The following is a 57,671-nucleotide window of genomic DNA, read 5'->3' as shown; positions in this document are numbered from 1 at the left end:
GAAAATACTGTGTAAATTCCTTCTGTGATACAGCAGCCATCTCTCCATTTTTTCCAAATAAAATTGCTCTTGAACTGGTCGTACCCTGATCCAGCGCCATTATGTATTTCTGCATTGTATATCCTCTTTATAAATAACAATTTTTCAGGCTGATCTAACTTCTGCCTGTCTTATGCTGCGTTTTCCTCGTTCCCATAACAAATGAACAAAATACGGAGGCAGGATTTGGTATAAAACGTCCCCTGTCCCCGTATTTTATTTGTACCGGCAACCAGCCAGTATCCTTGCATACACATATCTCTGATGATTGCCTCCATAACCGGAAAAGCGCCTTGAATACGAGACTCCTCCGGTTTTATATATTCATTCAATTTCTGATATTTTTATAACTCTAATTTTCACCTGTTGGATCTATAATAAGTCCATTGTTTATTTCACCTGAAGTTGTAATAATATCCTCTGTCTCAAATTCCACAATCTCCATAACCGGTGCCTCATACTGTTTTTTCATTTTTAGTTACCCTCCTTATATTTTCAATATCTTTATATTAATATCTTATCGTTCTTAATTCGCAAGCCAGTAGTTTAATGCGGAATTACCGTATTCCATGATATCCTGCAGTAATGCAACCAGCTTTGTATTGCTGTTGTTTCTCATATTATAGGCATAAGCAGATATACCATAGGTCATACGTGCTGACGCTTCACCATTTACCTGAACTGTAAATGTATAAGTTTCATCCATCTTTGTCGGAAGGATCTCATATGTAACACCATAATATTTGTTTGTGCCATATGGCTTTAGATTCTGACCTGCTATAACATCTGAAACTCCTGTTCCGTTGACATTGATCGTAATATCAGCAATATTCCCTTCATATTCAGATGTATCAATGATCACTGCAATACCAACACGGTTCTCAAGCACCAATGTTCGTCCACTGATCTTTACAACACCGGAATTTGTAACTGAGCTTCCGGAATTCGTAAATCCTGTTAATGAATGCTTTGCACTCGCATAGGTCTGATAATCATCAAAATCTGCATTTGCCAGATCTGAAGTGTTATATCCAAAATAGGTCTGAGCGGATGCACCATAGTTTACCAGATCAACCAACAGTGTCTTTAATACTTTACTTGTGCCATCCATTGCGATCAGCCGTTTTGCATAATCAGCAACACTGGTTGTATAAGCCTTGCTGTAGCAATTTGTCATTCCACCATCACTGGTACCTTCAAGCGTTGCTGTTATATCTTTCGTCATTTCCTTTGCTGCAATTCCTGTAAACTCTCCATACAGATATGTCTTGCCATTTACAGTCTTTGTAAGTTCTTTTGACAAGCCCGATGCTCCCTGTACTGTTCCGGATGCATCCCGGTACACAATTGTCGCATTCTGATAACGTTCCAGAACAGCCGGATCTACCAGATATACCAGAGAAATATCACTATCCAGTGTGATCGATACCTGTTTTATATTCAACAGTGAATCCACATAACCTTCTGTCAATGGATACAGCTCCAGATCCTCAGAACCAACAACTGAATTCTTATCATATATTCTTCCCTTGCTGTCTACCCATGCAATATAGGAAGGATCTGCTGCCTCCGGATATACGAGTTTTGCGCCCTCCTCCATGAAGTTTGAACCGCCGCTGATCACATTATTGTCTGTATCATAAAATGTTACTTTTCTTGTAACCTTGGTTTCTGAACTGAATGTCAGTGAACCATTGTCTGTTTCTACAAAAGATTTCCATTCGGATGTATGGTATTCTTTCTTCTCAGCATCTGTCAAAGAAGCTGCATATCCATTCAATTTGTAAGAAGCATTACCGGCTGCGATCTCTGACGACTCCATGAATGCACAATCGGTAACATTGCCTGCTACAGCTATCAGATTCATCGGTTCCATAGCAGTATTTGCAATACAGTTTGCAACTTTATTACCGTTACCATTTCCTCTGAAAATACCTGTTGTAGTACCTGTTGAACCATCTGTTAATGAAAACTTACCATTTGCAAAGCAGTTAACTATCGTTCCTGAAGTCGATGCCTCTCCTGCAAAAGCACTACAGGTTGTAAAAGCAACCGCAGTCATTGAACCTGAATAGATACAGTTTGCAATCAGACCATTATTAATTCCAGCAAATCCACCCGTATATACAATTGCACCAGTGCCCTTGATCGTTCCCTTAAATACACTGTTAATAATTTGGGAACCATTTGCCTGATAAACATAACCACCAGACGGTGCCTGTCCATTCAACTGAATGTCCGCAGCAACCACACAATCCTTAACCGTACTTCCTGTAAGCATACATGCCAGACCACCGATCAATGCACCATCACTTACGATTGAACAACTGCTATCAATCGTACATCCGCTGATCTCGGTCTTCTCAGCCAGACCGCATAAAATACCACTGCCCGAACTCGATTCTCCGGAAAGTACTACATTGCTCATCTTCAGATTCTTGATCGTTGCTCCCTGTGTCTTTCCAAATAAACCAAACGGAGCTTCAGGACTATATTCTGCAGCCGTTATACTTGCCGTAAGTCCTGACACTGTATGTCCCGCCCCGTCAAATACTCCCGTATATGGATTAGCAGCACTACCGATTGGTATCCATGTGGTTCCTGCCGGTATCGTAATATCCGCTGTCAGCTTTACACTTGCATATGCCTCTGCCGTACCTGCATTTACCGCTTTTGCAAAAGCTGCAAACTGTTCATATGTACTGATCTCCACTGCCGTACTCTCAGTCGCTGCATCTACAACAAATGCCCCAGCCTGTCCCCCTGCATACGGAAGCCCTGCCGGATTCATTGAGAAAACAGTAGCTGCTGCCGCAACGCAGGCAACGGTTCTCTTCATCTGTCTTACAAATAATTTATTTCCCATACTTCCTCCTCCATATCTCATCTGAATTCGTACGCTCATACTATTCACTTTAGCAGATTTTGTTATTAACTTCAAGGAATATATGGTTTTCTTTGGTTATTTTTTCCAAATTTATTTAAACATTCCAAATATTTTTATCTATATAATATAATTTTGTGAAAAGAATACTCACTTTTACATTCTATTTTTAACAAATTTCATACATATAGCTGTTTTGGAATTGATTCCCTCTGATATCTTTTCAGGATCATACCAGAAACATGTCCGTTTTATTTGAGATAATCATTTCTCAAAATCTGGTTCACACGTTCTACTTCTTCCCGAAGCCCGCGGGAGGACATCCGAAGTGCGCCCTGCCCCATGATGATCAACTGTTCCAGTCCATCTGAGGATGCAACCGTCACTTTATACTTTCTGCCAAGCTCATGTGTCGTCTTTTCTATATACATATCGGCAGTCTCGGCTTCCTTCGTATAAACCACATGGATATTTCCATGCTTTGTAATGCTGCCCGGATTCTGCTTCACCTTATAAGCATCAAATACAAGGATCAATTCACAGCCGACATACCCCTGATAATTCGACATAATATCGATCAGCTTATCTCTGGCACTGTCAATGTTCACCGCCGCCAGTGCTTTCAGATCATCCCATGCAAATATCACGTTATACCCATCAACTAACAGATATTCTTTCTCGCCCTTTTGCTTCCTGTATGCCCCAGGTCTGGCAATTCCGGTATCCGCCGTCTTTGATCCGGCAGACAGTGTCTGCGCACCGGCAGTTTTGCTTTTACCATGTCCTGCCGCCTTTTTTACATACCAGTCCGCTTCCGATACACCCTTATTATACCGATTGAAACCCGCTTTATTATAAGCTGCATTTTCCCGGCTGTTTGAACCATAGGTACGGACAAATATATCCTCTAACTCTTTCTCATCATACACCGGCACACCTGCGTCCTGCCGCTCACGCGCCATCCGCTTCCGGTTATCCTCGTCTGCCTCAGTAGGCTCTGACGTTATATTCCGCAGGACATCTTCCATTCCTGCAAGTGCAAATCCCGGATCTTCTTTTACATGCATCATATCATACACATCGTACCAGTCCACGATATATCCGGCTCCATGTGCACAGAATACCGATGATGCCGGATTTGCCAAATCAAGCTCCGGATCATAGGTACTTGCCGCCAGCACTTCATCTTCATTGTGGCATGGCTCATATCCCTGCAGGGTACAGGATAACTTTCCCTGCCCTCTGGTATATGCCGTTACATCCTGCTGGTACTCCTGCATCGTAGCAACCGGTGCAGTTCCTGTCAGGATACTCATTTCGCCTTCAATCTCCGGCTGTGCAAATCGTCCATGCATCCGCGTGATATCATTCATCGCCCGCCCGGTCATCTCTGTAGGGATCTCCAGCCGGAATGCATACACGGGTTCTAACAGTCTGCATTCCCCCATCATAAGCCCCTGCCTTACTGCACGATATGTTGCCTGACGGAAATCACCGCCCTCTGTGTGCTTCTGATGTGCCCGTCCTGCGGTCACTGTGATCTTCATATCTGTGATCGGTGCGCCTGTCAGCACGCCCCGGTATTCCTTTTCTTCCAGATGTGTCAGGATCAGTCTCTGCCAGTTCTTATCGAGTACATCCTCACTGCATATCGTATCAAACTGCATGCCACTTCCCGGCTCCAACGGTTCCATCAGTAAATGCACTTCGGCATAGTGACGAAGCGGCTCAAAATGTCCGACTCCCATTACCGGTTCTGCAAGTGTCTCTTTATATATGATCCTTCCCATACCAAATGATATGAGATAGCCAAATCTGTCTTTTACGATCTGCGTCAGCACCTGAAGCTGCACCTGTCCCATAACCTTCACAAAGATCTCTCCGGTCTCCTGTGCAAACTCCACATGTAACTCAGGTTCTTCTTCCTCTAACTGCCTGATATCCCGGAGCACGACAACTGCATCCTTGTCCTCCGGATAGCTGACTTTATAAGATAACACAGGTTCCAGTCCGGCAAATACATTTTCCTGTTCACATCCAACGCCCTGACCTGCGGATGTCTCACCAAGCCCGGTGACCGCACATACCGTTCCGGCAGAAGCCTCCTCTACCGTCTCGTAACGCGCACCGGAATAAATCCGTATCTGGTTGACTTTTCCTTCGGTTCCCTCGATCTGCTCTCTGCACTTTAAGCTTCCTCCGGTCACCTTCATATAGGTAAGACGTTCCCCTTTTGCATCTCTCGATATCTTGAAGATCCGTCCGCCAAATTCTGCATTATATGCAGGCATCACCATATAGGTATTCATCGCATCCAACAATTCCTGCACACCGGAGAGTTTGAGTGCCGATCCCCAGAAACAAGGAAATATCTTTCTGTCAAGAATTGCTTCGATGATATCCTCTACCTCAACCATACCACTATCCAGATAGGTATCTAACAGTCTCTCGTCTGCCATCGCGATCTGTTCATCTCTGTCCCCGGATGAGAAATCAACGCAATCCCCATCCAGCTTTTTTCGTATATTTTGGAAAACAGCATCTTTATCTGCCCCATCCATGTCCATCTTATTTACAAATATAAATGTCGGGATCTCGTACCGCTTCAACAGCTTCCATAATGTATCGGTATGGCTCTGTACCCCGTCCACACCATTAATGACAAGAATCGCATAGTCAAGCACCTGTAAGGTTCGTTCCATTTCCGCCGAGAAATCAACATGCCCCGGCGTATCAAGCAGTGTAATCTCCATGCCATCATATGTAAATACCGCCTGCTTGGAAAATATCGTGATCCCACGCTCCCGCTCCTGTGCATCCGTATCCAGGTAAGCATCCTTATGATCCACCCGTCCAAGCTTACGGATCTTGCCTGCCGTATATAACATGGCTTCCGATAATGTAGTTTTTCCCGAATCAACATGGGCAAGAATACCCACCACCAACTTTTTCATATCTGTATTTACCCTGTTTCTGTCCATCATATATCATATCGAGCATATAGCTGATGGATATTTTTCCATCCGTCCCACATTTCATACGGGTCAGACTTCCTTCTTCTTATTCTTTCTCTGTTTTATAACTGCAAACTTCGCTGCATAGACCGCGCCCAGTGCACATGGAAATACAAATGTTGCAAAACGGTATAGCAGTGCCATAGCTCCTGCTTTCGCACTTCCCACGATCGCACCAAACATTGCGATCATTACAAACTCACTGGAACCGATTCCTGCAGGCGTAGGAATAACTGCCGCCAGCATGACTGATACCGTCGTGATCGCCAGTGCCACATCCGGCGAAAATGCACCGTTCTTGTACAGTACGATATACGGAATCATAAACCAGCAGGAAAATTTACAAATGTTGATCAGCAGAACGCCAAGCAGCAGCTTCCAATGGCGCAGCAGTTTCTTTGATTCCGTTTCCATGATATCACACTGTTCCTTGATTTTAGCAAACTTTTCTGTAAATCGTCCTTTGTAATTCACCAGATCCATCAGCTTCTTTAAGATCTGATGGAACCATCCGGCACATACAAACAACAGTAAACATATCGTAATAATAACTGTAGCCACAAATCCAATTCCAATATATGCTTCATATTCCGCAAAGGTTTCATTCATATAATGGAAATGCAGCAGATACAGGATCACCGCCATGATTCCGATGCTTAATTTGTGCACTGCATATTCAATCATATACATACCAAATGCTTCTGAGGTCTTCACTCCATACTCATTCAGGTAAACCAGAGCCGACACACCCGCTCCGCTTCCAAGCGTCGCCGTTCTGTAAAATGACACAAAATATGTCATTCCAAACGCCTGTCTGAATGTAAACGTCGGATTATACTGTCTGGCAAATAACATCGTGATCGTACTCTCAAACACACCATACAGCAATGTCGCCACAAGGATCAGCACGACGATCCAAGGGCTTGTCTTCACAAGCTGCTTTGCGATCGGTCCTGCCATATCCCGGAACACATATACGATCAAGCCGAGAAGCACCAGCACAAATGCCCATTTTATAATACTTTTCTGTGTTTCTGTTAATTTCTTCATACTCAACTTATTACTCCGTATCTTTTATCTATTGTTACTCAACTTCCATATATGCAGCATCCTCAAAAAAATCATTTTGCTCCGAAACGAATCTTACGACATCAGAAGATTTTAAATTTGGAGTATTTTTAATATAATCAACTAATAATTTTTGTCTTGTTGGTTTTTTCGCTGCATAATTTATCATTGCTGAAACAAAATCATAATAAGAATCATCAATAGCATTTAATAAAGCTGTTAATTCCTCCATATTCATCCTCCTTACATCTCAATACGCATATAAATATTGTATTCATTATAGCCATGGTTCTCAAAATAATGCCAATATGGTCTGTTATCAATTCCATATGATGCATGAACTGCAAAAGGTTTATTTTTATATTTACTGTAATTCGTATTTATTTCACTATAAATCTTCGCATATTCAATATGGTTTAAAACAAAAGCATTGTAAATAAATTTCATATTGCCTCTTTTCTGCTTTATTCTAAACCGTTACTTTCCGCACAATTACACTATACCATATCCACACGCTCACCGACAACAACAAACACGCCCCACCACATTGCTGTATGGTGAAGCGTGTCTGTTTTGAGATAAATGATTATTTTGAAAGGATATTATATTCACATGTAAATCTTATTGGTTTTATCCAAAGAGCGGAGTTGAGTAATATCTGTCACCACTGTCCGGAAGGAGAACTACGATTGTCTTTCCTGCATTTTCAGGACGCTTTGCAAGTTCCTTTGCTGCTACGAAAGCTGCACCGGATGAGATACCAACGAGAATACCTTCTATACTTGCGATCTCTTTGCCGCCTTCAAATGCTGCATCATTGTCGATTGTGATGATCTCATCGTAGATTTTTGTATTTAATGTATCCGGTACAAATCCTGCACCGATACCCTGAATCTTATGTGCTCCTGCAGTTCCCTTTGAAAGAACCGGTGATGTAGCCGGCTCTACTGCTACAACCTTAACATCCGGATTCTGCTGCTTCAGATATTCACCGACACCTGTTACCGTTCCGCCTGTACCAACACCTGCTACAAAGATATCAACCTTTCCATCTGTATCATTCCAGATCTCCGGGCCTGTTGTCTTTCTGTGTGCTTCCGGATTTGCAGGATTTACGAACTGACCTGCAACGAAGCTGTCAGGGATCTCCTTAGAAAGCTCCTCAGCCTTTGCGATCGCACCCTTCATACCCTTTGCACCTTCAGTCAGAACGATCTCTGCGCCGTATGCTTTGATGATATTTCTTCTTTCAACGCTCATGGTCTCCGGCATAACGATGATTGCCTTATAACCCTTTGCTGTAGCAATAGATGCAAGACCGATACCTGTATTTCCGGATGTAGGCTCAATGATCGTAGCGCCCGGCTTTAATGTGCCCTTTCTCTCAGCATCTTCGATCATCTCTTTTGCGATTCTGTCTTTTACGCTTCCTGCCGGATTAAAATACTCTAACTTTGCAAGGATCTTTGCATTTAAGCCTTCCTTTTTCTCAATGTGATTGAACTCTACTAATGGTGTATTTCCGATTAACTCTGTTGCGTCTTTATAAATTTTACTCATAACTTTAATCTCCTATTCTGATTCTATTTTTTCGTTTTGCAGGTGACCGATGATCTTCGATCACCCATATTTTTTTATTATTTTTATGTTCAATTATCTACTGTTTTTATTATTGATTATTCTGCGATTGCCTTAAATGCTTCATCCAGATCTTCGATAATATCGTCGATGTTCTCTGTTCCGATGGACAGACGAATTGTATTCGGCTTGATACCCTGATCTAATAACTCAGCCTCGTTGCACTCTGAATGAGTGGTTGATGCCGGATGGATAGCAAGGGATTTTACATCTGCAACATTTGCAAGGAGCGAGAATAACTCAAGCTGATCGATAAATGCCTGTGCCTCTTTTGCTCCGCCCTTGATCTCAAATGTGAAGATTGATCCGCCGCCATTTGGGAAATATTTCTTATATAATGCCTGCTGTTCAGGATCCTCTGAGATGGATGGATGATTTACCTTCTCAACCAGTGGCTGATCTTTCAGATACTGTACAACCTTAAGTGCATTTTCAACATGACGTTCTACACGTAAGGATAATGTCTCAAGTCCCTGAAGGAAGATGAATGAATGTACCGGTGAGATAGTTGCGCCCATATCTCTTAACAGGATCGCTCTGATGTAAGTAACAAATGCAGCAGGTGCTGTATCCTTTGCAAAGCTTACTCCATGGTAAGATACGTTCGGCTCTGTTAACCATGGGTATTTGTCACTGGATGTCCAGTCGAAGTTACCACTGTCGATAATGACACCACCGATCGTTGTTCCGTGTCCACCGATGAACTTGGTAGCGGAATGTACAACGATATCTGCGCCGTACTCGATCGGGCGAACGAGATAAGGTGTTGCAAATGTATTATCTACGATCAATGGAATATTATGTGCATGTGCGATCTTTGCGATTCTCTCGATATCTACAACCTCTGAGTTAGGATTTCCGAGTGTCTCGATCTCGATACCGGTTGTATTGTCCTGAATAGCAGCTTCGATTGCATCATAGTCAAATGGATCAACGAATGTTGTCTCGATTCCAAAATCCGGAAGTGTATGTGCAAGAAGGTTATATGTTCCACCGTAGATGTTCTTTGCTGCTACGATGTGGTCACCCTTATGTGCAACTGCCTGAAGTGCATATGTCAGAGCTGCTGCTCCCGAACCAACTGCAAGTGCTGCTACGCCACCCTCTAATGCTGCGATTCTCTTTTCGAAAATGTCTTCTGTAGGATTTGTAAGTCTTCCGTAAATGTTACCTGCATCTCTGAGACCAAATCTGTCTGCCGCATGCTGGCTGTTATGGAATACATATGATGATGTAAGATAGATCGGAACTGCTCTTGCATCTGTTACAGGATCCGGTGTTTCCTGTCCTACGTGTAACTGTAATGTTTCAAATTTTAAATTTCTTTCGCTGTATGATTTCTTTGCCATAATTTTTAATCTCCTGTTCTTTTCTCCCGGCTGATGTACGTATCCGTTTCTTCTATCATTGTGTACTGCCGTTTTATTATCTGTCATTTTATTCTGTATTCGTTATTTGCTCCCTATGCCGGAGCTTATCATTTCGTCATTCATGGATATTCTTATCCGGGCTTACTCTAGCGACAACATCTGTAAATTCCGCCTGCTGATAACGTTTGTCTGGTAGTACACATTCGATTGTCTTCATTCAAATATTGTGGTTGATAATACTTGTTCAACATGCCTTTTACCTCGTTTCCGCTTATTCCTATCAACAAACTATGATTTATCTTATGCATGTATATTACACCTCTATTCCTACTTTGTCAATAGGATAATAGAAATATTTTTCAGAAAATAGAAAAAAATGCTAAACCACAGGTTTTATCCCGTGGCTCAGCATCCTTTATTTTAATTTATCGGTTTATATTTATTTGTTACATCTAACTGCTTTAGGCATTATTTAATTTTGATCTTAATAGTAGCTTTCTTACCGCTTCCATCTGTTGCAGTTGCTATGATCTTTACAGTCTTCCCTTTTCCTGCTTTCCTGGTAGTAACAACACCCTTGGAATTTACAGTTGCATACTTCTTGTTACTGCTCTTATATGTCAGCTTTTTGTTTACTTCCTTTCCAGGAGTGACAGTTGCTTTTATTGTTACCTTTTTACCGGCAGTTACTTTTGTTTTTGATGCTTTTAAGGTAATTTTCTTAACAGCTTTCTTCATGATCTTTATACGGTAGGTTGCTTTCTTTCCGCTTCCATCCTTTGCAATCGCTGTTATCGTTACCTTCTTGCCTATTCCTGCTTTCTTTACAGTTACAACGCCCTTGGAATTTACAGTTGCATATTTCTTATTGCTGCTCTTCCATTTTACTGTACGATTTGCTGCAGTCTTTGGAGTTACGGTTACTTTCAGCTTAATCTTCTTACCTGCTGCAATCTGCTTGGACATTCCTGTGATCTTGATCTTCTTCACCTTGATCTTTGTCCACTTTGCAGTTAATGTCAGATTGGCTTTAACCGGAGTATCAAACTTATATGCAGTTTTTCCTGTATACCAGCCTGCAAATTTATAACCTTTTCTTGTTGGATTTTTCGGCTTACTTACTGACTTACCTTCTTTTACCTTCTGCGCCTTAACTGCGCTTCCACCTGCTGCTTTAAATGTTACTGTATATGTCTTTATCTGTGGGGTAACCGGGGTATTATTATCTTTATTGTTGTCTTTACCGTTGTCTTTCTCTTTCAGACCTGCAACAGCATCCTCAATAGATTTTGCCATTGCATCTACTATCTTCTGCTCATACTTGCTCTTTTTACGGTCAACAGCATTAATGGCAGCCTTTACATCTTCATAATTAGAATACAGTGTTCCATCTATCTTGTCCGCTTTTGCAATAGCCGCATCAACTGCTGTATAATCTGCCGGAATATTTCTGTCATCCCATGCAAATGTAGGATGATCGATTCCTGCTACCCATTCAATGCCTGCTCCCTGCTTTGCCTGAAGTCCGGAAAGCACATCCGCAGATGTGAAATCTGACACAGCGGTTCCATCCTGCTCTTTAAGAAGCGTTGCCTGATACCGGTCATCTGCCGGCCAGTAATTGTTTTCTGCCGTACCAAGACTAAGTCCACTATAGACAACCCAGCAGGTATTGCCACCTTCATCTGCAGCAAGGTCTGCAGAAGTTACCATACAATTAGTAACACTTGCATTGTCTGAATATCCAACCATTCCACCAACTGTTGCCTGTATAGAATTAACATTGATTTTTCCAGAAAACCAACAATCTTCGACTGTAAGGCTTCCGTCTAGCATTCCTCCTGCAATACCACCCAGACAGTCAAAATACGTCATTACATCTTCTTCTTTATAACAAGTTCCCTTATAATTTCCTGTAATAGTTGCAGTCGAATAACATCCTGTAAGAGTACTATTTCTCAAGGTACATCCTGCAATGCCTCCAACATAATGCTCCAGATATGCACCACCCGAAATAGAACCGGATGTCCAGCAATTTGTAATTTTGGAATTACAAAGCCAGTCTACTAATATACCTTTTCCATATGTAGATGCATCATTGAGATCAACTATAATATCAGCATTTTCAATACCAAGATTCTTGACCTCACCATCATAGACATTTCCAAATAAGCCCTGTCTATAACAATTTTCCTTATCATCCCCCACATTCGTTTTTGGCATCAGCGAATCACGGGAATACAAATTAGAAATTACATGTCCCTGTCCGTCAAATATACCACAAAAACTATATGCTGCCTGTCTTCCACCTTTACCTTTGCCAATGGATATCCATTCACGTTTATCCAGATCAAGATCATTATCCAAATAAACAGTCTTTCCCTCAAAGGTTATAGTACCTGTGTTAATAAGCTGCGCAAGTCCGGCAAGCTGTTCTGCCGTCGTTATATGGTACTCACTCTCTGTCTCATGACCCGTGTACCAGCTTGTATCTGCTGTACCATCCCATATGTCTGTTGTTTGTCCCTCTGCTGCCAGTGCTGTTATTGAACCAAATGCCATAACAAAGCACAACACTAACAGAAGGCTTAGAAATTTTTTCTTAATGGATTGAATCCGGTCGAAGACCTTGACCGGTTGGATGTGAAACGTCAATATCGAGATGACGGCAGTATTCTATTGCCTGTATCCTGAACGATTTTCCTAATACCCCATTGAAAAACGTGCTCTTTGACAATAAATTGTCTGATTGCCATACCCTCGTTATATTGTCGTTTGGTCTGACTATATCCTATCCTACTTCTTATAGAAACAGTCAGTACCAATTCCCCATATACCACCTTTTACAAAATCAATATACCAAATTATTGATGAAAACTCATTTTTTAATTCTTACTTTTTATATTCCTACTTTATCAATAGGAAAATAGAAATATTTCTGTAGCTTTTTCTTTTAAACTGGTGTATAATCAATTCATAGAAAATTAGTATGAATTATGATCGTGTAATTTGGAGGTGTATTACATTGAAAATATCAACAAAAGGAAGATATGCATTACGGCTTATGATCTATATAGCAGCCAACTCTAATGGTAAGCCGGTCAGCATAAAGGATGTAGCAAAAAACGAGGATATCTCTGATAAATATCTGGAACAGATCATTTCTATATTAAATTCCGGCGGACTTGTCCGAAGCGTCCGTGGTCCACAGGGTGGCTACCTGTTACGAAAAGCACCGGAAGACATTACAGTCGGTGCAGTTCTTCGTCTGACAGAAGGAACGCTTGCCCCTGTTGCCTGTGTCGAAGAGGATGCGCCTGAATGTGAGCGTGAATCCATCTGCTCCACTTACAATCTGTGGAAGCAGCTCTACAGTGCGATCTGCAGCGTTGTTGACACAACCACCATCGCAGACCTCTGCAACAGCCGACCTGAAGCCGGCGACGAATACTGCATTTAGCCTTGATTTTCCAAGTGGCTGGATTGCTTATACTCTGACACATAAAAAACTAGCATAGATTTCTATTTAATGCATATGCCTTATCCGCTCATGCTCCTGTGCAAACTCGCCCTACGGGCTCAGACATGCACCCGCATTCGCTGGCAATATGCATTATATAACGAAATCTATGCTATTGTTTTGTTAGTGCCAGAGTATAACCAATTCAGCCGTTTTGTAATATCATAAGAGACAATATGGTTATATGCACATGTCTCTGCCGCAATAAAATCATCTGCGGCGACGACATGGCACAAAATCATAGGAAACTCAGTCGACTGCACTATTGATTTTTAAACGATGGGCTGTCGTGCGCTTAAAAGATATTCTTATCAATAAAAATACTTCCCTGAAGGGAGCATTCTACTTCAACTTCATGTCAACCACAAGGTTGTTTCCGGTGGCGGTGATGTTCGCATAGCTGCCGGAGATCAATGGCAGCATCGGTGCGATATGTCCAAGATCGGCATCCATGATAACCGGCACATTGTGGTGGGCGATAATATCCAGTACCGCATGATACTGGTCAAGCCCCATCATCTCCTGTCCATGCACCAGCGGGCGTCCGATCAGGAATCCCTTCACATATCGGAACCATCCCGCATGCTCCATCTGCCACATAGCACGGCGGATCGCCATCACATTCAGATCACAGGCTTCTAAGAACCAGATGAAGCCATCCTCTTTATAGTGTTCCAGAAAATCTGTTGTTTTATCAAATTTCGTTCCAAGCAGATTCACCAGACAATCCATACATCCGCCGATCAGTCTGCCTGCCATGAATACTTCATCGACAGCAGTCGATCCATGCGTCGCATCTGTTTCATACAGGTGAAGTTCCTTCTGTTCAGTGATATTATACGGTGCAAGCGGATGTTCTTCATCCTTCAGGGATTCCTTCTCATATCCACGATATCCCTGCAGGCTTTTCTTCTCACCACAAAGCAGCGCAAATGTATCTTCTATCGATGCATGCCACGGCTCCATGCCAAACGCTGCCGCACATGGGCCATAAACAGAAGCTGTATCACAGATCGTTGTCAGCAGATAGGTTAGATTCGTATTATCCGAATATCCCACAAACCATTTCGGATCTGCTTTCTTTAAGCGTTCAAAATCAATATGATCAAGAGTCTCACACATCAGCTCTCCACCGCCGCAGGATATCAGAACATCATTTTTCTTTGATGTGTACATTTCATTAATCTCCTGACCGCATTTCTCCGGCGTGTTACTGATACCGATACCACAGCCTTCATAACAATTCGGACCAAGCTCCGTCTGATAGCCCTTAGCATGGAATGTATCAAGTGCATGACCAAATGCTGTCCGATATGGTTCTATATTACAACCAAAAGATGGCGCAACAAAACCAATCGTTCCACCTTTTTCTAAAAATTTCGGATATCTCATTTTTCTCCTCCTTTTATCCTCATAAACTGGAAGTTATCGAGTTCTTTTACAACTTTCCACCTAAAACAGGAAATAATCCAAACTTATTCAAGCATCTCTATAAGAGACTCCAATGCTTCTTGTCCATCATCGCTTCCAAGTATTGAGTAGGAATCTTCATATTCATCATCTGTAGCGACGACTTGGAAAAACGGTTTTATTGTGACTCCTTTTATAATATATTCATATATTTTCTTTAAATCTTTAGTAAAACCATGCTTCTTTATAAATCTATTAAATTCCCTATTATAATCTGAATCACGAGGTTCTTCATATTCCTCTATAAATGCATCCACAGATTTTAATATATCAGCATTACAGAAATCATCTATATATCCTCTCTGTACCGCAACAATATTCATGAACTCATTTATATTGCGGGCTATGATTCCACATTCGCCCTCTGTACCGATATATCCGATCATTTCATCATCTAACACTACCCATAATCCACCTAAGCCGTCACGTGCAAACGGTTTAATATTCTTATAACTGGATTCTCCCGATCCCATAAGATCTTCAAACCACGAATCATCCTCCTCAAGATCCTTAACCCATGCCTCATCATAGATTTCAATATCACAATCGAAAAATGCATCTTTCAAGTCTTCATCATTATATATTTCTTCCAGAAAGTCTTGGACATCCTTCGGTAAATCAGTATTATTGAATTTTTCATGCCCATCTAATATATATGCAAACTCCTTATTATTTACAGATATCTCAATATCACTATACAGTTTCTTAAGATCCGTTCTCGTAGCTTCGACAACTCTTGCATCCGCAATATCATTGATTCGCATTTCTTCCATGTGTTTTCTCAGCAAAACATCTCTGACTATCGCATAATTAATCATGTCATAGCTATAATGTTTAAATATCTTTGTATAAATGTTTTTCCCCTTTTCTACTATTCTTACGACATATCCATTTTCATCCACTTCGACAAAAACCTTACCATCCTCAGGATTTTCAACATTAATGTATTCTGCTTCTATTTTATCTGCATTTGTATAATCGTGATAAAGCTTATTGACCTGTATAGGCACCCTTTCTTTTATACTATCTATTGCATCAAATCTATAGATAGTCTTTGCTTTTTCAAATAAATCTGACAGATCGGGATATTCCTTTGACAAAACATCCATATTTCTCGCAAGTGGCAATGCGCTGTTAGATTTAATACTGATTGCATAATCAACAAGCTCATTGAACAGCTTAATCGTTTCTTCCCTTCTATGCATGCTTTGCGAAATCAATGCAATCGAGTAATAATAGCCCATGATATCCGGTATAAAATCTGTGTTTTTAAAAGGATATTTCATATCCTGTAATGTATCCAGAACTACATCGACAATTGCATCATCCTCAGCGAACACCGCCATTTTCTTAAAATCTGACATAGCGCCCGGTACACGAGCATAAGACGCTAACTTTTTAACAAGCTTCCATACAGGTTCCTTCATTTCTTCAGAAGCATGTTCCATCAATGGCAATGTCATCTTCTTATGGCTATAATTCTTTATTTCATCATCGCTTGGAGTATTTTTCTTCATTTCTTTCCCTCACAAATTCCGATTTCTCAGTTTCAAAAACTGGAATTTTCACACTTCGTCAACTAATGTTTTTTCTTCTCTATAAAGCAAGGTCACAACAAATGCAATAATTATCAAAATATGTAATACAATATGATATACATCAGGAACATATCTTCCATCCACATTTATTAATTGAATGCATTCTGAAAAATAGGCAATCTTCTTGTCCATTTCTCCCATAAATCCTCTTCCAAATAAAGTATACCATTCATGACTTAAGAACTGAGTGACAAACCACCCTGCCAACCATATCAAATGTATATTCCTTCCAACATTTTTTGTAACTAACATTAAAACGAATGTAATTGTCGGAATAAGCATAAATAGCCATTCTTCCTCAAATGCACCTGTTACCAAGTATTTGTCTCCAATCTTCAATCCTATCATTGAAAGAAAATACCACAGTAAAAGAATTATATTTACAATTATTAAATGTGTTTTTTTCATAAATCATATCTCCTAGACAATTCTTAAAATTCCGATTTATCAACGTGTAACATAATTAAATCATATTAGAAATGGGATAAACTATGTACTTTTCTTCAAAATAATATAGTTATTTTTCCGTATGATACTTATATCCCCTCAATTTCTTTTTTACTCCAATTAATATAAGATAGTCACGATAACAATCACGACAATCCATCCTACCTTTTCCATTTTATGTGAACAAAACAATCTCCACACCATCGGTCTTCTAATGCTCATTTTATCATATACTGTTCAAGCATAGTCGGTGCGATATCCATGGCTACAAAAAACTCTTCTGGCAACGTGCAAAGCTCTTGGCTTATAAAATCTTCCGCATCAATATACTTATGATCATTTTCCGGATCATAACATTTCTCATGATTTGCAAAAATAACTATTCCCTCAAAACTCTTCTCAATCTCATAAACAGCATCTCCCGGTACATCATAATTTAGGATAGTGACATGTAATCTATCCTTTGCATCAAGACTGTCGGCAATATAAAATTCATCACAAAATGGCAACTTATTCTCGACAGCAAAATCAATTGTATGCTGGAGATATTCCCTTAAAATCTCTCTGTCCAGCTTATACTTAAAGCCCGAAAAAAAATTTTTCATTTTATTAAATAAACCCATATATCAAATCTGTCCCTTCATATAATTTGCTCATAATACTGGTTATACACTTAAATAATCTTTATATTCTTTATCTAAAAGTTTCTTAAATTCTTTATAATCATCCCATTTAAATGTAAAGCCACATCTTCTTCACTCAAATCTGTACCTTTTTTATTATATTGTATGCAATATCCCAATTCCATCCTTTGAATATTTCCGTTTCAAAACTCTTCGTCTTCATCGATTTCTTCATCTGGTTGAATCTCACAAACAAATTCAATATTTCTTTTACCGAATACATCTGTCAGATAAGTAATCTCTTCTTCATTCATTGTAAAAAATGACCATTCATTCTCGCTGACAGTTATTTTCTCCTGTTCTGTTGTCGTTACCTCCAAAGTGATAACGTTCATGCTTCCCTTCACTGTTTCAAACAGTCTTGTCAATCGTACCTTTGCCAGATCCAGTGCAGTCAGCTTTCCACCATATACAGATACAAGAAAGTTCTTTGTCAAATATATCCTAAAATCATTAAACCAGAGAGCTTCCGGCTGATTACATTCTTCGTCAATCTGCTCTGCCAATGGATGTCTGTATTTTTTAATCGCACGCACCTGGGTTAATACCATCGAAATTCCAATCAATATTAAGATGCCTCCGATATCCAGATTCACAAAATATCCTTCCTTGAGTATTTTTCCATAGGTAAGCTTCGTCATACATATATAAATAAATTTGTAATTGATATACTCACTTATTATTTTTTTTACGTTCTCGTCAGTCACAACTTTCGTCATGCCTTCCACTCTTGCCGTACCATTCTCTTCAACTCTCTGCTTCAAATCTGCAAACTGTTCCGGTTGCATCCCTACAATATAGCTTTCCTCTGCCGTTGTTACAAGGTAATATCCTTCATATTTATTTTCTGCCAGTTTCTCCGGTACCTGGATAATATCAATATATGCTGTCTGATTCGCAGGATTGGCTTCTTCCTGTAATACCTGTTCAAATGGTCGAACACAATCCATCTTTCTCTTTGTCTGAATCAATCCAAATGCCACCAAAAATATTCCTATCAATAAGAGAATCATTCCGATCGTCCGCCACATTTGATTGAATTTGTATTCTTCTTTTATATGCTTATTCGTATATTTCATGTCATGTATTCTCCTACACTTGATTTTTCTCTCACACATAAATGCTCTAACGCTGTTTTATTATAAAATTGTCTGATTTGTTCCCTACAAACTGAAATTTTCGAGTGTGTCGCTAAATTAGATTTTTTCATCAATTATCATTACTAAAATACTCATTTCTAAGTATGGAATAATAAACTTCATCCACAATACCTTGATTACAGGTTCCCGACTGCCTAATTATTCCTTCTTTTTTCATTCCCATTTTCTGCATTACACTTCCTGAGTTTGGATTACCTGCAGCATGCTTTGCATATACACATTTGACTTTTACTTCTTCAAAAAAGAATTTTACCAATGCCCTTCCTGCTTCTGCAGTTATACCTTTTCCCCACCATCTGCTTCCAATACCATACCCGAGCTCCACACTTTCTGTTGCCTCATCGAGACTTACTACTGATATATCTCCAACCAGTTCATGCGAATCTTTTAACTCAATTGTCCAAAAATAGAAATCCTGCTTATCATACGATTCTATCCAATCAATTAGTAATTGCTTTGTCTCGTCGACATTTTTATGCGGTTGCCAACTTAAAAACTTTGTTACATCTTTTTCTGTTACCCAGTTTTTAAACATGATTTCTGCATCATCTAATACATGTCGTTTAAGAACTAATCTATCTGTTTCTATTCTAATTGTGCCCTTATGTTCCATACGCATCCTCCACCATCAAGAAAATTCCGATTTTCCAGTTTCCAAAAAGGATTTTTCAAATTAGTCTTTGCAAATAACCTTTGAACCTTCACCATCAATTACAATTCCCTGATGGTTGTTAATAGGGCATAGATTCAAATCCGAAAACTCAGTCATTATTTTCTCGGTAACTTTCTTAAATGGTGCTGTAAGATAATGCGGAAGAACATAGAAATCAATCAAATCAAGCCCTGCATCATCTTCTTGTGAGTAGTCCTCCGGCTTTTCATCCATTTGCTCGATATATTGGATGCTTGGAGCGCATATAATTGCGCCTGCCGACTCGCCGATCATCAATTTTCCATTTGCCAATTCCTTTTTTAGCAACCCATCAGTTCTTGTTTTACGGAGTTGGTCCATAAGAAAGAAAGAATTTCCGCCGGTAAAATATATCACATCTGCATCTTCAAAAACAGACTGTATCGTTGAATAAGCCTCCGTTGAAATATCAATTTCAGTTACGATTGCTCCCAACTTTTTGAATAATTTTCGAGCCGAGCCGACATAACCGGTGTAGCCTTCACGCAACGAAGCTGTTGGAATAAATGCGACTTTCTTATTTTCAATTTCTTCCTTTATCAGACTTCCTACACTTGAAAAGTGCGAACATAAAAATAGTTTCATCAATATTCTCCTTTATAAATCCCGATTTTAATGTCTCTATTATACCATAATGATACTATTATAAAAAAGCAAAAAGAGCTCCTTCGAGCTCTTTTGGGTCAGTTCTGCAAACTTGAAGTTATAAAATCACAGTCCAAAACAGGGCACATCTTTTAACTGCAATACTTTATTCGTGAATTTCCAATGGTAGATTGTCAGGGTCATAAAAGAATGTCATTCTTTTACCTGTGTAAATATCAAGTCTAATCGGCTCAGTTATGATGCCCCTTTTATTCAATTCTCTTACGGTATTATCGACCGAGTCTACAGCAAAGGCAAGATGCCGGAGACCGTAAGCTTCTGGATAACTGGGGCGCTTCGGACAATTTTTAATAATAAAAAGTTCTAATTCCATCTCATCGAGTTGAAGATCAATTTTGTAATCATCACGTTCTGGTCTGTAATTTTCTCGAATAATAGAAAAACCTAATAGATCCACATAAAAATGCTTTGATTGCTCATAGTTGCTCCCAATAATGGCAATATGATGAACTTTTTTCAAATTCATGGTGTATTTACCTCTTTCCTACTTTGTTTGAATACATGAAATATAATATCATAAGAACGCATCTAATCAAACTTAAATACATTAAGCCCTGTTTCTTCATCATAAACTCTGTCAACTTTTCCATCAATGACCGTAATTACCATCTCACAGGTTGCACTCACGACAGCTCTGTTCAGATGCCCTCCAAACACTTCACCTTTCTCATTTCCGACACTCATATGAAGATGCGCATAATATTCTCCATCCATTGTATTGATCGTACCTGTCAGTGATGTAATTTCATAATACCCTTTAAAACTGTTTGAGTAATATTTCTTCTCATCTGTCTTATATACTCCGATTGTAAAATCATTGTTTTGTTTCTCCCTTCTGGAATTTCTATTTGTGTTGCCATGTCATTACATAATCTTTTTCTCCGGTAGCCTCATCTAAGCCACTATGCTGAATCTCAAATCCTTCTCTCTTATAAAAGGATATTGCCCGTGCGTTCTTTTGGTATACGTTCAAGAACAACTTATTTCTTTTATCCTTTGCATAATTCAGCAGAATTTTACCTATACCCTGCGATTGCATTTCACCAGAAACAAAAATGCCCTCAACATATTCATCATTTAACCCTATAAAGCCCTGTATTTCTGTATCATACTCATACACATAAATCTCTGCTTGTGACAGTGCTTCTTTTACTGATTTGAAATTGCCTTTCCAGTATTCGGCGGGGATAAAATTATGTGCCTTTATATTTGTACCCAACCATATATCCGCAACTTTATTTATATCATCCCTTTGAAATTCTCTAATCATAACGGTGGCTCTCCATAAACTTGAAGTTATTGCTCTCTTTATTGTAAAAAAACAACCATTTCATAATCTGACAAAATTTTTCTAAAAATAAAACAAATCTTCAAATTTCTTTTCCAAAGCAAAACACAATAATAATGCTAGCTTTGCAGTAGGGTTAAATTGTCCCGTCTCAATCGAACTAATTGTATTACGAGATACACCTACCAAATCAGCCAATGCAGCCTGTGATAATTTTTTTTCAGTTCGAGCTTCTTTAATATTATTTTTCAATTCAAGTGAATCATTCATAATTAATGCCCCATGCAAAATCTAACAATTGCCATAATCGCTGTTGCAAACATAATAACTGATATAACCAAATGTTCTTTATTCCGTGTTTTAATAAATCGATATGTCATTGCTGCACACACCGAACCACTAACAGTTGCACATAAGTCCATCATAGGTAAACCTTGTTCTGATCGAATAAAGGAAAATACAGATGCCATAATCACCATAACAATATATGACCACATCATAGACTTATCTTTTACTTGAAGTTCTCTTTCATCCAATTTTTCATCCTGTGCTCTTTTTAAAATTTCTTTTCTTTCCATAATCCAATCTCCTTTGCCAAGTTTTATTTGCAACAAAAGCATAACATTGCCAAGTACACTTGTCAAGTTTTTGTCAAGTTTTATTTGCAATAAAAGGTAGACTTTATCAAGTCTACCATGATATTTTTTCCTCTGGATTAGACTCAGCAATCATCAATGTTATCGCTACCAATGCACCATCACTTATCCTTTTCTGTCCCTTTTTATAAAGTGCATTATTTCCAGCTAAAAATTTGAATTAACACGATATCCTACTGAAAGTATCATGTTAAGATTATATATCTTGGGTTTTCTTCCTCCAGAACTTTTATTGGAAAAACCGACAGAAGTCTCATCTAATTCTCCTGAAGAAAGAATATTGGAAATATGCTCACTCACTGTAGCACGCTTAACATCAAATAATTAATCGCATCTTCAACAGTCATACATGGAGCATACTCCTACAACTTAAAACTTACTGCACTTTTTCACTAAGTTTTAATTCCTTATAGTTGCATATCAAACTCCGAAAAAATAAAGACGACCAGTCTTATCATAAAACCAATCATCTTTATTTATTCGTATATTGTATTTTGTATCTCATCCTTTGGACAAAATCGAATCATTTCTACGTTCTCTCTAAACCGGAAGTTTACGGTCTACCACTATTAGTTCATAAAAATATGCATCAGAAATCCGATTAATACGCAAACAACAAATGTTATCAGTGCACTACCTATAACTAAAAAAATCTTCTGATATGGGCGTTTACCTATTTCTCTCTGCTTTTGTATATCATCCAATAGTTTCCCCTCAGAAAATGCAACAATTTCTTTATAGGTTTGAACATCATTATCTTTTTTTACCTTTTCAACCTGAAAGGCAAAGTACATAGAGAGTGCCCAAATGATTCCCCAAGGGATGAATGCCCAAACGCCAAGCCACATAAATAGCGGAACTGCCGAAACTGCAGTGACAATCAGCATTTTAGTGTAGATTTTTCCATAGCGGTTCATTTTCCCAATTTGAGATTGTTTGTCTTGAAACATAAACTCGATCGGCTAACTTCTCTTGGGATAATTGTACTTCCTGACGATGTTTTTTTATTTGTTTTCCGAGTTCCATCTCTTCACCTCCTGGTATACTCATACTAATCAAAAAGTCATATTTTCGCTATCAAAGGACATTGACATCAAGGTTTTTAGCGTGTCAAAAGTCTTTTACATTCCAGGTCGGCGATATAGCAAGTTCTTTGTCCTCACTTTTCGGATTCACAACCCCCTATAAAAACGCCAATATTCTCTCCACTACAAACACTGTCACACAGGCGGCAGCCGCTACAACTACCAGCCCTTTTTCACGGATACCAAGGATAACCGCTACGACAAATCCTGCAATCGCACTGATAACACTTTCCGTACTGTAGAAAATCGCCGGAAGGGTAAGTGCCGTCAGGCAGGCATATGGCACATAGTATAAAAACGAACTTAAAAACCGATTCTCTATCTTTTTTCTGAATAACACCAATGGCACTGCACGGATCAGATATGTGACAACCGCCATTGCGATAATATATGTATATATACTCATCTCTATTCTTCTCCTTTTTTCTTAACCGGTGCAACGATCGCACCGATTGCTGCTGCCGCTACTGTACATATAACGATCGATATTCCGGTCGAGATAAAGTGGAATATCGGAACATAATATAAAAGGATACTGAACAAAGCTGCAACGCATACCACAAATAACACAGATTTTGACTTCTTGGCAACCGGAACAACGATTGCCACGAACATGCCATAAAGTGCAAGACTGAGTGCGCTGCACACAGACTTTGGAAGCAGCCCGCTGGCTACTGCTCCGGCAAATGTACCACCGCCCCAGCCAAGGATCGGAAGGATCTGAAGTCCTAACATATACGGAAAGGTCACTTCTTTGAAATATCCCATTGCAACTGCAAAGATCTCATCTGTATTTGCAAATGCGATGATCAGACGCTTCCAGATGCCTACATCGTCAGCTAACTTCTGCGTAAGTGAAAGACTCATCAGACCATATCTCAGATTGATAATAAGCTGGGTAAGGATCACCTCAAGGATCGTTCCCCCGGCAATGATGATCTGAAGTCCGGCAAACTGACCGGCACTTGTAACATTTGTAACGCTGGTAAGAACTGCCTGAAAGACACTGAGTCCGCCTTTGATCGCAAGAATACCAAAACTAAAACTAACTGCAAAATACCCCAGGGCGATCGGGATTCCATCCTTCAGCCCGTTTCTAAATTCATTCATTTGTACTACTTACTCCATATTACTTTTTTTCATAATCAACCTGCATCAGGCACAAGCCCTGTGGTGGTGCGGTCGGCCCTGCGAGCTGTCTGCACCGGCCTGTAAGCACCTCTTCCATGTATGCCGGTTCCATTCTGCCTGCCCCGACCTCTACCAGAGTACCGGTCAGGATACGAACCATATTCTGTAAGAATCCGGCTCCGTGGAAATCAAGAATCACATAATCGCCATCTTCCTTAATATCGATCGCAAATAACTTCCGAACCGTCGATTTCTTCATCTGCTTATTGCCACAGAAGCTCTTGAAATCATGTTCACCGACCAGATAAGCTGCTGCCTTTCGCATCCGTTCACAGTCGATCGTCTCACCCTCATCCAGAGTCCAGACGTATTTCCGGTCAAATACCGGCTTCAGCCTGCCACAATAGATCGTGTAACGGTAGTGCTTGCCCTTTGCATTAAATCTTGCATGAAACCGTTCTGCTGCCGGAGTAACCTCCAAAATGCAGATATCATCCGGCAGATAATGATTCATATAATCTCGGATCTCCTCCGGTGTCTTATCTGTCGGAACCGGGCCGCTTGCGACCATTGCCCTTGCATGCACACCTGCATCGGTTCTTCCCGCTCCGTTGATCCGTACTTCTTCGCCTGCCATCAGGGAAAGCACTGATTCGATCTTTCCCTGTACGGTCACAACGTCTTTTTTATGTTCCCACCCATGATATCTCGTTCCATCATAGGCGATCAGAAATCTGTAATTCTGCATAATCGTTTCCTTTTCTACACGGCGTTTATATCCTTGATCGTGCCATTCTCATAATCTCTCGCATTGTCCAGTGTGGTACGGCTGATTGCTTCCAGTGCTTCTTCCGTCAGGAAGCCCTGATGGGAGGTTACGATGACATTCGGGAATGACAGCAGTCTTGCCGTGATCGAGGATTCCAGAATATCATCCTCACGATTCTCAAATACATTATTTGTTTCTTCCTCATACACATCCAGACCGATACCGAAGAATTTCTTATTTCGATTTCCCGTGATCAGATCCTCCGTCTTGATCAGGGCGCCTCTCGATGTATTTACAAGGATCACATTATCCTTCATCTTATTGATCGTCTCTGTGCAGATCATATGGTACGAATCATCTGTCAGCGGACAGTGAAGGGAGATCAGATCACTGGTCGATAACAGCGTATCCAGATCCACATACTCTACAAAATCCAGGGATGGATTCCGGTACATATCATATGCCTGAACCTTCATACCAAATCCATGACAAATCCGGCACATAGCCGCTCCGATCTTACCGGTTCCGATGATACCCGCGGTCTTGCCATAGAAGTTCATACCTGTAAGACCTACCAGACTGAAATTATTCTCACGAACCTTGATATAGCTCTTATGGATTCTTCTGGTAACCGCAAGTGCCAATGCCATCGCATGCTCTGCAACCGCCTCCGGTGAATAACCCGGAACACGGAGCACCGTAATACCACAACGGTTTGCTGCATCCAGATCTACATTATTGAATCCGGCACAGCGCATTAACACTAATTTTACACCATTTACAGCCAGACACTCAACTACTTTTTCACTGACATCGGAACTTACAAATGCACAGATCGCATCATATCCTTTTGCAAGAGCTGCTGTTCTCGGCGAAAGGTCTGCTTCTAAAAACTCTACCTCCAGATCTGAATATTCCGGTAATATCTTTTCAAATGAATCTCTGTCATATTTCTTCGTATCATAAAATAAAATCTTCATATTCCATATCCTCCTATCATATCCTGCTGCCAGACATCAGTAAAAGCATCGTATACTGCCATATTTTCGCTTATTTTTCGGTATGCCTGTACTATTCTATATTTCTGCAACTATTATTTACATTTCATTGCCATTTTATCACAACATCCATGTATTTACACAAATAAAATTATCTATTACAAATCGTTTCTCATCACCCAACACTCTTTACAGATAAAAAGAGATCATCCTGTATCTTTTACCGATACAAAACAATCTCTTTTCTCACAGGAATTGTCTTCTGATTCTTTCAATCCTTCTGATCATTCCTGTTCATATTATTTATTACTTATTGTTTTTTGTAGTTGTCGTAATTTTCTTGTCACTGCTTTTTTTCGTTTTCTTTTTGTCCTTCTTTTTATCCTTTTTCCCGGCCGATTGTTTATTTATTTTTTCGGCCTCAACGGTTGTCTGAGTCTGTTCGCCATTCTCATCTACCGTAATAACAGTTGCAGGATTCTTCATATACTTTTTGTATACCTTATACTGTTTATTCCAGTCAGTATACCGGGAATCTTTTTTCTTATTTTCAAATGAATAATGTTTTGAAATATATTTTCCTATCTCTCTTGTTACTTTTCTTGCACCGTAACAGTTCAGATGTTTTCCGCCATCTCTGGTATCTGTTCCCCAGTTGATCTTATTTTTGCCCTTTACCGTATTCAGATCAAGGAATGGGATTCCTAATTTCTTCGCATACTGTGTCATACCATTATGTTTTTTATAATTCCATGAGCTTGCTGTCGGCATCTCAACAAACATAACTTCAACATTGTTTTCTTTGCAGATATCCAGGAACATCTTAAGAAAAATTCTGGAAGACTTCGGTACCGGTTCAATATCCTTTGTCTCTACCATCTTATCTTCACCTGTATAAGCCATAACCGTTCTGCTCAGATACTGACCTCTTGTACTGGAACGATAAGTATATGATTTTTTCTTAAAGCTGTCCTTAAGTGCCAGTGTTTTCCACCTGTCATGATACTTCATGATCGGAATATATTTATAGATCAGGGATTTGACATTTCCCTCTACTCTGGATACCTGTGTCTTACCTTGCCACAACAGATCCACATCCAAAACAACCAGCTTCGGTTTCTGGCAGGTCAGTACTTCCTGAAGGACATTGACTGTCTCTGCAATATTCTGCGCTCCCTCCGCCGCAACATAGGTTGGAATTCCATAGTTCTTCCACATCATCATTGGAGAGTAGGCACTGTATGCGTTACTGTTTCCCATGACAACAACATCCAGCGAATTTCTCGGTTCTCCATAGAAGCCTCTGGCATTTGGATTTGACAAACCACCTTCCGGGTCACTGGTCTTCGGATAGAATACAACCGACAGAACTCCCATCAGTACACAGAAAATGATGAAAAACAGGATACATTTTATTATATTTTTTGTTTTGTCTTTTTTCATATCGTTCACCATCTATCCTAAAATTGTGCGTATATAAAGCCTGCGACTTCATATCCGCTTCCATATGCTCCAAGGATGATCACGGAAAAGATCAGTCCATAATATAATACCCAACGGAATACAATATTCTTTGTTGCAATATCTTCTCTGATATGACGTCCCTGTTCCTGATACAAGCCAACCAACAGCAACACAATTGCTCCAAAAAGCAGTAACAAGAAATCACTCATACCAATCCGGACATCAAACAATTCACCATAGCGGATTGGATCCCATGACAGATTCCGGAACATCGATATAAACATCTGTCCGAAGATCTTCAGATCATCTGCACGGAACATCAGCATACCGATATTAACAAAGATAAAGGTTCTCACAACCTGAAGAGCCTTATATATCTTACCTTCGCGGTTCACATGCATTTTTTCAAATAATTTTCTGAATAATGGTTCTGTCAGAAGTCCGAGGATCATGATCAGACAGTAATAAATACCGTACATAACATACTTCCAGCTTGCTCCATGCCAGATACCGGTTCCAAACCATACTGCAAGCATGGCAATAGAGGTCGGGATCAGCGTTGCAAAGAACGCATTGAACTTCTCTCTTGTCTTCTTGCTCAGCTTCATAAATGCCTTGGATAGAGAGATGGTATAGAATACATAATCCTTAAACCATGCACCAAGTGTCATGTGCCATCTTCTCCAGAACTCGCTGACTGTCTTTGATATAAACGGTCTTGCAAAGTTTTCTGACATCTCGATGCCAAACATCTGCGCACTACCGCGGACGATATCCATACAACCGGAGAACTCTGCATACAACTGTAAGGTGTACAACAGCATTCCTATGATGACATACAGTCCATCATACTGATCGTGGAAATTAAAAATCTGATTTACATACATATTTGCACGGTCAGCAATTACGATTTTCTTAAACAGACCCCAGAACACAAGCTGAAGTCCCATTGTTGCATTTTTATAATCAAACGGATGTCCTTCATATACCTGATCTCCCAGCAGATCAAAACGTCCGATTGGGCCTTCCACGATATGTGGGAAGAATACCAGAAACAAAGCAACCTTTCCAAGATTATCGGAGGCTTTGTATTTACCACGGTATACATCTACAATGTAGCTGATCGCCGATAAAGTGTAGAACGAGATACCAAGCGGCAGCATCATATTCTGCATTGGATTGGATATCTTAATATGGAAAATACTTAATAAATCACAGAACACCTGTCCGAAGAATACGGAATATTTCAGATATACCAGAATACCAAGATTTAATAATACAATGGATACACAGACACATTTTTTCTGCCATCCGATGATCGACTTGAATTCCTTTTTATTTTCCTTTGGCAAGGCTTTCTTCGCCATACTGAAACCATCATCAATCTTATTCAGCAGCAGACCGCCAAAATAGATCGACAAGGTACTAAACAATATAAATACAATATATTTTCCGGAATTAATAAAATAGAACAGATAACTGAATATCAGCAGAACCTTCCATTTGTGCTTTAATGGCACGATCGAGTAGAAAAAGAAGGATCCCATCAATATAAATCCCAAATAAGCTATAGATGTATAAGACATTTTTTTCTCCCTATCACTGATACCGAAAATCTACCGGGCAGCCATTTTCTGTACGTATTACAAAAGGCCGTCCGGTTTATTCCCAGTATTCCTTTTTTCCTCAGTCTGTAAACTAATTAATCATCACTGAGTCTCTGGATCATATCATAGATCGTCTGAACTGTTTTGAAGTTCTCTGGAACGATATCTACAGGTGTGATCTCGATATCAAATGCATCATTTAATTCCATAACAAGTGTTACCATTGTGATGGAATCTAAGACGCCATGGCCGATCAGGTCTGTATCATTTTCAAAATCAACACCTGGTTTTACTTCGTTTAAAATTTCTAATAATTCATCCATTTCTTTTTCCTCATTTCTTATAATTTATAGTTATTTTTCAACCACTTACGATCAATTTTTCCATTTTGATTGTGTGGCATACTCTTCACTCTTACAAACTGGTTCGGTTCCATATAATGTGGAACTTTTTTCTTGAATTCCCCAAGCAGGAATGCATCATCCAGTTTCTTACCTTCATATATAAATACGATCTTATCCTCTGCATCATCGTAGATACATGCATAGCTTCGGATACCTTCGATTGCACCGGCAGCCGCTTCGATCTCGCCGAGCTCGATACGGTAACCCATATGTTTGATCTGATAATCTTTTCTTGATATATAGACCAGTTCGCCATATTTATTATATTTTACAAGATCACCTGTCTTGTAGATCAGTTCCGGATAATTCGGGTTTAACGGATTCTGGACAAAGGCTTCTTTTGTCTTTTCTTCATTTCCATAATATCCAAGAGCGACAAAGGAACCTCTGGCATATAATTCACCTTCTGCACTGAAGCCTGTCTCCGGATTGATCTCCGGCGAAACCACCTTGCCATCTTCTCCAAGTACAAATACATCACAGTTGTTACATGCATTTCCCATTGGAAGGGGCTCATCGTCACGAAACTTTCTGTTTACCACATAGTAGGTACAAATATCGGTTGTCTCTGTCGGGCCAAACAGGTTTGCATACATGGCATCCGGCAGATTCTCGATCCAGTAATTCAATGGTCTTGTCGGCATAACCTCGCCTGCAAATAACACTTTTTTCAGATCCGGAAGCTTAGCATACTGGAACATCTTATAATTTGCAATGATCGAAAGCGCCGATGGAACCCAGTAGATCGTATTAACCTTTTTCTCATTCAGGAATTCCATGAGCTTGATTGGGAATGAAAAATATGCTTTTGGTATTATATACAATGTTGCGCCATTTTTCAATGTGCTATATAAATCTGAAACAGACATACTAAAATAAAATGGGGTCTGATTTCCAAATATTGTTGTCTCGTTGATATCAAAGGCTTCTGTATACCATGTAATATAAGAAAGAATATTTGCATGTGATATAACCGCACCCTTTGGAACACCTGTCGAACCGGAAGTAAATAATGCATACACCGGATCCGTATCGATCATATTGGCTCTTACCTTTGACAGACAACTCTGGTCTGCTTCCTGATCCATCTCATCCAGATTGAAAATCTTTGGTGCATAGCCCTTGCCGTCCTCTGTTTCAACATGCAGTTCTTTTGCTTTATCGAGATGCTTATCATCGGTTATGGCAGCCTCCGGTTTCAATGCCTTTAAGATCTTATTCACTCTGTCAACCGGCATCTCCGCATCTATGACCACATAAAAGTTTCCGCTATATACAGCACCCATGAATGCTGCCACACTCTTCGGCTCCTTATCAAGAAGTACAACAACCGGACGATTCTTGCATCCGCCAAGTCCCTGATATAACCATGCTCCAACCTGTTTTGCAGCTTTCTCCAGTTCTTTATAAGTGAGTCCTCCGTTAACATCGGCAACTGCTAATTTGTCTGGATATTTAGCTACTGAGCCTTCAATAAATTCAAGTACATTCTTCATATCTTTCTTTACCGGAACCTGTCCGGACCTCCTTTATTCCACGATTGCAAATACAAGTGTTACTGTATATTGCCCTTTCTTCTCTTTTACTGAAAAGTCTATGTTCATTTCCTGTGCAATTTTCTCACAGGTCTTAATTCCTATCCTTGTGCTTTCTGCTTCATTTCTGTTTTTGCTTATATGATTACTGATCACCAATGTTACCTTCGTATCAGAGGTACTATACTGAATCTCTACCGGTTTGCTGTAATCCGAATATTTTCTTATATTCGTAAATATATTATCAAACAACCGTTTCAGATGCGGTGCATCAATCTGTATCTTCGGTGAATTATTCTCCGTCTTGACCTGGAATGTGATTCCTTTTTCTTCTAACAGACACATATATTCACCGATCATCTGCTGGAAAAATTCTTTTGCGGGAAACTTTTCCATCTTCAGTTCATCCGTATGTCCGGAATATACGAAGAAGTAACGGAACAGCTTGTCTGACAGATCTTTTAACTGCCCTGCCTTATCCACGCAGATATCAACGTACTGCTTATACTCTTCTTCCGAATCAAATTCACTTGTTTCCAGAAGATCCAGATACCCATTCAATACCGTAAGCGGTGTCCGGATATCATGTGCCATTGCTGTGACCAGATCCCGGTTCGCCTGCCAGGCTTCTTTTTCTTTGCTCATCTGCTGAATGATTGAATTTCTCATACTGTCAATATTATCCGCCAGCACATAGATCTCATCATGCCCGGACTTCGTGATAGCAGCATTGATATCTTTCTTTTTAATACAGGATACCTCCCGTGTCAGACGTCTTACGCGCTTTACCACACGACCGTTATAGATCATAACAAACATCATAAAGATAAACGAGCACACCAGAAAACCAATTGTCATCCAGAAATAGTAAACTCTTTTCTCTGAGTAATCCACGATACAGACATCATACAGACCATCCTCGAACCGCACAGAATAAAATGCATAATTTCCATACTGAGATGCTAATTCTTCTACATCTGAAGTATCGACCGGATTTGTTTCTTTATATTCTGACTCAGAAGATGCTATATCATTGCCAACATTTTCATTTGTCTTTTCTGTCTGTCTCTTATATTCTTTTTTCTTCCTGTAAATCTCAACCAGCCGTTTGTTTTTAATATTATTCAGCATCTGCTTCTTGTCTTCTTCAGACTCTGCAAGCTTTCTGCCCTTCTTGTTTCCATTTGTTATCTTATTAAAAAAACGCTCCATCGCGGTACGTCTTTTCTGTTTTGTTGAATCATATATTACATTCTCATTCTGATATACAAGAAGATATACACTTCCCTCTTCCTGCTGCCATCTGAGAATAGCATTCATATCTGTTGATTTCACCTTATTATCCCTGACATAATCGGAAAAGCGGTCGATCTTCTCTTCTGTCCGCCGGGCTGTGGCTGTCTCATTCAGATAGTTTTTGTCAATTATATATACTGTAGTTTTCAGCCAGACGAAGAACAAACCGACTGCAAGTAACAGACTTCCTGCAATAACCAGAATCAGCTTCGTATTTAAGGTAAGCTTCTCGTCTGTTCTTTTTTCCCGTCTATTCTTTTGTCTCGTTTCTCTGTCTTTCATTCTGTCTGACCTTTTCAGGCTTTAATCCACCTGATATCCTTTTCCATAAATCGTTCTTATAATCTCAGGCTGTGCCGGATTCTCCTCGATCTTCTGTCGAAGCCTGAGCACATGCACCATGACCGTATTTGACGATGAAGGAAGATATTTTTCCTGCCAGATATTCTCATATAGTTCATCCAGATTCCAGGATCTACCACGATTCTTCACAAGGAAAAACAGCAGTGCAAATTCTTTATCCGTCAGATGGATGACTTCATCTTCTTTCGTTACCACACGCTTATACGGATCGATTGATATTGTTCCGACACGAAGTATTCCATCCGCATTATCTTCTCTTCCTTTATAAACATTATAACGTCGGATCAGTGCTTTCACCTTCCGGATCAGCTCACCCTGTTCAAAAGGCTTGCTTAAGAAATCATCTCCACCAATATCATATGCCTCATTTTTGTCCGGCTCCTGTGTCTTGGCTGTTAAGAACAGCACCGGAACCGATGAGAATTCCCGGATAGCCGCACAGCTTTCGGTTCCCGACATTCCAGGCATCATAATATCCATAATAACCAGATCAATATCCGAATGTTCTTTCATAACATTGATCGCCATCTGTCCATTCTCTGCTTCCAGTGTTTTATATCCCTGCTTTTTCAGGTAAATACCTACAAGCTTCCGAATATCCTTTTCATCATCTACGATCAGAATTTTCGCTTCCTGTTCGGACAGCAATCCCTTTTGCTTCTCTCCATCTATTGTTTTGTTATTTTCTAAAATCATAACCATATCCTCTCTTTTTCTAATATGCCTTGATTTTAACTTTCAATAACCACCCCAACATTATAGCATTTGCATCTATAATTCAAGTATGCGTCAGGTGTTGTTAAGATTTGTTAAGTCAGGTTATACCAGAAAATTACATCCTTTTTGTATCTAAATTTTTAAGATTCTTAAGTTTTTTGTTTAAGCTATCTAAAAAATCCATTCAAAGACGATTCCGTAAAGTTCCCTCAGATAATAAGTTGGCAATAACCACCACGCTGTTTTCCCGCACACCGCCGATGGTTTTATACCTGTATGTTCTGCAATAACAGATGCACGGTATTCATGAAATTCATTTGTTACGATAATAACCTGCGGATCCAGATTCTTCTCCTCTATGATCTTCTTTGAATATAGAAGATTCTCTCTGGTCGAGGTTGACCGGTCTTCCTTATATAAACGGTCCTGCGCAATGCCTTTTTCTGTCAGATACCGGTACATGCATTCCGCTTCGCTGATATTCTCACCTTTTCCCTGTCCACCGGACAGAATACACACAACCTCTTCATGTGTGTTCAGATAATCATATGCCGCATCTAAGCGTTCCGTCAGCATTAGGCTTGGGCGGTCGCCATTTACACCACAGCCAAGCACGATCATAACCGTTTCATCCTTCGGAGTGCTCTTCGATGCCCGTATCATGCATATCGTACCTGCTGCCGCAAATCCAACTGCAACTAATACAATCAGCAAAACGATCCCGCATATTACTTTTCCGGCAGTCCGGGTCATCCATTTTTTCACCCAGCGATTCACTCTGTGGAACCATGCCGCATATAAGATCAGGCAGATGCCAAGAACAACTCCCGTAAGATTTCCTATGTTTTTAATCCCCTTCGTAACAAATGGATACAGAAATATGAATACTCCTGCAAATCCTGCTATGAATAATACTATTCTAAGCCATAATTTCTTCAATTTTCCCTGCATACCTCCCGTCTTTTTATATAATTCTCCCTTTTCTGGAGTTCACTCCATGTTTATAGCATCCAAATGCATCAAAATGCCATCATCTCTATTGCGGAGCGGTTAAGATTTATAAATGATCCGGTTACATTATATTTAAACATAATTATATACTGTTTTTAACAAAAAACAGCCATTTCAGGCAACGGATTGCTCCATTTGGAACAATTCATTATCCAAAATGACTGTATTTACGCTAATTTAAAATGATTTTAAACCATTAAATATTATTTCTTATAATTTCTAATGATTATTAATGTTTCAGGCATTCCTTAATAGATGCTTCAAAAATATCAAGACCGGCTGCAAGCTGCTCATCTGTCATTACAAGTGGTGCAAGGAAACGGATTACATTGTTGTAGGTTCCTGCACCTTCTACTAACAGACCTTTCTTCGCACAAGTCTGGATCAGGTCAGATGTAAATGCTGCATCCGGTTCTTTTGTTTCCTGATCTTTTACGAATTCGATACCGATCATACCGCCAAGTCCTCTGACATCACCGATAACCGGATATTTCTTCTGCATTTCCAGATAACGCTCTGTTACTTTCTTACCGATCTCACAGGAACGCTCTGCCAGATGATCTCTCTCCATAATCTCGATCGTCTTTAAGGATGCGGCACATGCCAGTGGATTTCCACAATAGGTTCCACCGATCGTTCCTGCCGGAACTGCATCCATAACCTCAGTTCTTGCAATAATGGCTGATAATGGCACGCCGGCTGCGATGGATTTTGCTGTTGCGATGATATCTGGCTCTACACCGGCCTCCTGCCAGTAAACAGAAGCAAACATACGACCGGTTCTGCAGAAACCGCTCTGTACCTCATCTGCGATCAACAGGATACCATTTTCATCACAGATCTTACGGACTGCTTTTACCCATTCGATCGGTGCAGGGATGAAACCACCTTCGCCCTGAAGCGGCTCAACAACGATCGCTGCGATCGTGTCCGCTGCCGCACACTGTTCAAATACATCGTAGATAGATTTGATATAGTAATCAACTGCCTTATTCTCAGGCATTCCTTCCGGATTTCTATAATAATATGGGAACTGTGCACGGAACACACCGGCTGCTAACGGTCCCATATCTTTTGCATATGCTTTCTTGGATGTCATCGCCATTGTAAAATGTGTTCTACCATGGAATGCACCGGAGAATACGATGATATTTGGACGCTTTGTATATGCCTTTGCTACCTTAACTGCATTCTCATCTGCTTCTGCACCACTATTTGCAAAGAATGCTTTCTTGCTGTCGCCCTTTACAGGTGCAATACCGGATAACTTCTCTGCGAGTGCTACATAGCCTTCATGTGTTACGACATTGAACATGCCGTGGAAATATTTATCTGCCTGTGCTTTTACTGCTTCAACAACCTCCGGCTGGGAAAATCCGATATTCAATACACCGACACCACCGATCCAGTCCAAGAACTTGTTGCCATCAACATCCTCGATCATGGCGCCTTCACCACGTTCTATAACGACCGGATATCCGCAACGGATCGCATTTGGAACTGCCTGTGCTCTTCTGTCTATAATTGCCTGTGCCTTAGGACCGGGTAAAGTCTCTGTTATTATTTCCGGTAAATCTGTTCTTAATATATGTATCATCCTCCATCTTCTTATACGGACGGCCTTTATATCTGTGCCGCTCATTTATTTGCTCTTGTAAATTTTCTACAGTATGCCATTCATAAAAGCCGATCACCATATCCCATCAGCACAAAAACTTCCGCCCTGTTTTGTGCTGATAGCACAAGTATATGTTTGACAGACACATATTTTCTATGATATTGTTGGGTTATTGTAATTCATAGCACAAATCAGTGGTTTATTATATTAAGCAGCAGCTAATATAAACCTTATATAATTAAGCAAATATTAGGCAATCATGTTCAAACTGCTTCAAATCAATAAGCCACCGCCAAGCCGATACGCGCAGATCATATTTTGATTGAACTGACGTCTTATCCATAGACGAATAATAATTATCAAACGCTGCCAAGAAAGGAATCCTGAACATGGCAATACTATTAAGAGATTTATATAAAGAGACAAAAAACACCTATGGTCTGGATCTGATCGCAGGAGAAGAAGGGCTGGATAACCTCATGAACTGGGTCTATATATCAGAAGATCCCGGTACATTGGAATTCCTGCATGGCGGTGAACTGATCATTACGACCGGCGTTCTATGCGGAAATGAATACTGGTTATATAACTTCATCAAAGGGCTGATCGAGCATAAAACCTGCGGCCTTATTATCAATATCGGCGGACATCTGAACCGTTCCGATATCTCCGACCGTATCCGTATGCTGTGCGATCGGAAGCATTACCCGCTCTTTCTTATGCCATGGGAAACGCGGATCTTCGATATCACACACGATTATTACAATCGGATATTTGATGATACCCAGACCAGTCAGGCAATCTCAACAGCCCTTTCGCGCGTGATCCTTCACCCAAATGACAAAGCTCTGATGGAAATCAGCCTGCCTGTCTTATATGAACATGGTTTTCAGGCGGATGCACAATACCATCTCGTATATATATCAGATCTGCGTGATACAGCATCCATGAAACCAACCGCTGCACAGACAAATACCTCTATCCAGCAGTCTGAGCATTCCACCATCTCATCCGGTTATGCAAATACCGCCGGAAGTTTTCTTCAGAATCTGTTGACACGTCTGGTCAGAATCTATAATCTGCCATATACATTTGTCAACGGCACCAACTATACTCTGCTGATCAGCCCCGCACGGTCAAATGAACGGCTTGAACAGGAGCTTACACGGCTTCTGTATTATATGGGAGAATCTGCCGGAACAACTTCCATGTATATCGGAATCAGTGCGCCAACCAAAGATCTGATTGGATTAAGTCAGGCATTTTTACAGGGACGGTGCGCCGCCCTGATGGCACAAAAAAAGAACAGTAGCCTGTTCTTCTTCGATGATATGGGATTCTATAAGCTTCTTTTATCTGTAAGTGATATGGATGTTCTTAGAGAATATGTAAACGATACCCTGGGATCCATCATTACATACGATGAGCAGCACCATACGAATTATCTGGAAACACTCTATCAGTATCTGCTCTGTGATGGCAGTATACAAAAAATTGCCGGTGCCCTGTTCTGTCACAGGAACACCGTCAATTATCGTGTCCGTATATTAAGGGAGGACTTACATCTTGCTTTAGATGATCCGTCCACTCGTTTTGAACTGATGACCGCATTTCAAGTTCATAGTTATCTGGATTTGTTTCCCTGAATCTGCTGCAACACATTTTAATATCATGTACATCATATATCCGGTCATTAATTGGCCTGTTATTTTCTGCGTCTGACCGCCAGTAATTCTTTCCATGCCGGCGGATAGAACAACAAGAGCAATGGGAACAGCTCCAGTCTTCCGGCAAGCATATCGAACATCAACACATATTTGGAAAATGTACCATATACATTAAAATTCTTCGTTGGTCCTACCAGCTCCAGTCCCGGTCCGATGTTATTGATCGTTGCCGCAACCGCAGTAAAGTTTGATGTCATATCTTTTCCCTCAAAGGAGATCAGCAGTACGGATGTTGTAAACAGGATGATAAATGTTATAAAATATACATTTACCGCACGTACCACTTCATGCTCTACCGGCTTGCCGTCCATTTTGATCTTCTTGATACTTTTTGGATGCAGATAGGAATTCAACTCTTTTATCACACTTTTTACCACGATGATAAATCGGGATACCTTGATACCACCACCGGTACTGCCTGCACATGCACCAATGAACATCAGAATAACCAGTATCGTCCTACATGTCTGGTTCCACAGGTCAAAATCCACACTGGAGAATCCGGTTGTTGTTATGATCGAAGCGACCTGGAACGATGCATGACGGAGTACTGTCCAGAATCCATCCATTGTATGAATCAGATTCAATACAAGAACTGCGATCGCCGCCACAATAATGAGGAAATAGGTTCGCACCTCATCCATCTTCAATGCCTTTTTGATATTGCCAAATAAAATCAGATAGTATGCATTAAAATTCACACCGAATAAGATCATAAAGATCGTTACCACCCACTGCAGATATGGCGAAAAGCTGGCAAAGCTATCATTCTTTGTTCCGAATCCACCTGTACCCGCTGTTCCGAATCCGGTACAGAATGCATGGAATACCGGCATTTTCCCGGCTATTAACAAGATGATCTCTATAGCCGTTAATACAATATAGATAACATATAATATTCGCGCCGTATACTTGATCTTCGGTACAAGCTTACCAACAGAAGGTCCCGGGCTCTCTGCTTTCATCAGATTGATATTTGATCCGCCACTAAGCGGCAATACCGCAAGCAGAAACACCAGCACACCCATGCCACCGATCCAGTGTGTAAAGCTTCGCCAGAACAACGTCGTCCGGGATAATGCTTCCACATCGTTTAAGATACTGGCTCCTGTGGTTGTAAAACCGGAGATCGTCTCAAATAACGCATCTGTGAAAGATGGGATATCTCCTGATATGCACATTGGAAGTGCACCAAATATACTCAGTGCTATCCAACTCAATGCTGTAGCGATACAACCCTCTTTCAGATAGAATACATTTACTTTAGGTTTATGTTTTACAATGATGGCTCCAAGCAGCATACAGATGACTGCCATCACCAGATAATCAATTCCTTCACTTTCCTGATAAATCAACGAAACCAGACATGGCAGAAGAAGCATAACCCCCTCCAGCATGATCACATGTCCGACTACGTATAAAATCATTGACCGATTCATAGCTTCCTGTTTTCCCTTTTACAAAAATACTCATTACTTATACCAGAATATCCCTGATATCATTAAATCCTGTATGGGTCGTTACTACCATAGCGGTATCCCCGACTTCGATCGTATCATGACCGGATGGTGTAATGATCGTACCGTTTCGATTGATAAATGCGATCAGCACATCCTTCTTTAACTTCAGATCCATCAGTGGCTTACCCGTTACCTCGGATGCTTCATCCACACGGAACTCGATCGCCTCTACCCGGAAATCAAACATATGATATAACGTCTGCACACTGCTGTTCATGGAACGTGTATTTGATTTCGCACGAACATAAGCAGTAATAGTCTCCGCTGTAATAAAACTCGGATAAAATACACTTCCAAGGTTCAAATTATTAATTATTTCCTTGAAATTACTACGGTTGATCTTCGTGATGGTCTTTGCATCTGAAACATGTCTGGCGTGCAGTGTCAGGAGGATATTTTCCTCGTCAATCCCGGTTAAAGCAACAAAGGATTCTGCATTGCTTAAGCCTTCTTCCTTTAATACGTCCTGATCGGTTCCGTCTGCATTGATAATAACTGCTTTCGGAAGCAGAATACTGAGTCGCTCACAACGATCCTTCTCTTTCTCAATGATCTTTACATTGATTCCCATATTGATCAACTGACTTGCAAGATAATATGCAACGTCACCACCGCCGACGATCATCGCATCACTGACACGATTTGTCTTGAATCCGATAAAATCAAGAAATGCACGGCTCATCGGACGGGATCCTACAAACGAAAGAACATCTCCTGCATGCAGTTTAAAATGACCGGATGGAATATAGACTTCTCCATCTCTTTCAACCGCACAAATCAAAATATTGATATTCTTCGCTCGATCCATAAGCTGCTGACCAAGATGTGCCACAGACAGTCCGTCTAACATATTATGCTCCGGAATCTTGATCTTCGTCATCTCTGCCTGACCATGTGCAAAGGAATTGATCTCCAAAGCCGTCGGCATATAAAGTACACGTGCAACCTCCGTTGCTGTTTCAAGCTCCGGATTGATGACCATGGTAAGTCCCAGACTCTTTTTCAGATATTTTATCTCCTTGCTGTAGTCCGGATTTCTGACACGCGCTACCGTTGCGCAGTCACGTCCCTGTTTTGCGATCGTACAACAAAGCAGGTTCAGCTCGTCAGAATTTGTTACTGCGATCACAAGATCGGCATTCTCCACACCGGCTTCCATCAGCACGCTGTAGCTTGCACCATTTCCGCAGATTCCCATAACGTCATACTGATTGACGTTCATCTCAACCTTATCCGCATTTTTATCAATGACTGTTATATCATGCCCTTCCTTGCATAACTGTCTGGTCAGTGCCGTTCCGACCTTACCGCATCCTATAATCAATATATTAAGACCCGTTTTCTTCGCGCCTCGTTGCTTAAACATCACTTACCTCCACCGACTTCGGCTATATATTATACATACTTTTGTGCATAAAATACTCACTTTATTATAGCGTCAATCTTGATTGTAACATCTTTTTTCTATATGTACAGTGATATTTGAAAATTTTATCTAAAGTTTAGTTTGATTCTGTGCTATACTCCTGTCTGGAGGATTTGATATGTTATTTTCTTTATTTATTAATTTTTTCAAAATCGGATTATTTACATTTGGCGGCGGTTATGCGATGATCGCACAGATCCGGGAAGAAGTGGTTGCAAAACGGAACTGGCTCACGGAAGACGAACTGATCGAAGTGATTGCGATCGCTGAATCAACGCCCGGGCCACTGGCGATCAACCTCGCTACTTTTGTCGGTTATAAACAAAGAGGCTTCCGCGGAAGTCTGGCAGCCACCCTCGGTGTCTGTATCCCATCCGTTATTATTATATTTGTCATTTCTCTGTTTTTTGATGCTTTCATTGCAAATAAATATGTAGCGTATGCCTTCGTTGGCATTAAATGTGCTGTTGCTTTTCTGATCCTTACAACCGGAATCAGCATGATGAAAACACTCGACCGAAAAAAAATACCGGTTCTTGTATTTGTAGTTACTTTTATAATCATGGTGATCGGAGAACTGCTTTCCAAATCCGTTAATGCAATTCTTCTGATCCTCGCAGGCGGCATCATCGGAATTTTCTGTACCTCTTTTAAAAGAATCCGAAAGGAGGATGCAGACAAATGATATATCTGACATTGTTTATTGAATTCTTTAAAGTAGGACTGTTCAGCTTCGGAGGCGGCTTCGGCATGATACCGCTGATCCAGGATGCTGTCATCCGCCATAACTGGATGAGTGAAGATGCCTTTTACAATTTCATCGGTGTCTGCGAATCTACACCGGGTCCGATTGCAGTCAACATGGCGACCTATGTCGGATCGACGCAGGCAGGACTTCCGGGCGGTATCGTCGCTACTCTCGGTGTCATCACGCCGTCCTTTTTCATTATATTATTAATTGCCGCAGTTTTAAAAAATCTGACGAAAAATACCTACGTGCAGGGCTTCCTGTATGGCATCAAACCGGTTATCCTGGCCCTGATCCTTGCAACCGGAATCAACATGCTGTTAAAGTCTACCGGATATGTCAGCTTATCCGAATATGATGTGAATATCCCTGCTATCATTATTCTGTGCCTGCTTGCAGGAATCTATTTCTTCATCCGGCGCAAATGGAAGCAAAAGCTGTCAGCGATCTCCCTGATCCTGCTTTCCGCGGTTCTGGGGATCGTGGTATCCGTGATTGCCGAACACATCAGATAAAAAGTCACCTGATACAATGCAAAGTATCAGGTGACTTCATATTTTTCATTGGCAGTCATAATTATCCTTTTATATCAGATTGCTCTGCCTTTTATTTTCGATAGGATGGAGCAAGTGCGTATGCCGGAACATACTCCTCTGCTGCCACACTGTTCATGGCAAATGCCCGTACCAGAAACGTACCGATGGTTTTTGATGCATTCCGAATATAGCGTGCATCCGTTTCATTATCTCCGGCCTCCGTCATATACAGTGCATGGTTTTTCTTCAGATACTCGACCGCTTCCTCCACAGAATGAACCATTTCACCGATCCGACTCGTTTCTTCCTGTTCTACATGTCCATGTCCAAATAAAAACTTCTGAAATCCACTTTCATATGCAACATGTTCAGAAAAACCGCCTTCAAAAATGGAGTTGTGCGCATATGTGAAGAAATCCTCCACATAATGAAGTACATATCCGAGTTTCAGGAAAGAATATCTGCTGTTCTTCCCCTTTTCTTCCAGCTTCTGTATCCGGTTGACTGTATTATCAAATGAACTTTTCCAGGTATGCTTCTTAATATAGGTATGAACCAATATATCCGGCAGAATACTGCCTAACAATAACCACTTCCTTTTGTTCTGTGGAACCTGTTCTATGATTTCTCTGGTTACAAATAAATGACTTCTTTTTTTCATATCAGTCTCCTTCCCACTTTTAACTCGGCACAACTTTTCCGTTGTTCCTATCTATATTTTACCGCAGGAAGTATGAAATACAAGCCATTTCACAGAATTTTCTTGAAATTAGAAAAATTTTCTAACAATTTTTACACGGGGCAATTCTGCCCTCCTGCCTGTCTCCCCTGCCGCCTCCCACGCCCCCCTGCTGTAAGTACTTGCTGCGTTTTCTGTTCGCTTCACATGCCTTATTCGTAAATACTCCTGTGCGAACTCGCCTTCGGCTCAGACACGCACCCGTATTTACTGGCAATGTGCAGCTCACGACGAAATACTCGCAATGTACTTACAGCAGGGGGGGCGTGGGAGGCAGCAGGGGAGACAGGTAACAAATATTCAGGAAATGGCAGAGCAGAATAAGTGCTATCGTACGGCACTCTGGACCGGCTGTCATTTGCAAATGACCTTAATGAGCATTCCGCCTTGCCGCGATATCGGTGCAAAACTTCATCCGGACATGGATCAGCTCATCCGTGTTGAAAAAGGAAATGCTATGGTCATGACAGGAAACTGCCCACACAATCTGAACTGTGAGCAGCGTATGTGTAAAGGTGATGCCGTATTCGTTCCTGCCAGAACATGGCACAACATCAAGAACACAGGCAAATGTCCGTTCAGGCTGTCTACCATTTACGCCCCACCACATCATCCGTTTGGAACTGTGGAATACACAAAAGAGGATGCTTAAGGAAGCCTTCACTTAGAGATTATAAGAAAACCCGCTTTTGAATGTCTTCAAGCAAAACTCAAAAGTATAATGGTTCCACTAGAGTATCGATTTACTCTAGTGGAAATTTTATATATATATATATTTCAAGTGATTTTTTACTAATTTTTGTACTTCAAATTTCAATTTGTCGCAAAACTGAGCATAATCAGCAAACTCATTTTGTAATTCAATAGATGGAACAATTATATTAACACCCTTAACAAGATCTGTATTAAGATTTTCCACAGTTGTACCATTTGCTAAAGCATTAAACTGAGACTGCACTTGATTTGCTCTCAACTCATAATAAAAGAATAATGTGTTTAATGATTCTTGATAATCAGATATTATCAACCAACCATCATGAACGCATCCTTCAATACCTAGAATATATGGTCTACCAAATGACATGGAATTTGAAAGAATAAAATCCCCTGGTGTAACATACCTTGATTTTTTGGCTCCTTCCTTAGTGATTTTTTCAGCCGTATGTGTGACATATATATCATCAATTGATATATCACCAATTTTTATCCAATTTACTCCATTTACATCTTCAGTCAAATAATCTGATATTGGTCTTGGAGAAGCCCCTCTACAAATATTAGCTACCTCAGCTATAGATTTTGAAGGATATCTTTTCTCATCCCCGAACATTTCGACAAATTTATAGTTTAGTCATATAGTCCACATATACTATACTTCTCCAATCACATTATCAAGGTATACATCCAGTTCATCAAGCATATAGCCTTTTCTTCCAGCCATTCTGTCTTCATCAACAGCAAGCAGTTCCTCTCTTAATTTCAACATCTTTTCCCAACGATTGTAGATTTCAATATCCATAACAACAAAATCTCCCAAATAATTCAGGCTTAGAAAGATACAGTCAATAACATCTTGAACTGTTCTTCGCCATATACAGCATGTGGAACATCCTTTGGCATAATGAGTGTCTCACCCTCTGTTAAGATGAATATCTCACCGCCTACGGTAAAACGTCCTGTACCATCAAGGACAGTTACCATTGCATCTCCGCCGGATGCATGTGTAGAGATTTCCTCGCCTTTGTCAAATGAGAAAACAGTCACGCTTACATAGTCATTCTGAACGAGTGTCTTGCTAACTACCTGTCCCTCCTGATATTCTACCTGATCCTTTAATAATAATTTTGTCTTTTTTTCAATATTCTTGTACATATTTCTTTGTCCTTTCGCTTTCAAAATTATTTTTTATTTCTTTTCCATTATCAATCCACTGTCTTATATATGCATTAATCTGTCTGTATTCATTATACCTTATTGTATGTGTTTCATACAGTTTTCTTTTTATCCGATTGTCTTTCATTAATACATATCATTATAAAAGTCTTCCATACCTTCCGGCATCTCGGTTTCATAAAAGCCCCGTCCATTTCTGGTGCCCATTCGAATTGTCATGCCGAGATCCTCATAGACACTGGTGCACTCATAGTCAATCGGTTCTGTCGTTCTGACAAGCTTCTCCAGCTCTTCTGCAGCCGCCATATATTCGTCACCATCAAAGCCACCGATTGCCGGTCCTGACGCCCCATAATATAAAGTCAGATAGATCACCTTACCATCCTTATCTTCTGCCGCGATCGTATAGTCCAGTAACTCCTCATTATTCTCGGTTGTCTCCTTATCGCCAAATAATGTAACGATCTGACCAATAAACAGACCATGATATTCTGCAAGTGCTTCGTCCTCATATACATTTAACAACAAATAACTGCCTGCCAGGTCCACATCATCATTTACTCTATAAAATGTATAATTCTCGCACGAATATCTCGCTTCCTCTGTCCCATCTGTCTTTTCTGTTGTGCTGTCTTTTTTCTGTGTATTCATATGATCTGAACTTCCCTCCATTTCTTTTTCTGATGCCGCTTCTGTCTTCTCCGCTGTCGCATCTACTTCTATTGTCCGGTAATTCTCAGTTGTTCCATCCATACTGTATTCGGATGTAGCTACCCATTCTCCATAATCTGTCGTGATACCTTCATCGGCACACCCTGTCATCATAAGCACTCCAACTGCCCCTAATAATAAAATCGTCTTTTTCATATCCGGTGTCTCCCCATATATTCTGTAACTTTTCCATCCTTATTGTACATGTTTTTTGCAACTTTTCCAACTTTTTGCTGTACAACAAAAGGACGGCCGTTTTCACGACCGTCCTCTTATGTCTGTCAATTTTATTTATAATCATTCTCCAGCCCGTCTGCATCAAAGTAATTGATCTTCATAGCAGAACGTACATCATGAAGAGTTGCTGCTGCTTTCTTCTGTGCAGCCTCGCTTCCTGCCTTTAAGATGTCAAGGACATCCGGAATACGGCTCTCCCACATCTTACGACGTTCACGGATCGGTGTAAGCTCTGACTGTAATACATTGTTCAGGAACTTTTTCACCTTAACATCACCAAGACCACCACGGCTATAATGCTCCTTCAGTTCATCCAGATTCTTATAATCCGGCAGGAACTGTTCAAAATGCTCCGGACGACAGAACGCATCCAGATATGTAAATACGGAATTTCCCTCGATCTGTCCCGGATCCTCCACACGGATATGATTTGGATCTGTATACATGGACATAACCTTCTTCTTTACTTCATCTGCTTCATCGGAAAGATAGATGCAGTTGCCAAGAGATTTGCTCATCTTTGCTTTTCCATCGATACCCGGAAGTCTGAGACATGCTTTGTTAGACGGTAATACAATCTCAGGATCTGTCAGGGTTTCGCCATATACGGAATTGAATTTGTGAACGATCTCCTTGCACTGTTCCAGCATAGGAAGCTGATCTTCACCAACCGGCACTTCTGTTGCACGGAAAGCCGTGATATCTGCTGCCTGACTGATCGGATAGCAGAAGAATCCAACCGGAATACTTGCTTCAAAATTACGCATCTTGATCTCGGATTTTACAGTAGGATTTCTCTGTACACGAGATACTGTAACGAGATTCATATAATAGAAAGATAATTCTGTCAGTTCCGGAACCATGGACTGAATGAAGATCGTTGATTTCTCAGGATCGATCCCACATGCCAGATAATCAAGTGCAACCTGGATAATGTTCTGTCTCACCTTCTCCGGATGCTCGGCATTATCTGTAAGTGCCTGTGCATCTGCGATCATTATATATATCTCGTCATAGTTTCCTGAATTCTGAAGCTTTACACGCTCAGAAAGGGAACCAACATAATGTCCAACGTGAAGTCGTCCTGTAGGGCGGTCACCGGTTAAAATAATTCTACTCATCTTAAAAAGTCTCCTTCATTTCTTCGTTCGATAATCCTGCCCCCAATTATACCGCGAGATACTGTTACCGTCAAGGAAACCCTACTGCTCACTGATGATCTTTCTGCCACTGAAATAGGTGATCAGGAAATATCCGCCATAGATCACAACCAGAACAACAACGGTCATAAGCATGGCTGCTCCCATGTCATCGGTTCCCATCAGTGAAAGAATCTGTCTGCTGAATTTCAATCCAAATATCGAATGAATGACTGCAAGTGCAAGCGGGAACAGGAAGAACAGACCCATCTGTGCAAATAACGCATGATTGATCATCTTCTGATCCACCCCTAGTTTTCGAAGCATCTTATATCGTTCCACATTATCGGTGCTTTCTGACAATTCCTTTAATGCGAGGATAGCTGCGCCGGAGATCAGGAAGATCATTCCAATATATAAGCCGATAAAGGATGCGATCGCACCCAGTCCAATACTGGCAGCTTTTACCTTTTCTTTTGTATTCAGACTCAGCCTGACATCCGGGTCATCATCCAGATTGATATGTTCATTTCTCGCCATGATCTTATCCGTATCGGTCGTATTATAGATTGCAAGCAAGCTTTCAGAGATCGGAGTTACTCCGGCAAGCACCCCATCCGGCACAATAATGATACCGATATTAATGGCCTGTGTAGAAATCTGAATATCACCGGCTTGACATTTGCTCATTCCCGGCTTCAGTTCATAACCATTTACCTGAATCAGCATACCGGCCTGCAATGACATATCTCTGTATGTCACCATCTGCTTATAATTCGCCACGATTCCATATTCATCATCTTTGATCGACACAGTTTCAAAACCACACAGCTTTGCCACACGATTATAATCGGACACTGTCATGACATTTTCCATGATATCCATCATGCCATACATCGGCTGGTCACCAAGGAACGCATCCTTTGCCTGTTCACTGAATGTATCCCCGTATGTGCAATCCGGCAGTGAATATATATACACATCTTCATAGGCTGAAAACATAGACGGCAAATCAATTCCATGTTCCTTATATATATCGCAAATATCGCGTTTATCCCACGTCGGATCATAGTAAGCATCCTCATCCGCACCCTTACCGGCTGCAACATCATAATCAGAACTTCTTACCTGTCTGGTAATATTTACATCAACGGTAGCATACCTTCTTAACCCCTCATTCAAACCATTTCGGATCGTAAGCGCCGAAGTCAGCACGCAGATCGTAACAAATAACATAATACAAATGATCGAGATTGACAGTACATTTGTATTTACACGACTGCTCATCTGACGGATGACAAATGAATTCAGTCCTTTATAATAAACACGCTTCACGGAAGAAACTAACCGGAACAACATACCGGAAATCGACCAGAAAAACAAAAATGTGCAGACACATCCAAGTCCGATACAGAAATAGATATCTTTCATATAGAGATCTGTTGTATTTGAATTAATATAGTAATATGCATATCCAAGTCCTGCTACGGAAAGAAGAAATACAAATACCGATATCCACGGATTTTTCATCTTAACAGTCTCTGATTTTCTTCCCCTCTGGAACAGGTCGATCAATTTGCAGCGTCCGATCGCGATCGTATTAAACAGGATCACAACCACATAGATGATAGCAAAATAGAAACAGGTCTTTACAAATGCAGAACTTGAAAATACAAAATTATAAGAAGACATATCCGCTTCAAACATATTTGCAACTAACAGACTGGTAAGCTGGGAAATCCCGATACCGGAAAGAAGCCCAACGCCAAGTGAAACCAGACCGATGATCAGTGTCTCGATAAACAGCATCTTTGACACCTTCCATTTGCCCATTCCAAGCAGCAGATACAATCCAAATTCTTTGTTACGCCGTTTCATCAGGAATCGGCTGGCATATATGATCAGGAAACCAAGCACAAATGCAATGAATACGCTGACACCGGAAATGATATTTGCCATCAGCTCTACAATTTCTCTGGTATCTTTGGAGATCCTCATCATCGCCGTCTGTGTCTCGATCGCATTAAAAATATAGAAGATTGCTACGCCAAGAACCAATGTAAAGAAATAGATTGCATAGTCCTTCAGGCTTTTCTTCATATTACTAAGGGATAACTTAAAGAGCGTCATTTAAGTCACCTCCAAGCAAAGTTACGACATCTATGATCTTGTTGAAGAATTCTTTTCGGCTGTCTGCTCCACGGCGAAGCTCATGGAATATTTTACCGTCCTTGATGAACAGGATGCGACTGGCATAACTTGCGGTAAAGGAATCATGTGTTACCATCAGGATCGTAGCTGACAGTTCTTCATTCAGATGTTTCAGACTTTCAAGCAACAGCTTTGCGGATTTGGAATCCAGTGCTCCGGTCGGTTCATCGGCAAGGATCAGCTTCGGGTTCGTAATGATCGCTCTCGCAGATGCCACTCTCTGTTTCTGTCCCCCGGACATCTGATATGGATATTTATTCAGAACTTCTTCGATTGCAAGGTCCTTTGCGATCTTCTTTATCTTTTCGTCAATCTTCTTCGCAGGCGTGTTCTGTATCGATAACGCCAGTGCAATGTTCTCATATGCTGTCAGTGTATCTAACAGGTTGAAATCCTGAAAGATAAATCCCAGTTCTTCCCGGCGGAAGCGGTTCAACTGGTTGCCGCGAAGCTTTGTGATATCATCTCTTCCTACATAGATATGACCGCTGCTGACACGGTCTATGGTGGAAATGCAGTTAAGCAGTGTCGTCTTTCCACTTCCGGATGCTCCCATGATCGCAACGTACTCACCTTTTTCTACACTAAATGAAATGTTATCAATGGCTTTTGTAATGTTGGATTTGTTGCCGTAATACTTTTCGATATTCTCAATCTTTAAAATTGTTTCCACTTTTATCTCTCCTTGCTATTCGGTGTGTGACTAAATCGTTCAGGTAACACTTACATGTTTTTTGTGACCATTGCTCCGACGACATGGCACAGGATAGCAGAACACTCAGTCGGCTGCTCTATGGATTTTAGGTATTGCTCACTGTCAGAACAACAGCCCCATAAAAACATCCACGAAATACTAAAACGATTTACCCACACACCATTTTCTATTAATAACTGAGTTAAGAGCTGTTGATCCTGTCAACACCTCATCTCCTGTTTACAAGTGTGAGTATATCGTTTTCAAGGGAGAGTGTCGTTTTTCTTATGTTACAGAAGGTTACAGTTTTGTAAGGTTAAGACATTGGGCATTCTTTATCTGTCTGTCAGATAAGGGGCACATGGTAAAGTATAGTTTTATTCATCCACCAGATAATAGTCGTTTCCGCCAAAGGTTACAGCGACGTCTGTTCCGATATTTTCTTTGGAAGTGATCGTAAGATGATGTCCTAGCTGGTCGCACAGACCTTTTACGATATATAAGCCCATACCTGTTGACTTGGCAAAACGGCGTCCGTTCTCACCGGTGAACGATTTTTCGCAAACGCGAGGAAGGTCTGCTTCGGAAATTCCGATTCCATTATCTCTGATATGGAGTGTGATATCATCACCTGCTTTTGTCGTCCAGATCTGGATCTGCCGATTCTCACCCGGCTTCATATATTTGATGCTGTTGCTCATGATCTGGTTTATCATGAATTCCAGCCATTTGGCATCTGTCGTAACGCTGACATCAACGTCATGCACATCCAGACAAATGTCACTCTCCAGCAACATATCTTTATTCTTCAACGCCACTTTATTCACAACCGACTTGATTCGTACTGAATCAAACCGATAATCTTTGCTCGCATGCTCTGCCCGGACATAATACAGCACCTGATCGGCATATGCATCCAGACGGTTCACCTGATCTTCGTATTTCTTCGGTATCTTATCCTGATTATTGTGACACATCAATACCAGACTTGCAATCGGCAGTTTGATCTCATGCACCCATATTTCGATAAAATCCTTGAAATCATCTACACTCTGCCGGTACTCCTTCACATGCTCTGTCATGGATTTGTTGATCTCATATAACGCCTCATAGACCAGCTTTCCCTCATAGAAACCCGGCTCCTCTAACGTATCCATGACCAGATATTTCTGATCCAACTGCTCCATATGTGCATAAAGGGAATTATAGAAATGTCTGCGTTTTATATAGTCTGTTAATATGACAGTTACCAGAAGCAAAACTGTCAGCACAAGAAAGATCACCGTCAGCTCCCCTGGTGTCCGCATCGCACGAAAAGCAATTAACATGATCGCTATAAATAACAGATAACCGATCAGAATACCCGCTTTATCTTTTATATATTCCCAAATTCTCATATCAGACGATACCCCTGTTTCTTTCTTGTCTCGATCGCATCCGGCAGTCCAAGCTCCGCAAGCTTTGTCCGAAGCCTGCTGATATTAACCGTAAGTGCATTATCATTTACATATTCTTCATTATCCCAGAGATCTGTCATGATCTCATCTCTGGATACGATCTTGTCCTTACTGCTTAACAACCGTTGGAAAATGATCATCTCATTCTTCGTCAGAACCTGTTCTTTCTCACCAAGCCGGATTGTCCCTTTGCTGAAATTCACCTCTGCTCCACGATAGGATGCTGCATTCTGGCTTCCCTCCATCCGTTTCAGCACTGCTGCGATCCGCAGCAACAGGATCGTCGGATTATACGGCTTCGTGATAAAATCATCTGCCCCATAGCTCATCGACAGAACCTCGTCCATCTCTGATGTACGACTAGTCACCATGATAACCGGGATATCCGATTCCTTCCGAATCTCCTTTAATAGATTTCTGCCATTTATGCCCGGAATATTAATATCCATCAAAATCAGATCTGCCCTCGCTGCCAGAATCTTCTCTTTTGAATGTTCAAAATCAGTCAGATAGGATGCTGCATAGCCTTCGTTCTCCAAAATCTCAACAAGCTCCATGCATATGCTCTTATCATCTTCCACAATAAAAATCTTTTTCATAACGCTCTCTACCGGCTCCTTTTATCGCCTATATTTACCCAACAGGCAGCCACACTGCCCAGCTGCCTGTCGGCATCATTATAGCATACCCCCAAAATTTTTCACCATATTTGTTTCAGGGTATTTTATTACAAGATGCTAGCCCGTTGGTCTTTTTTGCGAGGAATAATTACTATTAACAATCCAAACTATAAAAAGCCATTAGAGCAATAAGAGAAAAATTCATGTATTTTTTATTCAGCTTGCGCACTGATTTGTCAGCAGTCGCCCTAACTCACCCTAAAGGGTTCAGACAAGGGCTTGGTGCTGACAGTTAGCGCAAGCTTCATTACAAAAATACTATGAATATTTTTCTTCTTATTTGCCTAATTCCTTTTTCTTGTTTGGATTGTTATTATAGTTTTCTGTTTCTCGCAAGAAAGACCAACGGACCAGCATCTCACAACCACGAAATTGAAGTGAATATCGCAAATACATTCCTTAAAGTCTGTGCTCTAAAGTATATACCAACTAACACCGTAAAGCTTTGCCTATGTCTATTATTACTAACTGCAGCTCTTCCTTACAGGAAGTAGAAATGTAGCACAACAATTTATGATACAAAAAAGCCATTAGGCAGCTAAGAAGAAAACATTACATATTCTATTCAGCTCACATGACTGAAATGCAACTAGCGTCCCGTAATAAAAAAGCCCTGAAACAGATATGGTGAAAAACATTCATGTAGTATTCGTGATAAAGTTTGTGCTAACTGTCAGCACCAAGCCCTTGTCTGAACCCATCAGGGTGAGTTAGGGCGACTGCTGACAAATCAGTGCACGAACTTTATAGAATACGAAATGAGTTTTTCACCATATCTGTCTCAGGGTATTTTATTACGGGATGCGAGCGGCTTACTCTTCGTAAGGAAGAACTGCTCCATCGTAAGTTTCTTTGATGTAGTTCTTTACATCGTCAGACTTTAATACGTCTACGAGTGCCTTGATTGCTTCGTTGTTTTCGTTACCTTCCTTAACAGCGATAACGTTTACATAGGTCTTAGCTGCTTCTGAATCATTCTGCTCATATGCAAGAGCATCTTTTCCTACTGAGAAGCCTGCTGCAAGTGCATAGTTACCATTTAAAACGACATACGCTGTCTCGTTTACAACTCTGGCAACCTGTGCTGCCTCAAGTTCAACGATTTCTACATTGTGTGGGTTTTCTTCGATATCATTAACAGTTGCATTGATACCTGCGCCATCCTTTAACTTGATGATTCCGTTGTCCTGTAATAACAGAAGGGCTCTTGCTTCATTTGTTGTATCATTCGGGACTGCGATAGAATCACCGTCAGCGATCTCATCTAAGCTTTTCTTTGTACCCGGATAGATACCGAATGGCTCATAGTGGATCTTGCCTGCAACTACAAGATGTGTACCTTTTTCTTTATTGAAGCTCTCAAGATATGGAACATGCTGGAAGTAGTTTGCATCGAACTCGCCGCTTTCTACAACTTCATTTGGCTTTACATAATCATCAAATACTGTAACCTGAAGATCATATCCTTTTTCCTTTAATGCTGTCTTTGCATACTCAAGAATCTCAGCATGTGGTGTTGCAGATGCTGCAATCGTAATTGTCTTTGAATTTGTTTTGCTGTCTTTATCTTCTTTCTTGCCGCAGCCTGAAAGGGCTCCTGCTACTAATACGCCTGTTAATGTAAGTGCTAATAATTTTTTAAATGTCTTTTTCATGGAAGATTCCTCTCTTTCTTTATTTTTCCTTTTTTATTTTCATTTTTATATATCGGATGCCCGGTGTGCACTTTCCTGACATCTGTTTGTAAACCGCCAATAACGTTCCGGTACTGATCCGGCTGTCATGGTCAGGGTTTATCTGATTATGATTTTCTCCGGTCTAATCGGTTTGCGATCAGCATTCCGACTGACTGGAAGATCTGAACGATCACGATCAGTAAGATAACTGTCACGATCATGATATCTGTCTGGTATCTGTAATATCCATAGCGGACTGCGATATCACCAAGTCCACCACCTCCGACTGCACCTGCCATCGCAGAATAACCAAGGATGGTTCCGATCGCGATCGTTGCTCCGGTGATCAGCGATGTTCTTGCTTCTACAAGGAGCACACGAAGGATGATCCGCATCGTTCCAGCACCCATCGCGCGGGCAGCCTCAACAACTCCGTTGTCAACTTCCTTCAAGGATGACTCTACCATTCTTGCGATAAACGGAATAGCTGCTACCGTAAGCGGTACGATCGTTGCTGTCGATCCGTAACTCTTACCAAGAAGAAATCTGGTAAATGGGATCAATAAGATCAACAGGATCAGGAATGGTACGCTTCGAACGATATTTGCGATAAAATCAAGAATCTTATACAAAACCGGATGCGGTTTCAGTCCGTCTTTATCGCTGATACAGAGGAGCACGCCCATCGGAAGTCCGAATACATATCCAAACAATGTAGAAACAACTGTCATATAAAGTGTCTCTAAGATACCATTTAAGATCATTTCTCTAATTTGCTCTGTCCACATGTTCCTCACCTCCATCCACATTGTTACTTAATTCTTCAAGCTCCAGTCCCCGTTCTTTCAGGTACTGTTCCATCGCTGCAACATTTGTCGAACCCTTCGGAAGCTCAAGTATCATTTCACCCTTTGCCACTCCTCCGACATTCTTTGTCGCTGCTTTTAAGATATTGACCGGCTCCTTAAATGTCAGGATCATATTTGCAATTACCGGTTCAAATGCTGAATTCTCCGTGTATACGATTCGAATTCTGGTTCCATTCTTTATGCGGTCAGTCGTCTTTAATGACTTCGGCTCTGTAGCATTTCCTTCGTCCTTCTGTAACAGCTCTCTGGCTACTTCGGACTTTGGATGATTAAAGATATCAATCGTTCTGCCATACTCAACGACCTGACCATCCTTCATGATCGCTACCTGATTACAGATCTCACGGACAACTGCCATCTGGTGAGTGATCACAACGATCGTAATTCCAAATCTCTGGTTGATATCCTTTAACAGTTCCAGAATCGACGATGTTGTCTGTGGATCAAGTGCACTGGTTGCCTCATCACAAAGCAGGATCTGTGGATCGGATGCAAGTGCTCTTGCGATCGCAACTCTCTGCTTCTGTCCACCGGACAACTGTGAAGGATATGCTTTTGCACGATCCCGCAAACCAACGATCTCTAACAGCTCATATGCCTTTTTTCTCGCCTCTGCCTTTGATTTTCCCTGAATGAACAGTGGAAAACATACATTATCAAGAACCGATTTCTGCATCAGCAGATTAAAATGCTGGAAGATCATACCGATATGTTCTCTCTGTTTACGAAGCTCTTTATCTGACAGACCACCAAGCTCCTTATCCTGTACCACGACCGTTCCCAATGTCGGTACTTCTATATGATTGATACATCGTACCAGGGTACTTTTTCCTGCACCGGACATTCCGATGATTCCATAAATGTCGCCGGCTTCAATATTCAGTGATACATCCTTTAAAGCATCAATCGTTCCGTCTTTGGTCTGAAACGTCTTCGACACATGCTCAATCTGAATAATTGCCATATTGTTCTCCCCTTTCAAGTTCTTTTCCTATTATAAATCAGACAGTCTTCTACTTTATCCATGTAATAGATACCATGCTGCCGCATAACAAAAGGCAGTCATCATATGCTTATGACAACTGCCCTTTGTTATATGATAAACAATACTATATATCTAACAAATCAGGTGTTCAAAGCATATGAAATAAACGCCATACAATCACACATCATCCGGCAGCAACACATATTGTTCTTTGCAGTTGTCATGATTCTTTCTGAGCCCATATGCTTATCCTCCTTGTAAATTCTCTGTGATTTATTCTCAGGAACTTTTTCATACTATGTTGATATGTTTTATCTGTTTTGTTCCTTCCATGTTTCATGATTATAGCGTCCGTTTTTCCGGTTGTCAACCATTATATCCTATTTAAGTTATAGGATATATATTTGACTGGTTATAAGTTTTTCTTATAGCCAACAAATATGCAGTATGATTTATACTCCCAGTTCTTGTTGAATCAGTAGAAAACTACACTTGTCTTCTCTTGTTACACGCAATGATGTTGACACATATTACGTTTTCAGTTAAACTATACAGATGTAAATACTATTGTTAGGAGGAAGATCGGCTTAACATTACATATTTACTTCCATGTTTTACTAATCTAAAGTTATTGCCGGTATAACTGCATGTCATTTCATTCATTATTAAATTCAATCATCGATTCGCAATCCGTAACGAAAAATTCTCTGATCAATGAAACCGGGATCGACCGTTCAAGCTTCTATCAGATCTTGAGCGGCAAACGTATTCCCACAAAAGATCAGATTACAAGTATTATCCGCCAGCTTAATATATCTGCTGCCGATGAGATGGCTTTATATGATGCCTTTTATCTGGAACGGCTGGGCGAGACCAATTATCATTACCTGAAATTCACAGAGAAATGTCTGAGGGTGATCGGTTCTCCATATATAGACGCCAATGCATCTAACAACCAGACACCTTCCCGCTCACAGGAATTACAAAATAAACTACCTGACAATCCGATTGATACAGATCAGTCACAGGCTGCCACAGGAACTATACTTTATCACTCCACGGATGAGATCATCTGTGGTCTGACTAAATTCTTAATACACGCCAGCAAAAAAGAAAACAATCATTTACAGGTATCACTTCCGTTCGACCTGTCATCACGGATCAAACTGTTTTCCAGCATTCGCTCACTTATCGCTTCCGGAAAATTTCAAAATGCAGCAATTTCCCAGATACTGCATTTTCAAACAAAGAAACCGGATGACATCACTGAAAAACTGGACGGATTTGCTACTCTGTTAGAATCAATTCTTACAAAAGAAACCAACATCACCTATAACATTTACTATTATTCCAATGAACAAAAAGTCAGCAAGAACTCCGGTGTACTTTTTCCTTTCTATATCATAACGGATGATGCCTGTCTCCTGCTAAATGCCGATGCCAACAAAGGTTGCTTGTTGACCGATTCAAGCCTTATCAGATTAATGCGGGAAGAATTCGTTTCCGTATTTGACCATGCGGAACCATTTCTGTCCAGCTTCAGCCAGAAGGAGCTTCCACAGTTTCAGGCAAGATCCATTCCTGCAGAAGAAGTGATCTTTATCCAGAAGCATCCCGGTGCCTGCCTGATGGTAACGGACGATCTGGTTGATAAATATGTTCCGGAAGAATTCACGGAAACCCTAAAACAGCATTTTCATTTCATGCAGCAAATGAATGCCAGTGAGGGCATCACATTGGACGGCATCCGGGAATTTGCAAGGAATCATGTGATTTCCGAATCCGGTTTCTATGTGGAAGCAGATACGCCGGATATTATCAATGCTCTGGAACAGTTAAAAGCACGGCTTGACCGGAACCTCTTTGTCCTTGATACCGAAAAAATTCCGGTATCGGATAACTGGGCATTTCTTTTATATACGGATCAGTATGCCCTGCTTGTTCCAAATAAAGAACTAGATTTTATCATTTGTGTATCTGATCCGGATATTATACAGGCATTAACCTATACCTTTCACTCGGTAGATTTTGAAGATTATGTTTTAGATAATACCGTTGTCAGAAATGAGATACAAAAGCTGATTTCTGAAAATCAAAGCAGAGTGGCAGATTCAACTTTATAAATGCCACTTCTGGTTTTTTACACATCAGCATGATAATATTTAATTGTTTTTATAGCTACATCATTTGATGTTCACTTTATTCATATGAGGGGTAATTTATAGACAGGCGG

General features: G+C 40.5%; 57 protein-coding genes (1 of these 57 running past the window's edge). 6 read left to right on the top strand and 51 right to left on the bottom strand.

Going from position 1 to position 57,671, the window contains the following annotated elements; all coding sequences use genetic code 11:
* From glpK to DWW85_RS07965, 9 genes are all read right to left on the bottom strand, one after another.
* Positions 1-115 carry the 5' portion of a glycerol kinase GlpK gene (gene glpK / locus DWW85_RS08005; RefSeq protein ID WP_021944783.1) on the bottom strand. 1,367 nt of this gene lie to the left of the window's left edge, so the window shows 115 of its 1,482 coding nt (coding positions 1-115); its start codon is at positions 113-115; its stop codon lies off the left edge, out of view.
* A gap of 450 nt (positions 116-565) precedes the next feature.
* On the bottom strand, positions 566-2,905 hold the full coding sequence (locus tag DWW85_RS08000) for a hypothetical protein (protein ID WP_021944781.1): 2,340 nt from the start codon (positions 2,903-2,905) through the stop codon (positions 566-568).
* A 269-nt stretch (positions 2,906-3,174) separates the two neighbouring features.
* Positions 3,175-5,877 carry a TetM/TetW/TetO/TetS family tetracycline resistance ribosomal protection protein gene (locus DWW85_RS07995; protein ID WP_021944780.1) on the bottom strand — a complete coding sequence of 901 codons (2,703 nt, stop codon included), beginning with the start codon at positions 5,875-5,877 and terminating at the stop codon, positions 3,175-3,177.
* A gap of 90 nt (positions 5,878-5,967) precedes the next feature.
* The gene (locus DWW85_RS07990; protein WP_117808280.1) at positions 5,968-6,987 is read right to left on the bottom strand and encodes a lysylphosphatidylglycerol synthase transmembrane domain-containing protein; all 1,020 of its coding nucleotides are present in this window, start codon (positions 6,985-6,987) and stop codon (positions 5,968-5,970) included.
* Positions 6,988-7,021: 34 nt separating this feature from the next.
* A complete protein-coding gene (locus DWW85_RS07985; protein ID WP_117808279.1) occupies positions 7,022-7,237 on the bottom strand; it encodes a hypothetical protein in 216 nt (71 codons plus the stop codon).
* Positions 7,238-7,248: 11 nt separating this feature from the next.
* Positions 7,249-7,452 carry a hypothetical protein gene (locus DWW85_RS07980; protein ID WP_117808278.1) on the bottom strand — a complete coding sequence of 68 codons (204 nt, stop codon included), beginning with the start codon at positions 7,450-7,452 and terminating at the stop codon, positions 7,249-7,251.
* Positions 7,453-7,635: 183 nt separating this feature from the next.
* Positions 7,636-8,565 carry a cysteine synthase A gene (gene cysK, locus DWW85_RS07975; RefSeq protein WP_021944777.1) on the bottom strand — a complete coding sequence of 310 codons (930 nt, stop codon included), beginning with the start codon at positions 8,563-8,565 and terminating at the stop codon, positions 7,636-7,638.
* 116 nt (positions 8,566-8,681) lie between these two features.
* Positions 8,682-9,992: an O-acetylhomoserine aminocarboxypropyltransferase/cysteine synthase family protein gene (locus tag DWW85_RS07970; protein WP_021944776.1), complete on the bottom strand. Its 1,311-nt coding sequence runs from the start codon at positions 9,990-9,992 to the stop codon at positions 8,682-8,684.
* Positions 9,993-10,481: 489 nt separating this feature from the next.
* Positions 10,482-12,575, bottom strand: a complete 2,094-nt coding sequence (locus DWW85_RS07965; protein ID WP_021944775.1) for an Ig-like domain-containing protein — start codon at positions 12,573-12,575, stop codon at positions 10,482-10,484.
* Between the two features lie 463 nt (positions 12,576-13,038).
* Between DWW85_RS07965 and DWW85_RS07960 the strand changes: the two genes are divergently transcribed.
* Positions 13,039-13,473 carry an Rrf2 family transcriptional regulator gene (locus DWW85_RS07960; RefSeq protein ID WP_021944774.1) on the top strand — a complete coding sequence of 145 codons (435 nt, stop codon included), beginning with the start codon at positions 13,039-13,041 and terminating at the stop codon, positions 13,471-13,473.
* A gap of 402 nt (positions 13,474-13,875) precedes the next feature.
* Here DWW85_RS07960 and DWW85_RS07955 read toward each other — a convergent pair whose 3' ends face one another.
* The 26 genes from DWW85_RS07955 to gabT all read right to left on the bottom strand — a co-directional run bounded on the left by DWW85_RS07955 (position 13,876) and on the right by gabT (position 36,160).
* A complete protein-coding gene (locus DWW85_RS07955; protein ID WP_117808276.1) occupies positions 13,876-14,925 on the bottom strand; it encodes a S66 peptidase family protein in 1,050 nt (349 codons plus the stop codon).
* 83 nt (positions 14,926-15,008) lie between these two features.
* On the bottom strand, positions 15,009-16,520 hold the full coding sequence (locus DWW85_RS07950; RefSeq protein ID WP_117551463.1) for an SMI1/KNR4 family protein: 1,512 nt from the start codon (positions 16,518-16,520) through the stop codon (positions 15,009-15,011).
* A 48-nt stretch (positions 16,521-16,568) separates the two neighbouring features.
* Positions 16,569-17,009: a hypothetical protein gene (locus DWW85_RS07945; RefSeq protein ID WP_015534084.1), complete on the bottom strand. Its 441-nt coding sequence runs from the start codon at positions 17,007-17,009 to the stop codon at positions 16,569-16,571.
* A 257-nt stretch (positions 17,010-17,266) separates the two neighbouring features.
* Positions 17,267-17,671 carry a hypothetical protein gene (locus DWW85_RS07940; protein ID WP_015534085.1) on the bottom strand — a complete coding sequence of 135 codons (405 nt, stop codon included), beginning with the start codon at positions 17,669-17,671 and terminating at the stop codon, positions 17,267-17,269.
* Positions 17,672-17,874: 203 nt separating this feature from the next.
* The gene (locus DWW85_RS07935) at positions 17,875-18,810 is read right to left on the bottom strand and encodes a hypothetical protein (protein WP_055145659.1); all 936 of its coding nucleotides are present in this window, start codon (positions 18,808-18,810) and stop codon (positions 17,875-17,877) included.
* Between the two features lie 130 nt (positions 18,811-18,940).
* Positions 18,941-19,504, bottom strand: coding sequence for a GNAT family N-acetyltransferase (locus DWW85_RS07930; RefSeq protein WP_117808275.1), 564 nt, complete (start codon positions 19,502-19,504; stop codon positions 18,941-18,943).
* A 60-nt stretch (positions 19,505-19,564) separates the two neighbouring features.
* A complete protein-coding gene (locus DWW85_RS07925; RefSeq protein ID WP_015534087.1) occupies positions 19,565-20,167 on the bottom strand; it encodes a Type 1 glutamine amidotransferase-like domain-containing protein in 603 nt (200 codons plus the stop codon).
* A gap of 166 nt (positions 20,168-20,333) precedes the next feature.
* A complete protein-coding gene (locus DWW85_RS07920; protein WP_008402179.1) occupies positions 20,334-20,714 on the bottom strand; it encodes a VOC family protein in 381 nt (126 codons plus the stop codon).
* Positions 20,715-20,776: 62 nt separating this feature from the next.
* Entirely contained in the window at positions 20,777-21,055 is a 279-nt protein-coding gene (locus DWW85_RS07915) for a PPC domain-containing DNA-binding protein (RefSeq protein ID WP_330584435.1), read from the bottom strand.
* 37 nt (positions 21,056-21,092) lie between these two features.
* A complete protein-coding gene (locus DWW85_RS07910) occupies positions 21,093-21,518 on the bottom strand; it encodes an N-acetyltransferase (protein WP_117785785.1) in 426 nt (141 codons plus the stop codon).
* A gap of 81 nt (positions 21,519-21,599) precedes the next feature.
* Positions 21,600-21,806: a helix-turn-helix transcriptional regulator gene (locus tag DWW85_RS07905; RefSeq protein WP_117808274.1), complete on the bottom strand. Its 207-nt coding sequence runs from the start codon at positions 21,804-21,806 to the stop codon at positions 21,600-21,602.
* A gap of 2 nt (positions 21,807-21,808) precedes the next feature.
* Positions 21,809-22,114: a DUF6442 family protein gene (locus tag DWW85_RS07900; protein WP_147340238.1), complete on the bottom strand. Its 306-nt coding sequence runs from the start codon at positions 22,112-22,114 to the stop codon at positions 21,809-21,811.
* Between the two features lie 647 nt (positions 22,115-22,761).
* Positions 22,762-23,142, bottom strand: coding sequence for a hypothetical protein (locus DWW85_RS07890; RefSeq protein ID WP_347465154.1), 381 nt, complete (start codon positions 23,140-23,142; stop codon positions 22,762-22,764).
* The gene (locus DWW85_RS13110; protein WP_243175725.1) at positions 23,081-23,218 is read right to left on the bottom strand and encodes a helix-turn-helix transcriptional regulator; all 138 of its coding nucleotides are present in this window, start codon (positions 23,216-23,218) and stop codon (positions 23,081-23,083) included. Before DWW85_RS13110 ends, DWW85_RS07890 begins: the two co-directional genes overlap by 62 nt.
* Before the next feature lie 156 nt (positions 23,219-23,374).
* Complete coding sequence (locus DWW85_RS07885) at positions 23,375-23,683, bottom strand: AzlD domain-containing protein (protein WP_117808272.1); 309 nt, start codon at positions 23,681-23,683, stop codon at positions 23,375-23,377.
* Positions 23,684-23,685: 2 nt separating this feature from the next.
* Entirely contained in the window at positions 23,686-24,387 is a 702-nt protein-coding gene (locus DWW85_RS07880) for an AzlC family ABC transporter permease (RefSeq protein ID WP_117808271.1), read from the bottom strand.
* A 19-nt stretch (positions 24,388-24,406) separates the two neighbouring features.
* Positions 24,407-25,156 carry a tRNA pseudouridine(38-40) synthase TruA gene (truA, locus tag DWW85_RS07875; RefSeq protein ID WP_117808270.1) on the bottom strand — a complete coding sequence of 250 codons (750 nt, stop codon included), beginning with the start codon at positions 25,154-25,156 and terminating at the stop codon, positions 24,407-24,409.
* Between the two features lie 14 nt (positions 25,157-25,170).
* The gene (locus DWW85_RS07870) at positions 25,171-26,157 is read right to left on the bottom strand and encodes a 2-hydroxyacid dehydrogenase (protein ID WP_117785778.1); all 987 of its coding nucleotides are present in this window, start codon (positions 26,155-26,157) and stop codon (positions 25,171-25,173) included.
* Between the two features lie 324 nt (positions 26,158-26,481).
* Positions 26,482-27,618 (bottom strand): SGNH/GDSL hydrolase family protein, encoded by a 1,137-nt coding sequence (locus tag DWW85_RS07865; protein WP_242996097.1) that lies wholly within the window; start codon positions 27,616-27,618, stop codon positions 26,482-26,484.
* A gap of 17 nt (positions 27,619-27,635) precedes the next feature.
* On the bottom strand, positions 27,636-29,225 hold the full coding sequence (locus DWW85_RS07860) for an MBOAT family O-acyltransferase (protein ID WP_021943191.1): 1,590 nt from the start codon (positions 29,223-29,225) through the stop codon (positions 27,636-27,638).
* A 116-nt stretch (positions 29,226-29,341) separates the two neighbouring features.
* The gene (locus DWW85_RS07855; RefSeq protein ID WP_021943190.1) at positions 29,342-29,569 is read right to left on the bottom strand and encodes an acyl carrier protein; all 228 of its coding nucleotides are present in this window, start codon (positions 29,567-29,569) and stop codon (positions 29,342-29,344) included.
* 17 nt (positions 29,570-29,586) lie between these two features.
* Positions 29,587-31,146 (bottom strand): AMP-binding protein, encoded by a 1,560-nt coding sequence (locus tag DWW85_RS07850; RefSeq protein WP_117808269.1) that lies wholly within the window; start codon positions 31,144-31,146, stop codon positions 29,587-29,589.
* 33 nt (positions 31,147-31,179) lie between these two features.
* Entirely contained in the window at positions 31,180-32,763 is a 1,584-nt protein-coding gene (locus DWW85_RS07845) for a HAMP domain-containing sensor histidine kinase (protein WP_117808268.1), read from the bottom strand.
* Positions 32,764-32,784: 21 nt separating this feature from the next.
* On the bottom strand, positions 32,785-33,540 hold the full coding sequence (locus tag DWW85_RS07840) for a response regulator transcription factor (protein ID WP_242996095.1): 756 nt from the start codon (positions 33,538-33,540) through the stop codon (positions 32,785-32,787).
* A 192-nt stretch (positions 33,541-33,732) separates the two neighbouring features.
* Positions 33,733-34,500 carry a YdcF family protein gene (locus DWW85_RS07835; protein ID WP_181983874.1) on the bottom strand — a complete coding sequence of 256 codons (768 nt, stop codon included), beginning with the start codon at positions 34,498-34,500 and terminating at the stop codon, positions 33,733-33,735.
* A 301-nt stretch (positions 34,501-34,801) separates the two neighbouring features.
* Positions 34,802-36,160, bottom strand: a complete 1,359-nt coding sequence (gene gabT / locus DWW85_RS07830) for a 4-aminobutyrate--2-oxoglutarate transaminase (RefSeq protein WP_117808349.1) — start codon at positions 36,158-36,160, stop codon at positions 34,802-34,804.
* 419 nt (positions 36,161-36,579) lie between these two features.
* On the opposite strand from gabT, the gene DWW85_RS07825 reads away from it, so the two are divergent.
* The gene (locus tag DWW85_RS07825) at positions 36,580-37,836 is read left to right on the top strand and encodes a PucR family transcriptional regulator (protein WP_117808265.1); all 1,257 of its coding nucleotides are present in this window, start codon (positions 36,580-36,582) and stop codon (positions 37,834-37,836) included.
* A gap of 59 nt (positions 37,837-37,895) precedes the next feature.
* Here the strand turns inward: DWW85_RS07825 and DWW85_RS07820 are convergent, their stop codons facing one another.
* Positions 37,896-39,356: a TrkH family potassium uptake protein gene (locus tag DWW85_RS07820; RefSeq protein ID WP_117808264.1), complete on the bottom strand. Its 1,461-nt coding sequence runs from the start codon at positions 39,354-39,356 to the stop codon at positions 37,896-37,898.
* 37 nt (positions 39,357-39,393) lie between these two features.
* Positions 39,394-40,803, bottom strand: a complete 1,410-nt coding sequence (gene trkA / locus DWW85_RS07815) for a Trk system potassium transporter TrkA (RefSeq protein WP_117808263.1) — start codon at positions 40,801-40,803, stop codon at positions 39,394-39,396.
* Between the two features lie 178 nt (positions 40,804-40,981).
* Between trkA and DWW85_RS07810 the strand changes: the two genes are divergently transcribed.
* On the top strand, positions 40,982-41,548 hold the full coding sequence (locus DWW85_RS07810; protein ID WP_008402150.1) for a chromate transporter: 567 nt from the start codon (positions 40,982-40,984) through the stop codon (positions 41,546-41,548).
* Positions 41,545-42,126: a chromate transporter gene (locus DWW85_RS07805; RefSeq protein WP_021943179.1), complete on the top strand. Its 582-nt coding sequence runs from the start codon at positions 41,545-41,547 to the stop codon at positions 42,124-42,126. The genes DWW85_RS07810 and DWW85_RS07805 overlap by 4 nt, the downstream gene beginning before the upstream one ends.
* A 91-nt stretch (positions 42,127-42,217) precedes the next feature.
* Here the strand turns inward: DWW85_RS07805 and DWW85_RS07800 are convergent, their stop codons facing one another.
* Entirely contained in the window at positions 42,218-42,808 is a 591-nt protein-coding gene (locus DWW85_RS07800) for a zinc dependent phospholipase C family protein (protein ID WP_117808262.1), read from the bottom strand.
* A gap of 385 nt (positions 42,809-43,193) precedes the next feature.
* On the opposite strand from DWW85_RS07800, the gene DWW85_RS07795 reads away from it, so the two are divergent.
* Entirely contained in the window at positions 43,194-43,538 is a 345-nt protein-coding gene (locus DWW85_RS07795) for a cupin domain-containing protein (protein WP_181986536.1), read from the top strand.
* 108 nt (positions 43,539-43,646) lie between these two features.
* Here DWW85_RS07795 and DWW85_RS07790 read toward each other — a convergent pair whose 3' ends face one another.
* The 13 genes from DWW85_RS07790 to DWW85_RS07735 all read right to left on the bottom strand — a co-directional run bounded on the left by DWW85_RS07790 (position 43,647) and on the right by DWW85_RS07735 (position 55,417).
* Positions 43,647-44,216 (bottom strand): restriction endonuclease subunit S, encoded by a 570-nt coding sequence (locus tag DWW85_RS07790; RefSeq protein ID WP_117808260.1) that lies wholly within the window; start codon positions 44,214-44,216, stop codon positions 43,647-43,649.
* A 39-nt stretch (positions 44,217-44,255) separates the two neighbouring features.
* Positions 44,256-44,405, bottom strand: a complete 150-nt coding sequence (locus DWW85_RS07785; RefSeq protein WP_330584394.1) for a hypothetical protein — start codon at positions 44,403-44,405, stop codon at positions 44,256-44,258.
* Between the two features lie 29 nt (positions 44,406-44,434).
* A complete protein-coding gene (locus tag DWW85_RS07780) occupies positions 44,435-44,758 on the bottom strand; it encodes a cupin domain-containing protein (RefSeq protein ID WP_117808258.1) in 324 nt (107 codons plus the stop codon).
* On the bottom strand, positions 44,742-44,906 hold the full coding sequence (locus tag DWW85_RS12720) for a hypothetical protein (RefSeq protein ID WP_173796748.1): 165 nt from the start codon (positions 44,904-44,906) through the stop codon (positions 44,742-44,744). The genes DWW85_RS07780 and DWW85_RS12720 overlap by 17 nt, the downstream gene beginning before the upstream one ends.
* Entirely contained in the window at positions 44,906-45,646 is a 741-nt protein-coding gene (locus tag DWW85_RS07775) for a hypothetical protein (RefSeq protein ID WP_117808257.1), read from the bottom strand. Before DWW85_RS07775 ends, DWW85_RS12720 begins: the two co-directional genes overlap by 1 nt.
* A gap of 131 nt (positions 45,647-45,777) precedes the next feature.
* A complete protein-coding gene (trpS, locus tag DWW85_RS07770; RefSeq protein ID WP_021943426.1) occupies positions 45,778-46,848 on the bottom strand; it encodes a tryptophan--tRNA ligase in 1,071 nt (356 codons plus the stop codon).
* Positions 46,849-46,929: 81 nt separating this feature from the next.
* The gene (locus DWW85_RS07765) at positions 46,930-48,996 is read right to left on the bottom strand and encodes an ABC transporter permease (RefSeq protein ID WP_117808256.1); all 2,067 of its coding nucleotides are present in this window, start codon (positions 48,994-48,996) and stop codon (positions 46,930-46,932) included.
* The gene (locus tag DWW85_RS07760) at positions 48,983-49,750 is read right to left on the bottom strand and encodes an ABC transporter ATP-binding protein (protein ID WP_117808255.1); all 768 of its coding nucleotides are present in this window, start codon (positions 49,748-49,750) and stop codon (positions 48,983-48,985) included. Before DWW85_RS07760 ends, DWW85_RS07765 begins: the two co-directional genes overlap by 14 nt.
* 398 nt (positions 49,751-50,148) lie before the next feature.
* A complete protein-coding gene (locus tag DWW85_RS07755) occupies positions 50,149-51,168 on the bottom strand; it encodes a sensor histidine kinase (RefSeq protein WP_117808254.1) in 1,020 nt (339 codons plus the stop codon).
* Positions 51,165-51,827, bottom strand: coding sequence for a response regulator transcription factor (locus DWW85_RS07750; RefSeq protein WP_117808253.1), 663 nt, complete (start codon positions 51,825-51,827; stop codon positions 51,165-51,167). The genes DWW85_RS07755 and DWW85_RS07750 overlap by 4 nt, the downstream gene beginning before the upstream one ends.
* Positions 51,828-52,720: 893 nt before the next feature.
* Positions 52,721-53,563, bottom strand: coding sequence for a MetQ/NlpA family ABC transporter substrate-binding protein (locus tag DWW85_RS07745; protein WP_117808252.1), 843 nt, complete (start codon positions 53,561-53,563; stop codon positions 52,721-52,723).
* Between the two features lie 146 nt (positions 53,564-53,709).
* The gene (locus tag DWW85_RS07740) at positions 53,710-54,372 is read right to left on the bottom strand and encodes a methionine ABC transporter permease (RefSeq protein ID WP_008402135.1); all 663 of its coding nucleotides are present in this window, start codon (positions 54,370-54,372) and stop codon (positions 53,710-53,712) included.
* Positions 54,353-55,417, bottom strand: a complete 1,065-nt coding sequence (locus DWW85_RS07735) for an ATP-binding cassette domain-containing protein (RefSeq protein WP_117808251.1) — start codon at positions 55,415-55,417, stop codon at positions 54,353-54,355. The genes DWW85_RS07740 and DWW85_RS07735 overlap by 20 nt, the downstream gene beginning before the upstream one ends.
* Positions 55,418-56,085: 668 nt before the next feature.
* Between DWW85_RS07735 and DWW85_RS07730 the strand changes: the two genes are divergently transcribed.
* The gene (locus tag DWW85_RS07730; RefSeq protein WP_117808250.1) at positions 56,086-57,561 is read left to right on the top strand and encodes a hypothetical protein; all 1,476 of its coding nucleotides are present in this window, start codon (positions 56,086-56,088) and stop codon (positions 57,559-57,561) included.
* Positions 57,562-57,671 lie beyond the last annotated feature (110 nt).

Origin of the sequence: Clostridium sp. AF17-21AC, from assembly GCF_003461365.1 — a bacterium.
Classification (GTDB): domain Bacteria; phylum Bacillota; class Clostridia; order Lachnospirales; family Lachnospiraceae; genus Coprococcus; species Coprococcus ammoniilyticus.
This window is presented reverse-complemented; position numbering and strand designations above follow the sequence as displayed.

What these genes read in the sequence shown, in the direction of transcription:
- DWW85_RS08000 (WP_021944781.1), bottom strand. Translation starts at nt 2,905, where the DNA reads ATGGGAAATAAATTATTTGTAAGACAGATGAAGAGAACCGTTGCCTGC.
- DWW85_RS07995 (WP_021944780.1), bottom strand. Translation starts at nt 5,877, where the DNA reads ATGAAAAAGTTGGTGGTGGGTATTCTTGCCCATGTTGATTCGGGAAAA.
- DWW85_RS07990 (WP_117808280.1), bottom strand. Translation starts at nt 6,987, where the DNA reads ATGAAGAAATTAACAGAAACACAGAAAAGTATTATAAAATGGGCATTT.
- DWW85_RS07985 (WP_117808279.1), bottom strand. Translation starts at nt 7,237, where the DNA reads ATGGAGGAATTAACAGCTTTATTAAATGCTATTGATGATTCTTATTAT.
- DWW85_RS07980 (WP_117808278.1), bottom strand. Translation starts at nt 7,452, where the DNA reads ATGAAATTTATTTACAATGCTTTTGTTTTAAACCATATTGAATATGCG.
- cysK (WP_021944777.1), bottom strand. Translation starts at nt 8,565, where the DNA reads ATGAGTAAAATTTATAAAGACGCAACAGAGTTAATCGGAAATACACCA.
- DWW85_RS07970 (WP_021944776.1), bottom strand. Translation starts at nt 9,992, where the DNA reads ATGGCAAAGAAATCATACAGCGAAAGAAATTTAAAATTTGAAACATTA.
- DWW85_RS07965 (WP_021944775.1), bottom strand. Translation starts at nt 12,575, where the DNA reads ATGGCATTTGGTTCAATAACAGCACTGGCAGCAGAGGGACAAACAACA.
- DWW85_RS07955 (WP_117808276.1), bottom strand. Translation starts at nt 14,925, where the DNA reads ATGAGATATCCGAAATTTTTAGAAAAAGGTGGAACGATTGGTTTTGTT.
- DWW85_RS07950 (WP_117551463.1), bottom strand. Translation starts at nt 16,520, where the DNA reads ATGAAGAAAAATACTCCAAGCGATGATGAAATAAAGAATTATAGCCAT.
- DWW85_RS07945 (WP_015534084.1), bottom strand. Translation starts at nt 17,009, where the DNA reads ATGAAAAAAACACATTTAATAATTGTAAATATAATTCTTTTACTGTGG.
- DWW85_RS07940 (WP_015534085.1), bottom strand. Translation starts at nt 17,671, where the DNA reads ATGGGTTTATTTAATAAAATGAAAAATTTTTTTTCGGGCTTTAAGTAT.
- DWW85_RS07935 (WP_055145659.1), bottom strand. Translation starts at nt 18,810, where the DNA reads ATGAAATATACGAATAAGCATATAAAAGAAGAATACAAATTCAATCAA.
- DWW85_RS07930 (WP_117808275.1), bottom strand. Translation starts at nt 19,504, where the DNA reads ATGGAACATAAGGGCACAATTAGAATAGAAACAGATAGATTAGTTCTT.
- DWW85_RS07925 (WP_015534087.1), bottom strand. Translation starts at nt 20,167, where the DNA reads ATGAAACTATTTTTATGTTCGCACTTTTCAAGTGTAGGAAGTCTGATA.
- DWW85_RS07920 (WP_008402179.1), bottom strand. Translation starts at nt 20,714, where the DNA reads ATGAATTTGAAAAAAGTTCATCATATTGCCATTATTGGGAGCAACTAT.
- DWW85_RS07910 (WP_117785785.1), bottom strand. Translation starts at nt 21,518, where the DNA reads ATGATTAGAGAATTTCAAAGGGATGATATAAATAAAGTTGCGGATATA.
- DWW85_RS07905 (WP_117808274.1), bottom strand. Translation starts at nt 21,806, where the DNA reads ATGAATGATTCACTTGAATTGAAAAATAATATTAAAGAAGCTCGAACT.
- DWW85_RS07900 (WP_147340238.1), bottom strand. Translation starts at nt 22,114, where the DNA reads ATGGAAAGAAAAGAAATTTTAAAAAGAGCACAGGATGAAAAATTGGAT.
- DWW85_RS07890 (WP_347465154.1), bottom strand. Translation starts at nt 23,142, where the DNA reads ATGTTTCAAGACAAACAATCTCAAATTGGGAAAATGAACCGCTATGGA.
- DWW85_RS13110 (WP_243175725.1), bottom strand. Translation starts at nt 23,218, where the DNA reads ATGGAACTCGGAAAACAAATAAAAAAACATCGTCAGGAAGTACAATTA.
- DWW85_RS07885 (WP_117808272.1), bottom strand. Translation starts at nt 23,683, where the DNA reads ATGAGTATATATACATATATTATCGCAATGGCGGTTGTCACATATCTG.
- DWW85_RS07880 (WP_117808271.1), bottom strand. Translation starts at nt 24,387, where the DNA reads ATGAATGAATTTAGAAACGGGCTGAAGGATGGAATCCCGATCGCCCTG.
- truA (WP_117808270.1), bottom strand. Translation starts at nt 25,156, where the DNA reads ATGCAGAATTACAGATTTCTGATCGCCTATGATGGAACGAGATATCAT.
- DWW85_RS07870 (WP_117785778.1), bottom strand. Translation starts at nt 26,157, where the DNA reads ATGAAGATTTTATTTTATGATACGAAGAAATATGACAGAGATTCATTT.
- DWW85_RS07865 (WP_242996097.1), bottom strand. Translation starts at nt 27,618, where the DNA reads ATGAAAAAAGACAAAACAAAAAATATAATAAAATGTATCCTGTTTTTC.
- DWW85_RS07860 (WP_021943191.1), bottom strand. Translation starts at nt 29,225, where the DNA reads ATGTCTTATACATCTATAGCTTATTTGGGATTTATATTGATGGGATCC.
- DWW85_RS07855 (WP_021943190.1), bottom strand. Translation starts at nt 29,569, where the DNA reads ATGGATGAATTATTAGAAATTTTAAACGAAGTAAAACCAGGTGTTGAT.
- DWW85_RS07850 (WP_117808269.1), bottom strand. Translation starts at nt 31,146, where the DNA reads ATGAAGAATGTACTTGAATTTATTGAAGGCTCAGTAGCTAAATATCCA.
- DWW85_RS07845 (WP_117808268.1), bottom strand. Translation starts at nt 32,763, where the DNA reads ATGAAAGACAGAGAAACGAGACAAAAGAATAGACGGGAAAAAAGAACA.
- DWW85_RS07840 (WP_242996095.1), bottom strand. Translation starts at nt 33,540, where the DNA reads ATGATTTTAGAAAATAACAAAACAATAGATGGAGAGAAGCAAAAGGGA.
- DWW85_RS07825 (WP_117808265.1), top strand. Translation starts at nt 36,580, where the DNA reads ATGGCAATACTATTAAGAGATTTATATAAAGAGACAAAAAACACCTAT.
- DWW85_RS07820 (WP_117808264.1), bottom strand. Translation starts at nt 39,356, where the DNA reads ATGAATCGGTCAATGATTTTATACGTAGTCGGACATGTGATCATGCTG.
- trkA (WP_117808263.1), bottom strand. Translation starts at nt 40,803, where the DNA reads ATGTTTAAGCAACGAGGCGCGAAGAAAACGGGTCTTAATATATTGATT.
- DWW85_RS07810 (WP_008402150.1), top strand. Translation starts at nt 40,982, where the DNA reads ATGTTATTTTCTTTATTTATTAATTTTTTCAAAATCGGATTATTTACA.
- DWW85_RS07805 (WP_021943179.1), top strand. Translation starts at nt 41,545, where the DNA reads ATGATATATCTGACATTGTTTATTGAATTCTTTAAAGTAGGACTGTTC.
- DWW85_RS07800 (WP_117808262.1), bottom strand. Translation starts at nt 42,808, where the DNA reads ATGAAAAAAAGAAGTCATTTATTTGTAACCAGAGAAATCATAGAACAG.
- DWW85_RS07795 (WP_181986536.1), top strand. Translation starts at nt 43,194, where the DNA reads ATGGCAGAGCAGAATAAGTGCTATCGTACGGCACTCTGGACCGGCTGT.
- DWW85_RS07790 (WP_117808260.1), bottom strand. Translation starts at nt 44,216, where the DNA reads ATGTTCGGGGATGAGAAAAGATATCCTTCAAAATCTATAGCTGAGGTA.
- DWW85_RS07785 (WP_330584394.1), bottom strand. Translation starts at nt 44,405, where the DNA reads ATGGATATTGAAATCTACAATCGTTGGGAAAAGATGTTGAAATTAAGA.
- DWW85_RS07780 (WP_117808258.1), bottom strand. Translation starts at nt 44,758, where the DNA reads ATGTACAAGAATATTGAAAAAAAGACAAAATTATTATTAAAGGATCAG.
- DWW85_RS12720 (WP_173796748.1), bottom strand. Translation starts at nt 44,906, where the DNA reads ATGAAAGACAATCGGATAAAAAGAAAACTGTATGAAACACATACAATA.
- DWW85_RS07775 (WP_117808257.1), bottom strand. Translation starts at nt 45,646, where the DNA reads ATGAAAAAGACGATTTTATTATTAGGGGCAGTTGGAGTGCTTATGATG.
- trpS (WP_021943426.1), bottom strand. Translation starts at nt 46,848, where the DNA reads ATGAGTAGAATTATTTTAACCGGTGACCGCCCTACAGGACGACTTCAC.
- DWW85_RS07765 (WP_117808256.1), bottom strand. Translation starts at nt 48,996, where the DNA reads ATGACGCTCTTTAAGTTATCCCTTAGTAATATGAAGAAAAGCCTGAAG.
- DWW85_RS07755 (WP_117808254.1), bottom strand. Translation starts at nt 51,168, where the DNA reads ATGAGAATTTGGGAATATATAAAAGATAAAGCGGGTATTCTGATCGGT.
- DWW85_RS07750 (WP_117808253.1), bottom strand. Translation starts at nt 51,827, where the DNA reads ATGAAAAAGATTTTTATTGTGGAAGATGATAAGAGCATATGCATGGAG.
- DWW85_RS07745 (WP_117808252.1), bottom strand. Translation starts at nt 53,563, where the DNA reads ATGAAAAAGACATTTAAAAAATTATTAGCACTTACATTAACAGGCGTA.
- DWW85_RS07740 (WP_008402135.1), bottom strand. Translation starts at nt 54,372, where the DNA reads ATGTGGACAGAGCAAATTAGAGAAATGATCTTAAATGGTATCTTAGAG.
- DWW85_RS07735 (WP_117808251.1), bottom strand. Translation starts at nt 55,417, where the DNA reads ATGGCAATTATTCAGATTGAGCATGTGTCGAAGACGTTTCAGACCAAA.
- DWW85_RS07730 (WP_117808250.1), top strand. Translation starts at nt 56,086, where the DNA reads ATGTCATTTCATTCATTATTAAATTCAATCATCGATTCGCAATCCGTA.